Origin of the sequence: Rhodococcus sp. MEB032 (genome assembly GCF_030208925.1) — a bacterium.
Classification (GTDB): domain Bacteria; phylum Actinomycetota; class Actinomycetes; order Mycobacteriales; family Mycobacteriaceae; genus Rhodococcus_F; species Rhodococcus_F qingshengii.
Genome location: NZ_JARVSY010000019.1, coordinates 1 through 52,332, shown reverse-complemented (window position 1 = coordinate 52,332; position 52,332 = coordinate 1). Strand labels below are relative to the sequence as shown.

54 protein-coding genes and 6 pseudogenes are annotated in these 52,332 nt (G+C 64.0%); 26 read left to right on the top strand and 34 right to left on the bottom strand.

Going from position 1 to position 52,332, the window contains the following annotated elements; all coding sequences use genetic code 11:
* Positions 1-478: 478 nt before the first annotated feature.
* Complete coding sequence (locus QRN54_RS20635; protein ID WP_285182964.1) at positions 479-1,168, bottom strand: nitroreductase; 690 nt, start codon at positions 1,166-1,168, stop codon at positions 479-481.
* Positions 1,169-1,252: 84 nt separating this feature from the next.
* Here QRN54_RS20635 and QRN54_RS20630 point away from each other — a divergent pair, with 84 nt between their 5' ends.
* Positions 1,253-1,750, top strand: coding sequence for a winged helix-turn-helix transcriptional regulator (locus QRN54_RS20630; protein WP_082661279.1), 498 nt, complete (start codon positions 1,253-1,255; stop codon positions 1,748-1,750).
* 67 nt (positions 1,751-1,817) lie between these two features.
* Here QRN54_RS20630 and QRN54_RS20625 read toward each other — a convergent pair whose 3' ends face one another.
* The 3 genes from QRN54_RS20625 to QRN54_RS20615 form a co-directional block, all read right to left on the bottom strand.
* On the bottom strand, positions 1,818-2,792 hold the full coding sequence (locus tag QRN54_RS20625; RefSeq protein WP_242692523.1) for an alpha/beta fold hydrolase: 975 nt from the start codon (positions 2,790-2,792) through the stop codon (positions 1,818-1,820).
* Positions 2,793-2,996: 204 nt separating this feature from the next.
* Entirely contained in the window at positions 2,997-3,626 is a 630-nt protein-coding gene (locus tag QRN54_RS20620) for a TetR/AcrR family transcriptional regulator (RefSeq protein WP_502944068.1), read from the bottom strand.
* Positions 3,623-5,395 (bottom strand): N-acyl-D-amino-acid deacylase family protein, encoded by a 1,773-nt coding sequence (locus QRN54_RS20615; protein ID WP_058036982.1) that lies wholly within the window; start codon positions 5,393-5,395, stop codon positions 3,623-3,625. Before QRN54_RS20615 ends, QRN54_RS20620 begins: the two co-directional genes overlap by 4 nt.
* Before the next feature lie 864 nt (positions 5,396-6,259).
* Here QRN54_RS20615 and QRN54_RS20610 point away from each other — a divergent pair.
* From QRN54_RS20610 to QRN54_RS20600, 3 genes are all read left to right on the top strand, one after another.
* Entirely contained in the window at positions 6,260-7,732 is a 1,473-nt protein-coding gene (locus QRN54_RS20610) for an alpha/beta hydrolase (protein WP_285182963.1), read from the top strand.
* 612 nt (positions 7,733-8,344) lie between these two features.
* Positions 8,345-9,877 carry a long-chain-fatty-acid--CoA ligase gene (locus QRN54_RS20605; RefSeq protein WP_058036979.1) on the top strand — a complete coding sequence of 511 codons (1,533 nt, stop codon included), beginning with the start codon at positions 8,345-8,347 and terminating at the stop codon, positions 9,875-9,877.
* Between the two features lie 89 nt (positions 9,878-9,966).
* Positions 9,967-10,719, top strand: coding sequence for an enoyl-CoA hydratase-related protein (locus QRN54_RS20600; RefSeq protein WP_058036978.1), 753 nt, complete (start codon positions 9,967-9,969; stop codon positions 10,717-10,719).
* A 612-nt stretch (positions 10,720-11,331) separates the two neighbouring features.
* Here QRN54_RS20600 and QRN54_RS20595 read toward each other — a convergent pair.
* Positions 11,332-11,493, bottom strand: a pseudogene (locus tag QRN54_RS20595) (NAD-binding protein); the annotation flags it as partial.
* A 170-nt stretch (positions 11,494-11,663) separates the two neighbouring features.
* Positions 11,664-12,134: a DoxX family protein gene (locus QRN54_RS20590; protein WP_253741114.1), complete on the bottom strand. Its 471-nt coding sequence runs from the start codon at positions 12,132-12,134 to the stop codon at positions 11,664-11,666.
* Positions 12,135-13,229: 1,095 nt separating this feature from the next.
* Here QRN54_RS20590 and QRN54_RS20585 point away from each other — a divergent pair.
* A pseudogene (locus QRN54_RS20585) lies at positions 13,230-13,484 on the top strand (hypothetical protein); the annotation flags it as partial.
* Between the two features lie 436 nt (positions 13,485-13,920).
* Here the strand turns inward: QRN54_RS20585 and QRN54_RS20580 are convergent.
* Positions 13,921-14,067, bottom strand: a complete 147-nt coding sequence (locus QRN54_RS20580; protein ID WP_285182962.1) for a hypothetical protein — start codon at positions 14,065-14,067, stop codon at positions 13,921-13,923.
* A 152-nt stretch (positions 14,068-14,219) separates the two neighbouring features.
* Between QRN54_RS20580 and QRN54_RS20575 the strand changes: the two genes are divergently transcribed.
* Positions 14,220-14,369, top strand: coding sequence for a hypothetical protein (locus QRN54_RS20575; RefSeq protein ID WP_156423043.1), 150 nt, complete (start codon positions 14,220-14,222; stop codon positions 14,367-14,369).
* Positions 14,370-14,618: 249 nt separating this feature from the next.
* Here the strand turns inward: QRN54_RS20575 and QRN54_RS20570 are convergent, their stop codons facing one another.
* The gene (locus tag QRN54_RS20570; protein ID WP_285182961.1) at positions 14,619-16,019 is read right to left on the bottom strand and encodes an NAD(P)/FAD-dependent oxidoreductase; all 1,401 of its coding nucleotides are present in this window, start codon (positions 16,017-16,019) and stop codon (positions 14,619-14,621) included.
* Positions 16,016-16,717 carry a transporter gene (locus QRN54_RS20565; RefSeq protein WP_165638676.1) on the bottom strand — a complete coding sequence of 234 codons (702 nt, stop codon included), beginning with the start codon at positions 16,715-16,717 and terminating at the stop codon, positions 16,016-16,018. Before QRN54_RS20565 ends, QRN54_RS20570 begins: the two co-directional genes overlap by 4 nt.
* 287 nt (positions 16,718-17,004) lie before the next feature.
* Here QRN54_RS20565 and QRN54_RS20560 point away from each other — a divergent pair, with 287 nt between their 5' ends.
* The 11 genes from QRN54_RS20560 (at position 17,005) to QRN54_RS20510 (ending at position 30,043) form a co-directional block, all read left to right on the top strand.
* The gene (locus tag QRN54_RS20560; RefSeq protein ID WP_165638675.1) at positions 17,005-18,513 is read left to right on the top strand and encodes a flavin-containing monooxygenase; all 1,509 of its coding nucleotides are present in this window, start codon (positions 17,005-17,007) and stop codon (positions 18,511-18,513) included.
* Complete coding sequence (locus QRN54_RS20555; RefSeq protein ID WP_285182960.1) at positions 18,506-19,405, top strand: alpha/beta hydrolase; 900 nt, start codon at positions 18,506-18,508, stop codon at positions 19,403-19,405. The genes QRN54_RS20560 and QRN54_RS20555 overlap by 8 nt, the downstream gene beginning before the upstream one ends.
* Positions 19,402-20,802, top strand: a complete 1,401-nt coding sequence (locus QRN54_RS20550) for a flavin monoamine oxidase family protein (protein ID WP_058036970.1) — start codon at positions 19,402-19,404, stop codon at positions 20,800-20,802. The genes QRN54_RS20555 and QRN54_RS20550 overlap by 4 nt, the downstream gene beginning before the upstream one ends.
* A complete protein-coding gene (locus tag QRN54_RS20545) occupies positions 20,799-22,223 on the top strand; it encodes an APC family permease (RefSeq protein WP_058036969.1) in 1,425 nt (474 codons plus the stop codon). Before QRN54_RS20550 ends, QRN54_RS20545 begins: the two co-directional genes overlap by 4 nt.
* A gap of 64 nt (positions 22,224-22,287) precedes the next feature.
* Complete coding sequence (locus tag QRN54_RS20540) at positions 22,288-22,935, top strand: hypothetical protein (RefSeq protein ID WP_058036968.1); 648 nt, start codon at positions 22,288-22,290, stop codon at positions 22,933-22,935.
* The gene (locus QRN54_RS20535; RefSeq protein ID WP_058036967.1) at positions 22,928-24,286 is read left to right on the top strand and encodes a glutamine synthetase family protein; all 1,359 of its coding nucleotides are present in this window, start codon (positions 22,928-22,930) and stop codon (positions 24,284-24,286) included. Before QRN54_RS20540 ends, QRN54_RS20535 begins: the two co-directional genes overlap by 8 nt.
* On the top strand, positions 24,283-25,044 hold the full coding sequence (locus QRN54_RS20530; RefSeq protein ID WP_058036966.1) for a gamma-glutamyl-gamma-aminobutyrate hydrolase family protein: 762 nt from the start codon (positions 24,283-24,285) through the stop codon (positions 25,042-25,044). The genes QRN54_RS20535 and QRN54_RS20530 overlap by 4 nt, the downstream gene beginning before the upstream one ends.
* Complete coding sequence (locus QRN54_RS20525) at positions 25,041-26,681, top strand: AMP-binding protein (RefSeq protein ID WP_058036965.1); 1,641 nt, start codon at positions 25,041-25,043, stop codon at positions 26,679-26,681. The genes QRN54_RS20530 and QRN54_RS20525 overlap by 4 nt, the downstream gene beginning before the upstream one ends.
* Positions 26,674-27,468 carry an enoyl-CoA hydratase/isomerase family protein gene (locus tag QRN54_RS20520; protein WP_058036964.1) on the top strand — a complete coding sequence of 265 codons (795 nt, stop codon included), beginning with the start codon at positions 26,674-26,676 and terminating at the stop codon, positions 27,466-27,468. Before QRN54_RS20525 ends, QRN54_RS20520 begins: the two co-directional genes overlap by 8 nt.
* On the top strand, positions 27,465-28,583 hold the full coding sequence (locus QRN54_RS20515; RefSeq protein WP_058036963.1) for a Zn-dependent alcohol dehydrogenase: 1,119 nt from the start codon (positions 27,465-27,467) through the stop codon (positions 28,581-28,583). The genes QRN54_RS20520 and QRN54_RS20515 overlap by 4 nt, the downstream gene beginning before the upstream one ends.
* Positions 28,580-30,043: an aldehyde dehydrogenase family protein gene (locus QRN54_RS20510; protein ID WP_058036962.1), complete on the top strand. Its 1,464-nt coding sequence runs from the start codon at positions 28,580-28,582 to the stop codon at positions 30,041-30,043. Before QRN54_RS20515 ends, QRN54_RS20510 begins: the two co-directional genes overlap by 4 nt.
* 959 nt (positions 30,044-31,002) lie before the next feature.
* Here the strand turns inward: QRN54_RS20510 and QRN54_RS20505 are convergent.
* Positions 31,003-32,223 (bottom strand): PucR family transcriptional regulator, encoded by a 1,221-nt coding sequence (locus QRN54_RS20505; protein WP_058037007.1) that lies wholly within the window; start codon positions 32,221-32,223, stop codon positions 31,003-31,005.
* 303 nt (positions 32,224-32,526) lie between these two features.
* Here QRN54_RS20505 and QRN54_RS20500 point away from each other — a divergent pair.
* Positions 32,527-32,707: pseudogene (locus QRN54_RS20500) on the top strand (SRPBCC family protein); the annotation flags it as partial.
* Between the two features lie 312 nt (positions 32,708-33,019).
* Here the strand turns inward: QRN54_RS20500 and QRN54_RS33645 are convergent.
* Complete coding sequence (locus QRN54_RS33645) at positions 33,020-33,604, bottom strand: WhiB family transcriptional regulator (protein WP_350318885.1); 585 nt, start codon at positions 33,602-33,604, stop codon at positions 33,020-33,022.
* A gap of 622 nt (positions 33,605-34,226) precedes the next feature.
* On the opposite strand from QRN54_RS33645, the gene QRN54_RS20495 reads away from it, so the two are divergent.
* Positions 34,227-34,844 (top strand): DUF6328 family protein, encoded by a 618-nt coding sequence (locus tag QRN54_RS20495; protein WP_285182959.1) that lies wholly within the window; start codon positions 34,227-34,229, stop codon positions 34,842-34,844.
* 508 nt (positions 34,845-35,352) lie between these two features.
* On the opposite strand, the gene QRN54_RS20490 is transcribed toward QRN54_RS20495, so the two are convergent.
* The 6 genes from QRN54_RS20490 to QRN54_RS20465 form a co-directional block, all read right to left on the bottom strand.
* Complete coding sequence (locus QRN54_RS20490; protein WP_042445260.1) at positions 35,353-35,592, bottom strand: hypothetical protein; 240 nt, start codon at positions 35,590-35,592, stop codon at positions 35,353-35,355.
* A 732-nt stretch (positions 35,593-36,324) separates the two neighbouring features.
* Positions 36,325-36,468, bottom strand: coding sequence for a hypothetical protein (locus tag QRN54_RS20485; RefSeq protein ID WP_164490684.1), 144 nt, complete (start codon positions 36,466-36,468; stop codon positions 36,325-36,327).
* Positions 36,469-36,731: 263 nt separating this feature from the next.
* On the bottom strand, positions 36,732-36,896 hold the full coding sequence (locus tag QRN54_RS20480; RefSeq protein ID WP_156423042.1) for a hypothetical protein: 165 nt from the start codon (positions 36,894-36,896) through the stop codon (positions 36,732-36,734).
* 60 nt (positions 36,897-36,956) lie between these two features.
* Positions 36,957-37,220 (bottom strand): hypothetical protein, encoded by a 264-nt coding sequence (locus tag QRN54_RS20475; protein ID WP_054781739.1) that lies wholly within the window; start codon positions 37,218-37,220, stop codon positions 36,957-36,959.
* Positions 37,221-37,540: 320 nt separating this feature from the next.
* A complete protein-coding gene (locus QRN54_RS20470; protein WP_058036960.1) occupies positions 37,541-37,927 on the bottom strand; it encodes a hypothetical protein in 387 nt (128 codons plus the stop codon).
* On the bottom strand, positions 37,924-38,382 hold the full coding sequence (locus QRN54_RS20465) for an Hsp20/alpha crystallin family protein (protein WP_058036959.1): 459 nt from the start codon (positions 38,380-38,382) through the stop codon (positions 37,924-37,926). The genes QRN54_RS20470 and QRN54_RS20465 overlap by 4 nt, the downstream gene beginning before the upstream one ends.
* Before the next feature lie 164 nt (positions 38,383-38,546).
* Between QRN54_RS20465 and QRN54_RS20460 the strand changes: the two genes are divergently transcribed.
* Together QRN54_RS20460 and QRN54_RS20455 are read left to right on the top strand one after the other, a co-directional pair.
* A complete protein-coding gene (locus QRN54_RS20460) occupies positions 38,547-38,891 on the top strand; it encodes a MerR family transcriptional regulator (protein WP_054781737.1) in 345 nt (114 codons plus the stop codon).
* A gap of 27 nt (positions 38,892-38,918) precedes the next feature.
* Positions 38,919-39,119, top strand: coding sequence for an Rv3202a family protein (locus tag QRN54_RS20455; RefSeq protein ID WP_042445278.1), 201 nt, complete (start codon positions 38,919-38,921; stop codon positions 39,117-39,119).
* 194 nt (positions 39,120-39,313) lie between these two features.
* Here QRN54_RS20455 and QRN54_RS20450 read toward each other — a convergent pair whose 3' ends face one another.
* Complete coding sequence (locus tag QRN54_RS20450) at positions 39,314-40,012, bottom strand: GAF domain-containing protein (protein WP_042445280.1); 699 nt, start codon at positions 40,010-40,012, stop codon at positions 39,314-39,316.
* Positions 40,013-40,070: 58 nt separating this feature from the next.
* Complete coding sequence (locus QRN54_RS20445; protein ID WP_075835087.1) at positions 40,071-40,718, bottom strand: GAF and ANTAR domain-containing protein; 648 nt, start codon at positions 40,716-40,718, stop codon at positions 40,071-40,073.
* Positions 40,719-40,987: 269 nt separating this feature from the next.
* Between QRN54_RS20445 and QRN54_RS20440 the strand changes: the two genes are divergently transcribed.
* The gene (locus QRN54_RS20440) at positions 40,988-41,755 is read left to right on the top strand and encodes a GAF and ANTAR domain-containing protein (protein ID WP_058036957.1); all 768 of its coding nucleotides are present in this window, start codon (positions 40,988-40,990) and stop codon (positions 41,753-41,755) included.
* Positions 41,756-41,823: 68 nt separating this feature from the next.
* Here the strand turns inward: QRN54_RS20440 and QRN54_RS20435 are convergent, their stop codons facing one another.
* Both QRN54_RS20435 and QRN54_RS20430 read right to left on the bottom strand, forming a co-directional pair.
* On the bottom strand, positions 41,824-42,069 hold the full coding sequence (locus QRN54_RS20435; protein ID WP_308115469.1) for an ANTAR domain-containing protein: 246 nt from the start codon (positions 42,067-42,069) through the stop codon (positions 41,824-41,826).
* Positions 42,066-42,191: pseudogene (locus tag QRN54_RS20430) on the bottom strand (thioredoxin-disulfide reductase); the annotation flags it as partial. The pseudogene QRN54_RS20430 and the gene QRN54_RS20435, both read right to left, overlap by 4 nt.
* Before the next feature lie 534 nt (positions 42,192-42,725).
* Between QRN54_RS20430 and QRN54_RS20425 the strand changes: the two are divergent.
* Both QRN54_RS20425 and QRN54_RS20420 read left to right on the top strand, forming a co-directional pair.
* Positions 42,726-43,154, top strand: coding sequence for an ATP-binding protein (locus QRN54_RS20425; protein ID WP_139799826.1), 429 nt, complete (start codon positions 42,726-42,728; stop codon positions 43,152-43,154).
* Positions 43,151-43,927, top strand: coding sequence for a SigB/SigF/SigG family RNA polymerase sigma factor (locus tag QRN54_RS20420; RefSeq protein ID WP_054781731.1), 777 nt, complete (start codon positions 43,151-43,153; stop codon positions 43,925-43,927). The genes QRN54_RS20425 and QRN54_RS20420 overlap by 4 nt, the downstream gene beginning before the upstream one ends.
* Positions 43,928-44,122: 195 nt before the next feature.
* Here the strand turns inward: QRN54_RS20420 and QRN54_RS20415 are convergent.
* Together QRN54_RS20415 and QRN54_RS20410 are read right to left on the bottom strand one after the other, a co-directional pair.
* Positions 44,123-44,402: pseudogene (locus QRN54_RS20415) on the bottom strand (low affinity iron permease family protein); the annotation flags it as partial.
* A 64-nt stretch (positions 44,403-44,466) separates the two neighbouring features.
* A complete protein-coding gene (locus tag QRN54_RS20410) occupies positions 44,467-44,622 on the bottom strand; it encodes a DUF6131 family protein (protein WP_087503864.1) in 156 nt (51 codons plus the stop codon).
* 235 nt (positions 44,623-44,857) lie between these two features.
* Between QRN54_RS20410 and QRN54_RS20405 the strand changes: the two genes are divergently transcribed.
* Complete coding sequence (locus QRN54_RS20405) at positions 44,858-45,127, top strand: DUF7218 family protein (protein ID WP_054781729.1); 270 nt, start codon at positions 44,858-44,860, stop codon at positions 45,125-45,127.
* Between the two features lie 87 nt (positions 45,128-45,214).
* Here QRN54_RS20405 and QRN54_RS20400 read toward each other — a convergent pair whose 3' ends face one another.
* The 3 genes from QRN54_RS20400 to QRN54_RS20390 are packed head-to-tail and all read right to left on the bottom strand — an operon-like array spanning position 45,215 to position 46,279.
* Positions 45,215-45,442, bottom strand: a complete 228-nt coding sequence (locus tag QRN54_RS20400) for a DUF6480 family protein (RefSeq protein WP_058037006.1) — start codon at positions 45,440-45,442, stop codon at positions 45,215-45,217.
* A gap of 14 nt (positions 45,443-45,456) precedes the next feature.
* Positions 45,457-46,044, bottom strand: a complete 588-nt coding sequence (locus QRN54_RS20395; RefSeq protein WP_058036954.1) for a type 1 glutamine amidotransferase domain-containing protein — start codon at positions 46,042-46,044, stop codon at positions 45,457-45,459.
* A gap of 46 nt (positions 46,045-46,090) precedes the next feature.
* Positions 46,091-46,279 carry a hypothetical protein gene (locus tag QRN54_RS20390; RefSeq protein ID WP_058036953.1) on the bottom strand — a complete coding sequence of 63 codons (189 nt, stop codon included), beginning with the start codon at positions 46,277-46,279 and terminating at the stop codon, positions 46,091-46,093.
* A 617-nt stretch (positions 46,280-46,896) separates the two neighbouring features.
* Between QRN54_RS20390 and QRN54_RS20385 the strand changes: the two genes are divergently transcribed.
* Positions 46,897-47,253: a hypothetical protein gene (locus QRN54_RS20385; protein WP_054781728.1), complete on the top strand. Its 357-nt coding sequence runs from the start codon at positions 46,897-46,899 to the stop codon at positions 47,251-47,253.
* 426 nt (positions 47,254-47,679) lie between these two features.
* Here QRN54_RS20385 and QRN54_RS20380 read toward each other — a convergent pair whose 3' ends face one another.
* The 8 genes and pseudogenes from QRN54_RS20380 to QRN54_RS20345 all read right to left on the bottom strand — a co-directional run.
* Positions 47,680-48,429 carry a GAF and ANTAR domain-containing protein gene (locus tag QRN54_RS20380; RefSeq protein ID WP_054781727.1) on the bottom strand — a complete coding sequence of 250 codons (750 nt, stop codon included), beginning with the start codon at positions 48,427-48,429 and terminating at the stop codon, positions 47,680-47,682.
* A gap of 942 nt (positions 48,430-49,371) precedes the next feature.
* Positions 49,372-49,935 (bottom strand): recombinase family protein, encoded by a 564-nt coding sequence (locus QRN54_RS20375; protein ID WP_054781726.1) that lies wholly within the window; start codon positions 49,933-49,935, stop codon positions 49,372-49,374.
* Positions 49,932-50,732: a Fic/DOC family protein gene (locus tag QRN54_RS20370; RefSeq protein ID WP_058036950.1), complete on the bottom strand. Its 801-nt coding sequence runs from the start codon at positions 50,730-50,732 to the stop codon at positions 49,932-49,934. The genes QRN54_RS20375 and QRN54_RS20370 overlap by 4 nt, the downstream gene beginning before the upstream one ends.
* A gap of 86 nt (positions 50,733-50,818) precedes the next feature.
* The gene (locus QRN54_RS20365; RefSeq protein ID WP_165638552.1) at positions 50,819-50,986 is read right to left on the bottom strand and encodes a hypothetical protein; all 168 of its coding nucleotides are present in this window, start codon (positions 50,984-50,986) and stop codon (positions 50,819-50,821) included.
* Between the two features lie 2 nt (positions 50,987-50,988).
* Positions 50,989-51,201 carry a hypothetical protein gene (locus QRN54_RS20360; RefSeq protein WP_054781723.1) on the bottom strand — a complete coding sequence of 71 codons (213 nt, stop codon included), beginning with the start codon at positions 51,199-51,201 and terminating at the stop codon, positions 50,989-50,991.
* The gene (locus tag QRN54_RS20355; RefSeq protein ID WP_165638551.1) at positions 51,198-51,374 is read right to left on the bottom strand and encodes a hypothetical protein; all 177 of its coding nucleotides are present in this window, start codon (positions 51,372-51,374) and stop codon (positions 51,198-51,200) included. The genes QRN54_RS20360 and QRN54_RS20355 overlap by 4 nt, the downstream gene beginning before the upstream one ends.
* 14 nt (positions 51,375-51,388) lie before the next feature.
* A complete protein-coding gene (locus QRN54_RS20350; RefSeq protein WP_232330067.1) occupies positions 51,389-51,823 on the bottom strand; it encodes a DnaB-like helicase N-terminal domain-containing protein in 435 nt (144 codons plus the stop codon).
* Between the two features lie 44 nt (positions 51,824-51,867).
* Positions 51,868-52,269, bottom strand: a pseudogene (locus tag QRN54_RS20345) (DUF2637 domain-containing protein); the annotation flags it as partial.
* Positions 52,270-52,332: the final 63 nt, after the last annotated feature.

Genomic DNA, 52,332 nt, shown 5'->3' with positions numbered 1-52,332 from the left:
CGGCGCCTGCCAGTACTCGAAGCTCTGTGGTGCGCGAACGACTGGACATGCATTTTGCAGCACCTGCGACCACCAGTCGGCCGACAGTCGAAGCGGTCATGTGAATCCTCCGTTGTAGATGATGCTCGATGGTGCGAGTCCGATCTCGGTGCAGGTCTCGACTCCGGGAAACTGAGCGCGCACCCCGTGTACCGGGCCCGAATGGGGCTGGAAATCCGTCGCATCGTGGTGCGCACAACCACACCGATCGGGCGCGCGAAATCCCGGTCCGTGCGTGCGAGCGCTCGGTTGAGCGAACTCGCTTCCCCCGCATACCTCGACAACCAGTTCGAACCGTCTCGTCACCGCAGACCGCGCACTCAGTTGCAGCAGAAACTCCGACAAGTGATGGGCGAGCGCAGTTCCCCGCGCTGGGCGGTGGGAGGGGCGAGTGCGGGGCATTCGAAATTCAAGATGCAACTGTGGCTATCGCAGAGCCTCAATCACGCTGCCAGGTAACGACATTCGGGACGGTCTCGCGGGCGGTACGGAAAGAGTTGATCGGATGATCCAGATCGGCGTAGCCGAACGAGATACCGAGAAGGACGCGCCGACTCTCGGGGATCCCGAAATAGTTGTGCACGAATGGCCCGTACGACGCAAGTGCCGCCTGTGGGGCGGCGGCGATGCCAAGGCTCTGTGCAGCCATCAGGAAAGTGCTTGTGTACAAGCCGCAGTCGACGGCCCCGTAAACACCAAGGTCCGCTTCGGTCGTTATCAGCGCAACGTGCGGGGCGTCGAAGAACTCGAAATTGCGGAGCGCCTGGGTCAGGGTTCGCGGGTCCCCTTTACCGATGCCCACACTGTCGTAAAGCTGAAGACCGCATGCGCGGCGACGGTCACGGTAGATCCCTGTGTATTCCGCAGGGAAGGGGAAATCCGGCTGAGCTTCTCCTCCTGCCTGGATGTGGGAGAGGAGTTCCGTGCGGAAGCTATCGGTGGCCGCGCCTTCGGTGACAATCACCTGCCAAGGCTGAGTGTTGCACCAGGACGGGGTCTGCTGGGCGAGCTCGAGTAAGCGTTCGATGTCGGTGTGTGGGACCTGATCCGGATGAAATTGGCGGCACGTCCAGCGTCGATCGAGCAACTCGGCCAATGTCGAAACCTGCGCGGGCTCGCTAGTTGTCATGTTCACTTTCCACTCCTTAGTCTCATTTCGAGACTGAATCTAACAGGTGTGGTCTCATTTTGGAACTACTTGGTAGGATGGCTCATGCGTTACAAAGAGTTGTCCGAAGTGCCCTGCTCGATTTCTCGACCGCTGGTGATCCTCGGCGACCGTTGGACGCTGGTCATCCTGAAGTGGGCGTTCGCGGGAGTTCGTCGGTTCAACCACTTTCAGAGTGCGATGGAAATCTCGCGTAGTCGACTCCAAGACCGACTCGATCGACTGGTCGAGCACGAAATTCTGGCGAAAGTGCAAACAGACTCCGCCCATGCGGAATATCGGCTCACTCGAAAAGGCCACGACATCTACCCGATTTTGATGGCAATCAAAGACTGGGGTGATACCTACATGGCACCCGAGGGACCTCCCGTCCGCTACCAACATCGTGACTGCGACGGCGAGGCCCACGTCAGACTCGAATGTGATTCGTGCGCCCAAGAACTCACCGCTCATGATGTGCTACCAACATCCGCGCACGACCCGATCACCTCCTCCACACCAGGGAATGGTCCACAGGGCGCTGACGCTTCCTCGACAAACTGAACCGACAGCACCCTGCCGGCAACGCGCGTCCACACTGTTTGCTGACCATCGAGCCGTCGCTGGACGGTCATGACTGCTTATCTTTCGAGTCGGCGATTTCAGGTGAAGTTTTCGACCGGTTCTTACGGGTGGAGAGGAACTCGCGGATCAGGTCAGTGACGCGGTCGGGGGCTTCGATCATCGGTGTGTGCCCCACGTCTTCGAGGACCTTGGTCGTGATTGTTCGTACTGGGCGGTAGCGGGCAAGTGAGGCCTCCACGTCGTAGAAGCGGTCCTTCCGGCCGAAGATGACGAGCGCCGGCAATGCCAGATCGTCCAGCCGTGCGTCCAGACCACCTCGTCTGGTCCACGCCTGCCGCTGCCGCATCGTCTGGGTGAAGGCGGGGTGGTTCAGGCTGCGGGCGTCGTCGAGGCCTTGACTGGGGTGGGCAAATGCTGTGGCCATGTCGAAGTCCCGCGCAAATGCTCGCCGCACCACGCGATTGGTGACGAACGCGGGACCATGCTGCTGCAGAATCGGACCGATCCACGGGGTGTGAAGTACCCACTCGCCTGGCGGCAGCGTTCCGGTGCTCGTGTCGGGCCCTTCGCCCATCAACACGAGCCGGGTCACGAGGGCGCTGTGCTCGGCGGTCGCCAGGCCGAAGAGGCTGCCCATCGAGTGGCCGACGACCGTAACGTCGTCCAGGTCCAACTCGGAGAGCAGACTCGCATAGAGCCGGCCCTGGCTGTCGGGGTCGTAGCCGGATGTAGGTCGCGCAGAACCACCGTGCCCGAGAAGATCGACCCGGATGATCCGGCATTCCGGCAGGCGAGCGACGAGCTGGTCGAACCACGCCATGGAGGCACCGAAACCGTGCAGCATCAGGAGGGCAGGACCGTCGGCGGGACCGTCCACTCGGACGTGCAGGTCGACGCCGTCGACGGACATGACCTTTCCCACGCCGCCTCTTGCCGGCTCGGCGCTGGTGCGACCGGTCAATTGGCCGATCAAACTGCCAACCTGCCACACCCCGGATGACGATGCGTTAGGGATGGTCATACGCTTCTCCTCATTCCGCTGTGTTCATGAAGTGGAGCAATGGTTCGTCGCCTCGGGTTGCAGAGGTCGAGCGGGTCATCCGAGCTTCGGACTCGGATTTGGTACGGCCCTATGACAACCGTGAAACGATGAGAACGGCGACGGCCTGCCCTCCCACCACCGAATAACCTCGGATGGTGGCCGTAGCGCGGGTTTGCGGCTTCGTCAGCCAGTGCTCTTAGTCTGCAGACCCAGCAGGCGGACCAGGACAGTCCCGATCGTGTCGGCTGGAATGACGCCCGGATCGGCGATCTCTTCGATGGCGAGACCGTTGTTCAGCGCCAGCATGGTGAACATGAGAATGCGCGACGAGACAGCTCCGTCTGCGCCCCAGCTGGAGAGCGCTTCGTCGGCCAACTCGGTCAATTGCTGGTGATACTCTCGGCGTTTCTCGACCCACCGCTCACGTAGCTGGGTATCGCGGGCGGCACGAAGCCAGAACTCGGTGAACAGCAACTGCCATTCGCGACTCTGCTGGATCGCAGCGGTCAGGTGCTGGCCGGCCGCCAGTGCGGACGCTTCGTCCATGACGGTAAGGTCCGCGTGGCCGAGAATCTCTCGGACTGATGCGATGCGGCCTGTCACCTCCCGGTCGAAGAGCTCGAAGAACAGGTCCTCCTTGCTCGCGAAGTTCGAGTAGAGTGCGCCGGTGGTGAACCCGGCGGTGGCCGCGATCTGTTGCATGGTGGCTCCGGCGAATCCGCGTTCCGCGAACACCGTGAAGGCAGCTTGCAGGAGCCGGTCGCGGACCTCGGAGCGGGGTGTGCGGCGGGCGACGGGGACTGGATTGCTCACGAGGACCATCCGGCGCTCGAGTGTGTCTTTCCGGCCCGTAGGAAAGAGCCAAAGCTTCGCGTCGTACCGAACCCGTCGGCGAAATTGCCATAGCGGTACACGAGATGTCCACCCACGATGGTCGCGGCCACTGCGTCGTCGTTGCGGTTGACCATTCGAGATACGCCCCCGAGCTCCTCGAGGGGGGCTTCGGCGTAATCGTCCGAGGACTTGGAGAGCCCGGCAGGGTCGATGACGGCGATGTCGGCGCGGTCCCCCAGCCGAAGGGTGCCAGCGTCGAGGCCGTACCAGTCGCCGAGTTCGCCGGTCAGCCGGTGTACGGCGCGTTCGAGGCTAAGGAACTCATGGCCTCCCTCTGCAGATTCATTGACTCGCCTCAGCAGCCTCAGGCCGGCGTTGTAGAACGCCATGTTGCGCAGGTGGGCGCCGGAGTCCGCGAAACCCATCTGGATCTGAGCGTTGTCCGCGATCCTGTCGAGCACTTCGGGACGGTGATTGGCGATGGTGGTACGCCAACGCAAAGCAACGCCGTGGGCTACCACCAGGTCAAGGAAGGCGTCCGCTGGATGAATGCCCCGCTCCTGCGCGACGCTGCCGAACGACTTGCCGATTACCTCGGTGTCCGGGCAGCTGACGATGTCGGCGTCGTACAGGTCGCGGTGCCATAGTTTCGGACCGAATTTGCGCTCGATGTCTTGGCGGAACTGGCGGCGGTAGACCTCGGAGTCCACGAGCTCACCGCGTTTGACTACGTCGCGCACGTTGAGAGCTGCGGCACCCGAACCGAACTCCTCGAAGACGACCAAGTCGATGCCATCGGCATAGACCTCGAACGGCACCGGCAGGTGCTGCCAGCGCAATTCCGAGGCCATCACCCGGTTCAGCAACGCCGTAGCCTTGGTCAGTACCCAGATCATCTTCGGATCTGCCTTGAGGTCTGCCGCAGCGAGCATCGTGGTCTTCAACGGGGCCCTGCCGCGACCAGCGCTCTGGGCGAAGAACTTGCCGATCTCGGCCTTGCGGGCAACATTAGGTGTGCACTGGTGCAGGCGCCCGCGTTCGCGGAGCACGCGGTTCAGAGCGCGGTACTCTCGCCAGCTCGCGTAGGTGGAGGGAAGCTGGCGCGATGGGTAGCGCACGCCGTCCAGCTTCGAGAACGAGCTTCTCACTGTCGACATTCCCACGAACCCAGCGTCGAGCGCATCGGCCAGCATCGCGCGCATCCGGCCCAACTCGACGGGAGTTGGGTGACTGTCTGGATCAGTGGCCCGATCCAGGCCCATAACCGCCGCGCGAAGGTCGGAGTGTCCGATAAACGCCGATACGTTGGGTCCGAGCGGACGGGACTCGAGCGCCTCCACGTAGCGGTGCGGATCTGACCAGCTCTGGTGTTCGTTGAGTGCTGACTGGACAGCGTCCCACGGCAGGGCCTCGACGCGTGAGAACAGATCCGCACAATCGTCAGGGGAGGAGAACACGGTGGAGAGGGAGCAGTTCCCGAAGATCACGGTCGTGACGCCGTGGCGCACCGATTCCGAGAGGCCCGAGGCAACCAATACCTCGGCGTCGTAATGCGTGTGGATGTCGATCAGGCCCGGCATCACCCACAAGCCCTCAGCGTCGACGACCTCCGCTCCCTCCGCCTCCAAAGGGCTGGTGCTGATCGCCGCCACCCGACCCGCCCGCACTCCTACGTCGCGAATAGCGGGTTGAGCACCGGTTCCGTCGAAGAAGCATCCGCCCCGGAGCACCAGATCGAAACCATCCACGATGGTCGCCTCTCAATTTCGATAACGACGATTATTCAGTAGCAGACATTATCGAAGACTTGCTGGGCCGTCAATACCCAACTCCGACCCCGGATTCACCAAACTTGGCATCCATGCAAGTGATCTCTCGGCACTGGAGACCTTCGCGTCCGGTGTAGCGCCGATGTTCACTCGGCGAATCACGGAAGCAGGCAATCATGGGACGTTCTATGCGAACCACACCGATCGCATCATCACACGCCCACCACAAGGCGGTCACATCCTCAGATCCGTTGTCGGGCAGCGCATATCCAGTAGACTTTGCGCCACGATGAACACCCTTCGTACACCGGCCGCCTCATCGTTCACCAGCTCCTTCGAGCAACTCGCCGCGACTTGAGCCGCCGCCGACCGATGGCAGTACGCACAGCAAGACATCGGGATGCGGATGACTGGCCCTTGCCCGCGAATGTGCGGACGAGTTGACCCTGAGTGGATTCTGAATGCTCTGCGCCCGACCGAAATGCCCCTTGCCGCCGATCATTTCGGCTGCATACAACAGCCACCCATTGACATACCCGTTGCATGTGAATACGTTCCGTATCTCACTTGAGTCGTTTTCCATCCGGCCGGGAGAATGACGGAACAGGTGTTGCCATTCGGGCAAAGTCCGATCGTCGGCGAGGACATTGGAACCGTCGCACGAGGCGAAAGTCCAACCGTGCCACGTGAATCCGCAATCCACTGCGGTACAAGAGAATGCATCTGGAGGACATTGTGTACGTGAAGAGTCGGAATTGGAGTTACGGGAGGCGACGGGTAGAGACGCCCGCCGCTGACAGGATGTATCTGGGACTGTCTGTCGCCTTTGCTGTAGTCGCGACCTTGGCCGCGACATTGGCTGGCGTGGGGGTTGCGTCGGCCGATCCATGGTCGCCGTCACTCGAGGAATCAACTTTGGCGAAAACGTTCGAAACGACCGGCGGCTTAGCGAATCGACTTGACGAGCTCCCGGCCATAGCCGAAAAAACAATGGACTATCAGCGAAAGCGTGCGGAAAAGCTACAAGCGGATCCCGAACGACGCCCAAACCCCAACAGTTGCTCCATTGCCCTCACATGCCTAATCAACCCGGATGTCACCGAGGACACTTGGCGTAACCGCGGGGGTAGCGTCGAGCAGGTCCTGTATACCTCCCGGAGCGGAGCCACCATTTCCGGGCACATCTGGGACATGCCCACTGAGGCTGATCAAGCGCGCAAGCCCGGCGTCATCGTCAACAACGGTTCACTGCTTGCCTATGAGGAAAGCTACTGGTACCTCGCCCAGAACCTAGCTTCAGCAGGCTATCTGGTCTTCACCTACGATACGCAGGGCGAGGGCATGTCCGATCAATTCGGTGAAGCGCCCGACGAAGTCGAGGCGGCGTTCGCTGGCATTCCCATTCTCGGACTCGCCGGCCCGCAAGCCAACGGCAATCTCCTCGACAGCCTCGGGGGTAACGGACTCCCCTTCTACGACGGTCAAATCGATGCCCTGGACTTCTTCTTGTCGAGCCCAGCACAGATATACGCGCCACAGCCGAGCCGCACCAGCGGAACCGACCACTCGGATAAGCAACGCAGCCGTGTGAGCCGCGGACTCAATGCGGCATACAATCCGCTGTGGGAAAGACTCGACCCCTCCCGTGTGGGCCTGACTGGACATTCCTACGGTGGTGTTGCTGCCAGCTGGAACGCCCAAAATGATCCACGGGTCAAAGCCGCAGTCGCCTTGGACAGTCAGTGCGTTCCAGCGGCGAAACCGCTGGATGAGATGGTGGCATTCACCACCGCGCGGGCAGCCCAAGCGCTCGGCCCTGTATCAGTACCCTTGGCCTACGGCTTCAACAAATATTGCTTTGGCGCACCCGATGTCCCAGCCCCACAGCTACGCACGCCAGTGCTCGGCATGAGTGGCGACTATCTGGCCTTTCCCATACCGCGTGTGCAGCCGCCTGATCCCCTGGCGAAATCAGAGGCTTCCTATGAAATGTCGGCACACGGGATAGATAGCGGCGACATCGTGATCCGCGCGGCCAACCACCTCGACTTCGCGGACACTGCGGGCCTTCTCCCCGGCACTTTTGATGCCAAGGCGATTGTCAGCTACTACACGATCGCGTGGTTCGACAAATACCTGAAGGTCGGCACCGACGCTGATGAGCGCCTCACCGGCGCACCCTGGCGCAATGTCCCAACCCCAACTGCCGCTGGTGAAAACAACCGGTTCTCCGCGCACTACAACTCGCGGATTGCCATTCGCCGCGACGACGGCAGCACGCTCACGTGTAACGATCTTCGGGCCGGTTGCTCCTGACCTTCGTGATCACAGCTCAACCGCCCGATGGTTACCTAGGGCCACCTCGTCCGCGCGGATTCCATTGCAGCTTTTCAGCAGTCGACCTGACCGGGTCAACCGGACAAACGCACGCGATCGAGTTTCGGGTCTACGCCGATTCCACTCCTTCCCTCCCTATCGAATCGAGGTGTGGGACAGCCCGGCGATGTCTGGGTACGCGTTGACCGCGGGTGCTGCGCCGGAACCGACGTCACGCCATGCTGCGATCCGAATCGTCGCGAAGTGGCGTCCATGGCGAGGGCCGCACCCAAGCGGTCCGGCGATCGACCAGGAATTGAACGACTTTCAGATTTCAAGCGGTCCGAATCGAAGGAATTCGGTTCCGATCACGACCGCCTCGAAGCCCTGCGGCACACCACTTCCTCAATCAGGTCACTGCCGACGACTACGACACGTCGAAGGCTCAACGATTCGGACTCTGAATGGAGCCGCCTTCACTCTGAACAAGATCGGAAATCCACGAAATCTGCTGCGCACCAAGCCAATACCGAAAATAGAAGATTTACATGCAATAGTTTTGAATACTGTCGCCACCGTCACACGGATGGAAATTCACAATGAAGGGCTACCGTGCATATCACCCAGTCACTGATCAACACTGCGCAAGCAAATCCCGACCATGTCGTCACGATCTACCGTGATCGCGCGCGAACGGCCGCGGAAACCATCGACCGAGTCGCCCGATTTGCAGGGGCACTTCGTGCTCTAGGCGCCGCACTCGGCGACCGAGTCGGCATCCTGGCGCTCAACAGCGATCGCTATCACGAGTTTCTTCACGCAGTGCCATGGGCAGGATGCGTCGTCACCCCGGTAAATGTGCGATGGAGCGCTGCCGAGATCGCCTACTCATTGGTTGACAGTCAGACCGACATTCTGCTTGTCGACGACAACTTTGCCCCGCTCATCCCAGATCTGCGCGAACTCGCTCCCAACCTGTCGTCGGTGATATTCATCGGCGAGACTCAGGCACCTGACGGAATGCTCGACTACGAGCAACTTGTCGCCGGCGCCGGTGCGGTCGAGGACGCGCGACGGGGCGGGGACGACCTCTACGGAATCTTTTACACCGGCGGGACAACCGGCAAACCCAAAGGGGTCATGCTCTCGCATCGAGCATGCCTCACCTCCGCGATGGGTTCAATCGTAACCGCCGACATCCTCAATCGCGGCGGGGTCCTTCTACATGCGGCACCGATGTTTCACTTGGCAGACCTCGCCGCGTGGCTCATCGCGTGCCTCACCCGCGCCACACATGTGATGGTGCCCTCGTTCACTCCGGCCGGTGTTGTCGAAGCCATCACCAGACACGGTGTTACCGACACACTTCTCGTTCCGACGATGATTCAATTGTTCGTAGACTCGCCGGAGGCGAAGAATTCAGACCTGTCGAGTCTCACGCGAATTGTGTATGGGGCGTCACCGATCTCCGAAGCCCTCCTCCAGCGCACCCTCGAACTCTTTCCGAAGGTACGTCTCAGCCAGGGATATGGCATGACCGAAATCGCTGCTATCGCAACAATTCTCACCGCAGACGACCACGATGATCCAACGCTCCGACGCAGCTGCGGGCGGCCCACAGCACACTCGGAAGTGCGCATCATCGGAACTGGCGACGTGGAACTTCCACGTGGTGACATCGGCGAGATCGTGGTCCGCGGAGATCACCTGATGTCCGGCTATTGGAACAAGCCAGCAGAGACTAGCGCAGTCATCCGAGACGGCTGGATGCATACCGGGGACGCCGGGTACATGAACGAGGATGGTTATGTATTCGTTGTCGATCGACTGAAGGACATGGTCATCACCGGCGGCGAGAACGTGTACACAATCGAAGTCGAAAACGCCCTCGCCAAGCATCCTGCAGTCGCTCAGGTTGCCGTGATCGGACTACCCGACGAAAACTGGGGCGAGCGCGTCCACGCCGTTGTCGTCCTGACTCCTGGCACATCGGTGAGCGAGGCGGAACTCCGCGACTTCTGCCGGATGCATATCGCGAACTACAAGCTGCCACGGTCGACGTCCTTCGTCGACGCTCTTCCTACCTCCGGTGCAGGCAAGATTCTCAAGCGCGACCTGCGCGAGTGGTACGGAACCGGCAGATGATTCTGACCAAGGACCGGTCCGGCTTACGGATCTGATTCCTTTCGCGGGCCTCCGCGACTTCCACCACCATTTAAAGAACGGAACAGACAATGCCAGACCTGGTCGACCTCCACCGCGATGGACAGACATTAGTCATCACCATGCGCCGCGAAGCCCGCCGCAACGCCATCGACGCGGACATGACGGCTGGCTTGGACGCCGCTTTCAACCTGCTGGACGACGATCCAGAACTTCGGGTCGGGGTCTTGGCTGGCGCCGGCGCAGTGTTCAGCGCCGGAACCGACCTCAAGGCGGGATCCGGCGCGACGGAACGAGGGGGAGAATACGGGCTGATCCGCCGGCGTCGCGCGAAGCCATTGATCGCCGCGGTCGACGCACCGGCATACGGCGGCGGGTTCGAACTGGTCCTTGCCTGCGACCTCGTGGTGGCCTCGAGCCGGGCCACCTTCAGCCTGCCCGAGGTCCAGCGCGGCGTCATCGCCACCTGTGGAGCGCTGTTCCGGAGCGCCCGCGCGCTACCTCGCAATGTCGCCGCCGAACTGCTACTCACCGGAGACCCCCTGACCGCCGATCGTGCCCATGTGCTCGGCTTGGTCAACGTCCTCACCGAACCGGGGGAAGCAATCGACGCGGCGATCGCCTTGGCCGGGAGAATCAGCAGCAACGCCCCGGTTTCGGTCAGCGAAACCCTCCATGCCATGGCTGCGGTCGATGCACCGGGTGACGAGCTCGGATGGCAGGTCACTGCGCGAGCTTTCGCCGCCGTGCTGGAGTCCGAGGACATCCACGAAGGCCTACTCGCTTTCGCTGAGAAACGATCGCCCCGGTGGAGCGGTCGATGATTAGTCAGCGCCGTGTCCGACCATCGAGAATTGATCGCCGTCGCGAGCCCTCGTAGTCTCGACGCAGCATTACCATCACGCGACCATGCCACGGCCCCTGCGGCAGGGGCGGAGACGGCGTCAGCATTGTAAGTGGAAGCGCGGAGCCTCAGTGCGAAACCAGACGTAGGTGGAGAAGCTTGTCGCCGGACTGCACCACACCGGCCGCCGGTGCCTCGACGCGGAACAACTGGCCATCGCGCACCACACCGAGCACGATGTCCTGCACTTCCGAGGCGCCTTGCCGACCTCCACGGATTCAACAGTGCGTTCCTCTACAGCGAACCCGCCTTGGGGGTCCGGATGTCTTCGATCACTTCCACCACAGAGGAGTAGGGGGTGGCGATGACCAGGAGTCGGCCAGCGGTCTCCGCGGTGACGACCACCGTGTCTGCAGCAGATTGACGCAGAAGATGCGTGTTCTCCGATCCACGGAGAGCAGCGACGATGCGCGCCTTCGGAGCGAGTTGACGGGCACTCGATGGTGGACATGCGGTATCGCCGCGCGAGATAGGTGGCCACGATCATCGATGCCGTGTGCCCGGCTCCAGCCAGTTGCAGCAGGTCCAGCCTGGTAGCCGAGCCGTGCACGGTGACCAGACCTTGTCGCGACGCTACTTCCAAGACGGCCGGATCGGTGTCGGCCACCACCACGTCCGACGGCAGGAGCCCGGCGGCGAGCAATCGCGTCGATGGCGGTGAGCCTTTAGTGCCGTAGCCGACGACGGCGCGCATGCAATCTTCAAGGCCTGTCGGGAACTTTCGTCCCCACGCTAAACAATAGGTGCGCGGTCGGAGAAGCCGGCCGTCCTGCCGAGGGCGGTCAGGGCCAACGACAACAATGTTGCATAGTTATGGGCCACTTCGGATCATCTCATTCTTTCCAATTGACCGACACGACAACTCTATTCTCGTGTGGAGCGGTCACCAGCTGCGGTGATCAACGTGCTCCGGCGACGCTGCAGGACGCGGTCGACAGAGAGAGTTCCCGGCCCGACGAAGACCAGCAGGAACAGGGCCCAACAGAACATGGCGGCGGATTCACCGTCGTTCTGGATCGGTAGCGCACCCTTTTCCTGGTGGGTCCAAAAGTACGCGAAGGCCATCGATCCAGAACTGATGAACGCGACGAGTCGGGTGCCGAGGCCAAGCATCAAAGCGATGCCACCAACGACCTGGATGATGGCTCCCCACCATCCCGGCCATGCGCCGAACGCGTCGTTGACTCCGCCAGCGGGCTCCGTCGGCCATGACCACAGACTCGTGGTGCCGTGGCAGAAGAAAAGGAAGCCGACGACGATGCGGAAGGCCGCGATCGCATATTCGCTGGCGCCGGATAGGCGAGCACTGAGGGTTGTAGTCAGGGTTGTAGTCACCTGAAAAGATTAAGCATGGCTAGACCAAACTCGCATGACCAGTGACAGCTCTAAGCCTCCGAAACCCGTTTAGTTACGGTTTAGATATCTACGATTGGTTGCGAAGGTGTTCTGCATCACTCGAATCTCTCAGGCGGAATTGGCCGGTTGGCGCGGCTGGAGTCGCGCTACCGCGCTTGTGAGAGCATTTTTTACTTCTTCTTGAACGATCAGGACCTAGTTTTCCAGTCCGGTTGGTACTTTCTTCTCGACTTAAATCTATTTTTACAGCCATCTGTGATTAAAAGTATCGGAGGCGGCGAAGCCCGCGACGGAGCGGTGACACTCCCTGACGCGGATCGCTGGGTTAACGACAGACGATCGACAGCACCGACCACATCCAAGATGCTGCGCCTGCGGCTGACATTCTGTGATCACACCATCGAAATCGGGCGAGACATCATCTTTCTCGAAACCGGGCAACTCCCCACCTGCCCCAAAGCCCTCCTCTAACGGCATACTCGCGTCGCGCTGCGCTCTTGTCTGCCGCGGTCTTCGCTGGTGCGACCATAACTTAAATCTCCGCTGATCCGGTGGCGTCCTCCTGCTTGGTGGCCGGCCGCCGGGTTGGCGCCAACACATCGCCGGCAACGGGCGCGGCGTTCGCACCTCCCACTCGGGTGGCTGGCGGGGTGATTGTGCGGGAGCGACGGAGGCCGGCCACGTGTGGTGTCGCGGTAGCTCTGATTTTTGCCTATTCCTGGGGTTGGGTTGATACTTTTTGCGGGTGACTTATATCCCGAAAATCGACCCCCACGCAGATAACCATGCTCGTTACAAATTGAAGAATGGCGAATTAAGCAATCGAATTCTTCTTGCGGCCCTATTGGATGTGTGGGGAAACCGCTGTTACATAAACGGTTGCGTAAAAGATTTTTATGATTACGCGATTGAGCACATAATTCCGCACACGACGAGTAAAGATGAGCTAGGAAGGTTACTGAAAGAGTTTGGTTCAGAGAAGGTGCAGGCACTGACTTTCGATGTTCATTCTCCACATAATCTGGCGCCCGCTTGCAAGAAATGCAATCGTCGTGGCAAGGGCAATAGGAATTTTTGCTGTGCCATCAATGCGACTTCGCCGGCTGCACCAACCCGGCACACATGCAGTTGGGAACCAATCGCAGCAACCGCAACGAATACGAGCTCCGGCGGCGCAACATCGCCAGCCCACTCGCCTACGTGCGAGGACCCGCGGGGCGCACTCGCGCCATCGCTGCCGCGATCCGTATCGGGGTCGAACAGAACCCAGGAAGCGACGTCATCGAAGAGCACATCGCTGCGGCCGAGGCTGCAGGACGTCCGCTCTGACTCTGGTAGCGAGGTTACGCTACCGCCGATGCACTGTGAACACATTTTGTTGCAGTGCAGCGCCTTTCAACGACAAGATGACATAATATAAGTTATCGGTGAACGATACGGCTGGAATTATGCCGAGCTGCAACAGATCTGACCCCGAACGGACCACTCGGCAGGGACGATCAGCTGTGACGGTTCGACAGTGCCGCAACCGTAACCCCGGCTCTGCACATCAGAGCCGGGGAAGTGAAACGCCATCTGCGTTGAGCACACAACTCAGATGACCCTCTTTCGATGCGCGGCTAGTTATCCGCCCCGCACCTTCCATTATAAACCGCACAATCGGTATGCATTGCCTGAATCCCTTTCGGATAATCAGGCAAAGCTGTACGCCGCCGACAAATGAAATAGTCTGTGCGCTAGTACTTTCGGATTATCGAACTCCGCACTAATGGTTGTTGGTCATTCGGCGGTAGTCGGTCTGGCGACCGACCAATTCGTCGTGCACGATCTCTAGCCGGATCTGCTCACATCGGTTTCGTTTCGTGAGCTTCTCGAGTCGATGCAGCTCCTCGACCAACTCTGTCTCCGTCATCGCCTTTCTGACATCCTTCATCCGTTGAGCGCCTCCCGAACTCGTTGTTTCGTATCGGCGTACCCCAGATCGGTGATCCCGTAATCAAGTCAGGGAGTCGGGCACATGGATGTGACCTTCCATCGGGCATAACACCGGCCTAGCCTGGAATCATGGCTATTACGAGGAAATATGGGGCATTGTCCTCATTCGATCTGGGTGAGGAGATCAACGCCTACGTCCCTGCCAATTCCGGCCGGTTATGGGGAGTGACAGGACGGTTGGTCGGAGTGCGCACACTCTCGCAGGCGACGAACGAGTAACCCGTGCGAGCGTCGAGCTGGGCGACTGTCAGGTGGTGAAGTTCGCCGCGTCCTCCGACTCACATCTCGACGGCGTCATCGATTGACCCAGCTGGTGAAGGGGCTGGACTCTGTACGTGTGTGCCCTCATCGACAAACATCCCCGCCCACCCCCGTGATGAAATCTACCGACGATGACGCGGCCGCGCGAGATAAAAGGGAGGCGGAAGAAAAAGATTGTCCGCGGCGCCTCGCCGATGCCGAGAAGATTTACCCAACGCGTTTCGAGCCGCTAACACGGAAACCGGTGTCGGCCGATCGCGCGTGCGCATAGCGCCGCCGCGCGATCCGCTTGCTCCGGTTCAGCGCGTCGTTGAACCGGTCGAGGGCCCAGGCCGCTCGGACGCCGAGGCGCCCCATGATCAGGCCGACCGCGCGGCCGAACCGCGGCTCGTCGGCCCACACGGTGCGCAAGTCCTCCGGCATCGTTCCCGTCGCTATCCGATCGGCAATGAGAGCGCCGATGTACGGCGCCTGCGCCAGGCCGTGGCCGTTGCACGCGAGTGAGTAGTAGACGTTGCCTCCGGTCGTTCCAGCCACGGGCAACCAACTCGACGTGATGCCGATCCAACCGCCCCACGCCCGGGCGATGGCGATGTCCGCGAGCGGCGGGAACCGCCGGGCGAAGGCCTCCGCCAGGTCGGCCACGACTGACGGATCCGGAGTACGTTCTGGGAGAGGGTATTCGATGGCGCGCTCGATCTTGCGCACTCCGAACACAATGGTGTTGCGCGAGGTGAGGCGGTAGTTCTCCATGATGTTGTGCTGCGTGACGAGCCCGGATCGGCTCGTCCAGCCGAGCGCGGCGATCCGCTCCGGGTCGATCGGCTCGGTCTCGACCTCGGTCACCCACATCGGGGAAGACAACCGCTTCGGGGTGATGTCCCACTCGCCCGCGCAGGCGTTCGTGGCGAGGACGACGGTGCCCGCTCGGACGATTCCGCCGGGGGTCTCGAGGACCACGTCACCGCCCTCCCGGACGACGTAGGTCACCTTGGACTGTTCGAAGACCCGCACCGACGAGCCGAGCACCGCTGCGCGCAACCCTCGGAGAAACTTCCCCGGGTTCATGATGCCGCCGTGGACCTCCCGCATACCGCCGAGGAATCCGTGGGGGATCCCCAGCTCGCGGGCGTTACCCTCCTCGACCTCGGCACCGGCCCTGCGGAGGATCTTCGCGATCCGCCGCGTCCGGCCCAGCTGACCGCGCGACACCGCTGCGAAGACGTTGCCGGTGGCCTCATAGTCGCAGGCGATCCCCCGCGCCGCGATGAGCTCCTCCACGTGCGCCGCAGCGTTCTCTGTGAGGCGGATGATCGCCGGCATCCGCTTGCGGTACAGCAGATCCAGGAGCTGAATGTCGCCGCCCGGCGCGCTGGCCAGCTGCCCAGCGTTGCGCGAGCCGGCACCGCGCCCACAGAACGCCGCTTCGAGCAAGATCGTGTCCACGCCGTACTCCGCGAGCCGCAGCGCTGTCGCCATCCCGGCGAGCCCACCGCCGATCACCGCGACGGAGCAGGTCAAGTTCTCCCTCAGCGGAGGACATACGTCGGCGGGCGGATCGATCCACCCCGAGAAGTCGGTGTAGACCGTGTTCGTCGTCGCGCTCATGCCTGCTCAGCCCCCTGAACGACGACCGTGCCGGCGCTGCCCGCACCATCCACGGCGCGGTTGTGCGCGTCGAAGGCCACGTACGAGCGGTAGATCACAAGCATGGCCAGGCCCCAGGTGAACAGCGCAAGGATGTAGAACAACGTGTGGTTGGCGTCGTCACCCGGGATGTGCCAGAAGTCGTAGATAGACGCGACTACAACGTTGAGGGCCGTGGCGATCCACACCCAGACCGCGTGAGCGTGCTCGCCGAGCGCCCACAGTCGCCGTCCGTAGTACACGAAGAAAGCGCTGACGCCGAGCGCCATCACCAGGAAGAACACCTTGCCAGGGGTGCCGATCTCGATTGCGAACTCGGAGAGGAAGTAGCCGAGCACCGCTGCAAGGGCAAACGCGCCGACCTCGACGGCCGTCGTGGGCTTGTACCTGTGCGTGACCATGAGTAGGCCGAGCACCAGGATCACGGTGAAGCCGATCGACCGGGAAAACGCGTCCAGGAAGAACGCAAAGTGGTACATCGGCGAGTCAGTCCCCGCCTTGAGCAACCCGTAGATCAGGAAGTTCGATCCTGACGTACCCATGATGATCCACTCAAGGCCGATCAGCCAATTCGAGTAGTTCCTGATGAACTTCACACCGCAGATGACTCCGATGGCGATCATCCAGATGTCCGCTGCAGCGAAGAGCAAGTCGCGCATGGTTCGTTCCTCCGTGAGATGTGATCCGTGTCTCGTGACGTCTCTCACGTTGTCGCGGCGAACCCCGCGCGCGCTACAACGAGGTGCAACATCCAGGGCCGAGTGACGCAACACCATGCACCAGATGATGCGATCTCCGTTGGCCGTCCCCAAGGGGCGTGTGCACATTGCACTACCTCTTCAAGAACTAGGAGCAGTGTGTTGTGGCTCATGCGACACCTGACCCGGCACCGTCGTAGGCACAACAAGTGACCACGGACACAACGTCACCTCCGAAAGGGCCCACGATGAAGACACTTCCGCAGACCGAAGAATTCGACATCGCCATCATCGGTGCCGGCATCTCCGGCATCGGCGCCGCGAAATACATCACCGAGGCGTTCCCCGGCAAGCGGGTGGTGATCCTCGAGGGACGCGCGAACATCGGCGGCACCTGGGACCTGTTCAAGTACCCCGGCATCCGCTCCGACAACGGCCTGCACACCTTCGGCTACGAGTTCAAGCCCTGGACCGACCCGGACGCCATCGCGGAGGCCCCCAAGATCCTGAACTACCTGCAGGAGACGCTCGACGAGTTCGAACTGAACCGCCTGGTGCGGTTCGAGCACAGCGTGCAGCGCGCCTCGTGGTCGAGCGAGGACGCCCGGTGGACCCTCGACGTCCAGACCCCCGACGGCGACCGGCGCTTCACCACGAACTGGATCTTCGCCGGCACCGGCTACTACCGCTACGACGAGGGTTACACCCCGCACTTCGAGGGCCGCGAAGACTTCAAGGGTGACATCCTGCACCCGCAGCACTGGCCCGAGGACTACGACTACGCCGGCAAGAAGGTCGTGGTCATCGGTAGCGGCGCCACCGCGGTCACGCTGATCCCGTCGATGCTGAACCACGACGGTGCTGCGGCGCACGTCACCATGCTGCAGCGCACGCCGACCTACGTGGTGCCGTGGCCCAAGGTCGACAGCTTCGCGCAGTGGCTGAGCCGGACGTTCGGCGAGAAGCGCGGCTACGCGATGACCCGGTTCACCAACATCACGACCGACCTCGCCCAGGTCAAGTTCATGCGCGCCTTCCCGAAGCTCACCCGCAAGATCATCCGCCGCGTCAACGCCAAGTCCCTACCGCAGGGCTACGACGTGGACACCCACTTCAACCCGCCGTACGACCCGTGGGACCAGCGCCTGTGCCTGTGCCCCGACGGCGACTTCTTCGAGGCGCTCAGCACAGGTGCCGCCTCCATCACCACCGACAAGATCGTCCGGTTCACCGAGACCGGGATCGCGCTCGAATCCGGCGAACACCTCGACGCCGACCTCATCGTCACGGCGACCGGCCTGAACATGCGCATGCTCGGCGGCATCGACCTCGAGGTCGACGGCACCCCTGTCGCGCTCCCTGACACTGTCGCGTACCGCGGCGCGCTGCTCTCGGGCCTCCCCAACCTGGCCATCTCGATCGGCTACACCACGTCCGCGTGGACGCTCAAGGTCGGGATCCTCGCCCGCTACTTCTGCAACCTGGTCAAGCACATGGACGCCTTCGGATACGACAGCGTCCGTGTCGTAGCCGATCCCGCCATGGAGCACCGGCCGATCCTGGACCTGAGTTCCGGCTACGCCCAGCGCGCGAAGGACATCATCCCCAAGCAGGGCACGGGCCTGTTCCAGCAATCGATGTCCTACCAGCAGGACGCGAAGATCCTCCGCGGCCCCCTGCTCGACGACGCCCTGGTGTTCGGCTCCACGACGGACGACGCAACACCGTCGACGGCGAAAAAGGCCGTCCGTGTCTGAGCACACCGAGGACAGGTTCGCCCAGCTCCCGGGCGGCACCCGCATCTGCTACCGGATGGACGGCCAGTACGGCGCGCCGCCCGTGCTGCTCATCGCCGGCCTCGCCGAGGACCTCACGACCTGGTCGGACCGGTTCGTCTCCGCACTGACCGCCACGGGATTCCTGGTGATCCGCATGGACAACCGCGACTGCGGCCGGTCGACCTACGCGACGACACCGCCGCCGAATACGCTGCAGCAGCTGCTCGGCAAAGCGCGCCGCGACGCCTACACGCTGGCGGACATGGCCGACGACGCGGCCCAGCTGATCGAGCATCTCGGGCTCGGCCCCACGCACGTCGTGGGGCGGTCGATGGGCGGCATGATCGCGCAGACCGTGGCCGCGCGGTACCCCGAACTGACCGCGGCGCTCGCGTCGCTGTACTCCACCACAGGGAATTCCAAGGTGGGGCAGCCCGCGGCATCGACCATGGCGCTCATCGCGAGCCCGCCCCGGCGCGACCGGGTGGGAGCCGTCCGAGCGCACCTGCGCATGACGGCACACCTCGCCGGCACGGCGTACCCGATCGACGAAGTCGAGGAGGCGGCGCACGCCGTCACCACCTGGCACCGCACCGCGGGCGACGGTGTCGCCGGCACCGCCCGGCAGATCCAGGCGATCGCGGCGTCGGGTGATCGCACCGCCGAGCTGGCCCGGATCACCGCGCCCACCCTGGTGATCAACGGCGACCGCGATCTCATCGTGGCACCGTCGGGCGGCGATGCGACGGCGGCCGCGATCCCCCATGCCCAGCACATCGTGATCCCGGGCATGGGGCACCACCTTCCCGACGCCCTCGCCCTGCGCATCGCGGACCACGTCGTCTCCCACATCGAGAGGGTGGCGGTATGACCGAGCAGCGCACCGTCGACGTCGTGGTGATCGGCGCCGGGATCTCCGGGCTGACGGCCGCACGCCGGCTTACCCAGGCCGGACGTTCGGTGGCCGTGATCGAGGCCGGCGACCGCGTCGGCGGCCGCACAATGAACCTGCAGGTGACCGACGGCGTGATCACCGAAGGTGGCGGACAGTGGGTCGGCCCCGGCCAGGAACGCGTCCTGGCACTGATCGACGAGCTGGGCCTGACGACCTTCACGACGTTCATCGACGGAAAGTCGATCTACCACCGCCGCGGCCGCTCGAAGCGCTACGACGGAACGATCCCACCGATGAGCCCGCTGGCCATCGCCGACTTCGCCCAGCTGCAGCTGCGGCTTGAGCGGATGGCGAAATCAGTTCCCCTCGAAGCGCCGTGGACGGCCCGCCGGGCCCAGGAGTGGGACGCCACCACCTTCGGCCGCTGGCTCGACGCGCACTCCTTCACCGCGGAGGCCCGGGAGATGTTCACGATGGCCTTCACCGTCACCAACGCGGAGGACCTGCACAGCACCTCGCTGCTGGTCCAGCTCACCCGGATCAAGGGCGGTGGCGGCATCGATCACGCCGTCAACATCACCGACGGTGCGCAGGAGTCCCGCGTCGTGGGCGGCACTGCGGCGATCGCCGACCGGATGGCGGCCGACCTCGGACCGGCAGTGGTGCTCGACTCCCCTGTGTCCGACGTCCACCAGGACGCCGACGGGGTGCTCGTCCGATCCGCGCGGCTCGACGTACGCGCGGACCGCGTCATCGTCGCGATGTCGCCCGCGGACGCGACCCGCATCCGGTTCACGCCCGACCTCCCGACCCGGCGCAGCATGCTGCAGCGACGGTGGAGCACCGGCTCCGAGAACAAGCTGTTCGCGGTCTACGACCGCCCCTTCTGGCGCGAGCAAGGGCTGAACGGCCAGGCCGTCACCGACCTCCCGGTCGCGAACTACGTGGTCGACAACTCGCCGCCCGACGCGAGCGTCGGCATCCTGCTGACCTTCCACGGCACCGCCGGCGCGGGCGGCGGCCTGCACTGGTCCGACGCGATCCTCGACGATTCCGCTGCGCGCCGCGACGCCTTCCTCGCCGACCTGACCACCCTGTTCGGGCCCGAGGCCGCGAATCCCGTGGCATGCCTGGAGAAGGACTGGACGCACGAGCAGTGGATCAGCGGCTGCGTCGGCTCCCGCGCGCCCGGATCGCTGACCCAGTACACCGACGCGGACCGCCGGCCCATCGGGCGGATCCATTGGGCCGGAACGGAGACGGCGATCCTGAACCAGGGCTACATCGACGGTGCCGTCAGCGCAGCGGAGCGCGCAGCTTCGGAGGTCCTCACCGCTGCGGGCGCCCGGGTCGGCGGGAGCGTGCTCTCATGACGCAGCAGCGCGAAGTGCAGGCACCCGTCGGCACCGGCCTCGAACGTACCCTCGGTGTCCCGCAGATCGTCTTCATGGTGGTGGCGTTCGCCGCGCCGCTGACGGTGTTCGCCGGGCTGATTCCGCTCATGCTTGGCACCGGCAACGGCATCGGCACTCCCGTCGACTTCGTGATCGTCGGGATCGTGCTGGTGATATTCACCGTCGGCTACTCCGCGATGACCCCCGAGGTCCGGAACGCCGGCGCCTTCTACTCGTACGTCCGGCGCGGCCTGGGCACCACCGTCGGCCTCGGTGCCGCGGCGCTCGCCCTGGTCACCTACGCCGTCCTGATGGTGTCCGTGACGGGCTACCTCGGTGCCGCTGCCCGCAACGTGATCGTCACGTTCACCGGGGTGTCGGTGCCGTGGTGGATCCTCTCCGCCTCGGGGCTCGCAGCGATCGGCTACCTGGGATACCGCAACGTCGAGGTGAGCGCGCGCGTCCTCGGTGTGCTGCTGGTCGCGGAGATCGGGATCGTCGCGCTGGTCGACCTCTCGATCGTGCTCCGCGGCGGCGCCGAAGGACTGTCGGCCCAGCCGCTGTCCTGGGGCGCGTTCACCAGCGGCGCCACCGGAACCGGGATCATGTTCGCAGTCTTCGGATTCGTCGGATTTGAGGCGACCGCGGTGTTCCGGTCCGAGGCGAAGGACCCCGACCGCACTGTCCCGCGCGCCACCTACATCGCGGTGATCCTCATCGCCGTGATCTATGCCTTCTCCTCGTGGGCGATGATCAACGGTATCGGGGTCTCCCGCGCCGCCGAGCTCGCCGCGCAGGATCCCGAGGGCCTCGCGCCCGGGCTCGCGACGCGCTACGTCTCGCAGGTCGCGCACGACGGGGTGCAGGTGCTCCTGGTCACCAGCTTCTTCGCGTGCATCCTCACCGCGCACAACGTGGTCTCGCGGTACCTGTTCGCCCTCGGCCGACAGGACGCCCTGCCGCGGCGTGTCGGCGAGGTGCACCCCGCGCACCGGTCGCCGCACGTCGCGTCGGTCCTCACCTCCGCGGTGATCAGCATGCTCGTCGCGGTCACCGCGATCGCCGGGCTCGACCCCGTCACGCAGGTGTACGCGTGGTTCGGCGGCGCGGGGACGCTCGGGCTGATCTCCCTGCTCGCCCTCACCTCGGCCGCGATCGTCGTGCACTTCCTCCGGGAGAGGACGACGAGCCTGTGGCGCGGCACCGTCGCCCCCGTCCTCGCACTTGCCGCGCTCGGGGCGATCCTCGTGCTGGTCGTGAGCAACTTCGACGTACTCATCGGCTCGGCCACCCTCGCGGACGTCTTCCTCGCCGTGCTGGCCGCCGCGTTCGTCGCTGGCCTCCTGTGGGCGCTCGCGCTGCGCCGCAACCGTCCGGACGTGTACGCGACCCTCGAATGACACCGCGTACAACATCGGCCGCCTCTCCGGAAACATCTTCCCCCACTACCGATTAGGACACGCCATGCAAACCACTACCAGCCCTCCTGCCCCGGTCACGGGCGACGCCCGGGTCGTCATCGACGACGATGCGACGCCGATCGTCCGGCTGCTCGGCCGCACCCTGCGGGACTCGTTCCGGACCGGACACGCCGTCGATGCGCTCGAGCGCCTCTCGGGCTCCGTCGCCGTACGGTCGCACAACACCCCCCAGGCCGCCACCGTCGTCGTGGGCGACGGTGCCGCGACCGTCACCGGTGGCGTGACCGGCGGCACGGACGCCGCGCTCGTCGTCGACCTCGACTCCCGCGTGGCCGTCGTCGCCTCCGACGGCGATCCCCTGCTGGCCGAAGCTGTGCGGCAGGCGCTGTACCCGCAGCCGCCGGCGTGGCGCGACGCGGCCGCGCGGTTCTGGGACCTCACCCGCGGAATCCGCGGAATACCGGACGTCCTGGTCGCGGTGGCGCTGGGTCCGGACGGCCCCGAGGAGGCCCACTTCGGCGCGGGCCCGGACACCTACCGCATCGTCGGCAGCGCGGATCAGCTGGCCGGCGTGTTCACCGGAGCCGACTACCTGCTCTCCGCCCTGGAGCACGGCCTGCGCGTGCAGGGGACTCTCTCGCAACTGTCCGTCATGACCGCCGCCTCCTGGAAGGTTCGATTCGATGTCTGATCTCGCCGCACCCGTAGTGAACGCCCCCGCCAAGGCCTTCCGCCTCGAGGCCACCAACCACGACGGCAGCTTCATGGGCAAGAACGTGACACCGGCGAAATTCGCGTCGGGCCGGGAATCCGGCTTCGCGTTCGCCGACATCCTGTTCGCGATCGACATGGGTACCGACATCGTTTTCGGCGACGCCTACCCCGACTGGCGCGGCAACCTCTACGACATCTCGATGATCCCCGACATGAGCACGCTGGTGCGGTGGAAGCCCGGCGTCGATTCCGTGATCGGCGACTTCTGGCTGAAGGACGGCCGCCCCGTGCCGATCTGCCCGCGGAACATGGTCCGCCTGCTGATCGACCGGCTCGCGGCGCTGGGCTACACCGCCACCGTCGCGGTGGAGATCGAGACCACGCTGTTCGAGGAGTCGATCCAGGAGGCCCGGGCCCGCGGATACCGCGGCCTGACTCCGCTGGGCGGCGACACCGGCTCCACCTACTGCCTCGCCCGGTCCGCCGACTGGATCGACTACATGGAGGCCGTCACCGACCGACTGGACCAGCTCGGCATCGTCTGGGAGGCGTGGACCGACGAGGCCGCGCCCGGCCAGACGGAGCTGAACATCGCCCCCACCGAGCCGCTGGCGCTCGCCGACGCGTGGGTGCGGACCAAGCAGGTCATGCGCGAGATCGCCTGCGAGAAAGGTTGTTCGGTCACTTTCATGGCCAAACCGACCGCCGGTTTCGGGCAGGGCGCGCACATCAACCTGTCGCTGCAGCGCGACGGCGTGAACCAGTTCTACTCGCCCGACGGTCCGTCCGAGGTGATGCTGCAGGCGGTGGGCGGACTCATGGCGACGATGGCCGGCAACACGCTGCTCGCGCTGCCGCAGATCACCTCGTACCGGCGCCTGGTGGATGTGTCGGGGCCGCCGACCACCATCTCGTGGGGCGTGAACAACAAGACCGCGGCGCTGCGTGCCATCGCCGGTCACCCGAATTACTCGCGCCTCGAGTACCGCGTGCCCGGATCGGACGTGAATCCGTACTACGCGCTGGCCGGCGTCCTCGCGGGTGTCATCGCGGGCATCGAGCGGAAGATGCAGGCCCCGCCCCAGGTCGACGATATGGCGTGGTGCCTGCCCGACTACTGCGGCGTCGCGCGCATCCCCGACTCCATCACCAAGGCGATCGCCGCGCTCGACGCAGACGAGATCCTCCGCGAATATCTCGGCGACGAGTTCGTCGACTTCTGGACGGCGTCGCGCCGCTGGGAGTGGATGGAGTTCCACACCAAGGGCGGCGACCCGTACACCGAACTCTCCGAGTGGGAATCCCGACGCTACTTCGAGTTCTCATGAGCCGCCGGCCACTGATCGGGATCACCGGCCGCCGTTTCGAACTGAGCCTGATCGCCGGATCCGACCCCCGGTACGGCAAGGCGTGCATGGACTCGTTCATGTCCGCGTTCGCGACCCGCATCGCGCAGGCCGGCGGCGTGCCGGTGCATCTGCCTTACGACGCCGCCCCCGACGACGCCAGCGAGTGGCTGTCGGGCGTGGTGATCACCGGCGGGCAGGACGTCCATCCCTCCCGCTGGGGCGGCGACACCTCCGTCGTGCGCGACGTGGACCCGCGCACCGACACCAACGCGCACGATCCGGAACGCGACGAGTACGAGTTCGCCCTCACCCGTGCGGCCATAGACCGCGGGATCCCCGTGCTGGGAGTGTGCCGCGGCCTGCAGGTGCTCAACACCGCGCTCGGGGGCACGCTGATCGCCGACCTTCCCGCGGGGCCGATCCCGCACCTGTCCCCGCAGTCCGCGCCCACCGACGGCGACGCCGTCCACGTGGTGCGGTTCGAGCCGGGCTCGACCGCGGCGCGGGTCTTCGGCCCCACCATGACCACGAACTCGTGGCATCACCAGGCCGTCGACCGATGCGGCGACGGCCTGATCGTCACGGGCCGGACGTCCGACGGTGTCGTCGAGGCCGTCGAGATGCTCGGCGCACCGATCCTCGGCGTGCAGTGGCACCCCGAGTGGATGGACAGCGACGACCCGGCGATGAGCTGGATCGTCGACGAATCGAAGAGCCGACAGGAGGCCTGGCAGTGACAATCACCTCGCACACCGACGACGCCGGGCGGCGGGTCGCCGTCGATCCGAGCGAGTTCGGCGACGCCCCGCGGATCGGCACCGTCACCGGACTTCTGGCCGACGGTGCCGCCCGCACGCCGGGCGCGGAGTTGCTGCGGTTCGGCGGCGAGTCGTGGACGTACGAGCAGGCCGATGCGGCGTCGTCGCGGCTCGCGCACCTGCTGATCTCGGACCACGGCATCGTCCCTGGAGACAGGGTTGCGATCATGCTGCCCAACGTCGCCGGCTGGCCGCTCACCTGGTTCGCCGTGCTCAAGGCCGGCGCGGTCGCCGTGCCGGTCAACTCCGCCTACCGCGCGACCGACCTGCGGTTCGTGCTGGAGGACTCCGGCACCCGCGTGATCGCGACCGATGCGGACCACCTTCCGCTGGTACGGGAGGTGATCGCGAGCGATCCGGCGGTCGCCGGCGTCGGCGTCGTCGACATCGCGGAGACTACCGGCACAGAACACCCGTCGACCGCCCCCGCCGTGGACATCCGCCCGGACACCCTGTCCAACCTGCAGTACACGTCGGGCACCACCGGTTTCCCGAAGGCGTGCATGCTCACGCACGACTACTGGACCCGGATCGGGTGGACCTGCGCCGGAGCGGCCGGCCTCGGTACCGACGACGTGCTGCTGACTGCCCAGCCCTTCTCGTATATGGACCCGCAGTGGAACGCCGTGCTGGCGTTGACGACCGGCGCTCCGCTGGTGGTGCTGCCGAAGTTCTCGGCGTCCGGATTCATGCGCGACGTGCGCCGCCACGGCGCGACGTTCTGCTATGTGCTCGGATCGATGCCCACGCTGCTGTTCAAGCAGCCGCCCGGCCCGGAGGACCGGGACAACCGGCTGCGCGGCGTGTTCTGCTCCGCGATCCCCGTGGCGCTGCACGCCGCGCTGGAGGAGCGCTGGGGCGCACCCTGGCGCGAGCTCTACGGCATGACGGAAAGCGGGATCGACCTGTTCAGCCCGTTCGCGGACACCGCCGCCGTCGGCAGCGGAACCCTCGGACATCCCGTCCCCACCAAGCAGGTCCGGATCGTGGACGCCGACGATGCCGAGGTCCCGGCCGGGACACCGGGCGAGCTGACCGTGGCCGGAACGCCGATGATGCTCGGCTACTGGAACCGCCCCGAGGAGACCGAGAGGACCCTGCGCGACGGCCGCCTCCACACCGGTGACGTCGCCGTCAAGGACGAGCACGGCGGGATCCGCCTCGTCGGCCGCCTGAAGGACATGGTGCGGCGCGGCGGGGAGAACGTGGCCGCCGCGGAGGTGGAGGCCGCGCTCGAGCGCGACGAGGCCGTGGTCGCGACCGCCGTGGTCGCCGAACTGGACGACGTGCTCGGCGAGGAGGTCAAGGCCTTCGTGCAGCTCGCGGTGGATGTCCCCGCGGACCGTTCGATGGCCGAGGCGATCGTCGCCCGCGTCGCGGAGCACCTCGCCCGATTCAAGGTTCCGCGCTACGTCGAATTCGTCGCGGACTTCCCGCGCACCCCGTCCGAGCGGGTATCCAAACCCGCACTCAAGGCCCGCGCCGCGCAGGCTCCCGGCACCGTCCATGACCTGCGCGCGTCAGCACCGTCGACCAAGGAGATTTCACATGGATAACACCGACCAGGCGACCGAGAACGTGCTTGTCGAGGTGACCCGGGAGGTCGCCGTCATCACGCTGCGCCGCCCCGAGAAGCTCAACGCTCTCACCGCGCCGATGCGCCGGCGCCTTTCCGCGCTGATCCGCGAGTACGGCACCGGCGACAAGGCCAGGGGCGTAGTGCTGACGGGGACCGGACGCGCGTTCAGCGCGGGCGAGGACCTCGCCGCCGCGCCCACATCGTTCGAGGAGATGCGGGAGAGCTTCGAGAGCTTCCACGACGTGACCCGCGCCGTGATCGAGACCCGGGTGCCCGTGATCGCGGCGATCAACGGCATCGCCGTGGGCGGTGCGTCGGAGATCACGCTGTGCTGCGACGCCCGACTGGGCACGCCCCGGACGGAGTACTACCAGCCCGAGAACGGACGCGGCCTGACCATCTCCAACGCGTCCAGCATCCTCCTGCCCCGCATCGTCCGCGGCCACGCGATGCGCATGGTCCTGGCCTCCGAGCGCGTCCGCGCCGACGAGGCGCTGACCATCGGCCTGCTCGACGAGATCGTTGAGCCGGAAGCACTGCTGGACCGCGCCATCGACACCGTGCACGCGTGGACCCCCGAGGGCGTCAACAACACCGCCCTGCACCTGGAGCTACTGCGGCCGTCAATCGAGGAGATCGAGCGCGCCTTCGAGCGCGAGGACGCCGCGGCCGACGAGTCCTGGAACAGCGGCGCGCTCACCGCCGGCGTCCAGGGCTTCTGGGACGCACGCACACCCGCCACCGCGAACGTAGCGAACCGATGATCATCACCCGCGCCGCCGTGCTCACCGAGGTGGGCCGGCCCCTGCACCTGACCGACATCCGTGTCGATGATCCCGAGCCGCACGAGGTGCGGGTCGCCGCCACCCACGTGGGGCTGTGCCACAGTGACCTGCACTATATGACCGGAACCGTCGAATCCGAGGTCCCGGTCGTCGTCGGGCACGAGGTGGCGGGCATCGTCGAGTCAATCGGCTCGGCCGTCACCGACCTGAAGCCCGGCGACCGCGTGACCGGCGCGCTGACCCCGTCGTGCGGACACTGCGCGAACTGCAACGCCGGCCGCTCCACCCAGTGCCAGCGGCAGGCGGAGATCCGGCGCCGCCCCCGGCCCGCGTACGCGCTGCCCGACGGGACGCCCGTCGCGCGCCTCGGCGACGTGGGCGCGTTCTCCGAGCACATCCTGCTCCGCGCGAACGCCGCGGTGAAGCTGCCCGACGACGTGCCCACCCGCGTCGGCTGCCTGCTGTCCTGCTGCATCGTGACCGGCGTCGGCGCGGTGTTCCGCGGGGCGCAGGTGCGCCCGGGTTCCACCGTCGCGGTGATCGGCTGCGGCGGAGTCGGTTCGGCCATCATCCAGGGCGCGCGGCTCGCGGGCGCCTCGGCGATCGTCGGCATCGACCTCGACGACGCCCGGCTCAAGGCCGCGCACGAGTACGGCGCCACGCACACCATCAACGGTGCGGGCGAGGTGCGGGCCGACATCACCGAGCTGCTCGGCGACGGGGTGGACTACGCCTTCGAGGCCGTCGGCTCGGCACGCACCGCCGCGACGGCGCTCGCGATCGTGCGGGCCACCGGCACCGCGTGCCTGGTGGGCATCGCACCCGACGGGACCGACGTGCCCGTCCCCGCCTCCGACTTCTTCTTCAGCGAGAAGCGCCTGATCGGCTCGTACATGGGCTCCGGCCAGGCACGCGAGGACATCGGGCAGTTCGCCCGCCTGTACCAGCAGGGCCGACTGCTGCTCGACGAGATGGTCACGGACGTCATTCCGTTCGAGGAGATCAACGAGGGCTTCGAGGCCATGAAATCGGGCGACGTCACGCGGATCGTCGTCGCCATGCCCACCAGTTCCGAGACCGAGGTGACCCAGTGACCACCGAAACCACCACCCTCGCCCAGCCCCGCAGCTACATCGCCGGGGAGTGGGTCGAGTGCGAGACGCTCGACACCTGGAACGTCGACCCGAACACCGGCGAGCCCGTGCACCGCGCGGTGACCACCACCCAGGCCGATCTGGACCGGGCGCTGGACCTCGCGCAGCGCGTCTACGACGCGACGGATTTTACCGCCGACGACGTCCGGATCGAACGCGCCGAGGCGCTGGAGCGGGCGGCGGCGAACGTCGAGCAGCGGCTCGGGGAGATCGCGCGGCTCGACGCGCTCACCAGCGGCACGGCGATCGGCGCCACCCGCAAGATCGCGGCGTTCCTCCCGCACCGCCTGCGCGGCGCCGCCGCCGAGGCGCGGAACATCGCCCGCGTCACCGCTCTCCCCGCGGGCGGCCGCGACGTTCGGCTGTACCGGATCCCGTGGGGTCCCGCGGCGATCCTCACCCCGTGGAACGGCCCCAGCTTCATCCCGGCGGCGAAGGTCGCGAGCGCGATCGCCGCCGGCTGCCCGGTGCTGCTCAAGCCGTCCGAGCACGCGCCCGCCAGCGCGCAGGTGATCGCCGAGTGCTTCGTCGACGCCGGCCTGCCCGACGGGGCCCTCCAGCTCGTGCACGGCCCCGGCGACATCGGCGCCGCGCTGACGGGCGACCGCCGTGTCCAGGTGGTCTCGTTCACGGGCGGCCCGGGCGCGGGCCGAGCGATCGCCCGGGCGGCGGCGGAGGACTTCAAGGTCCTGCAGCTGGAGCTGGGCGGCAACAACCCGGTGATCGTGCTCGACGACGCCGACCTCGGCGTGACCGCGGACGGGATCATCACGGGCATAACGAACCTCAACGGCCAGTGGTGCGAGGGCCCGGGCAAGGTGCTCGCGCCGCAGCACCTGGTCCAGCCGCTCCGCGAGGCGCTGGGAGAGCGCATCGCGAAGCTGCGGATCGGGCACTCGCTGGACGAGGCCACCGACATCGGGCCGATCTCCAACGAGCCGCACTTCCGCACGCTGCGAAAGCGGATCGACGGCCTGCGCGCGCTCGGGGCCGAGATCGACCAGCCGGGCGAGCGGCCCGCGCTGGCAGGGTTCTTCCTGTCCCCCACGGTCGCCACCGGTTCCGACCCCGCCCGCACGACGGCGGAACTGTTCGGGCCGGTCGTCTCGCTGCACGGCGTGGACTCCGAAGAGGAGGCGCTGCGGGCGGCGAACGCGCACCCGTCGGGCCTGGACGCGTACGTCTTCGGCACCGACACCGACCGCGCGATCGCAGTCGGCGCCCGGATCAAGTCCGGCGAGATCCGCGTCAATGGCGCGAAGGTCGCCGACCTCGGCGACGACTCCGCGCAGAGCTTCTGGGGTCCGTCTGGCATCGGCGGGCACGGTCCGGCCGAGTCGATCCGGGTGTTCTGCGGCGACCGTGTGGTCGGCGTGGACTCGCCGGACCTTCCGATGTAGGCCGTGACCGAACTCGAACGAAGAGGAGGAACACCGATGGACAAGAACACCACTCATGACGTCACGGTGCTCGGCTGCAGCGGTCGAGGCCGCACTCGCACGCACACTGGCCGGCGCCGGCCACAGCGTCGCCGTGTGGAACCGTACACACGCCAGGCCGAGGCGCTGGCGAGCGAAGCGATCACACCCGTGCAGGAGGTCGCCGACGCCGTCGGCGCCGCACCGCTCGTGCCGGCCTGCCTGTCCACCTACGACGATGCGCTCGCCGTCCTGCGGGACGTGCCGGGCTGGACCGGCGCCACGCTCGTCAACGTGGGCAGCGGCACGCCGGTGGAGGTCGACTCGTTCGCAGAGTGGGCCAGTGGACGCGGCACCGACTACCTGGATGGCTCGAGCCTCGGCTATCCCGCCGGCATCGGCACCGAGGCGGCGGCGATCCTCTACTCCGGATCCGAAACCGCGTGGGCCGCACACGGCGAGACGCTCACGGCCCTGACTCCAATGTCGGTGTGGGTGTCGCCGGAGGTCAGGACCGCGAGCGTCCTGAACGCGGGACTCGTCGGCATGTTCCTGGTGCCCGCGGTCAGCGCGTACGTCGAGGCGGCGACCTATGTGCTCGGTCAGGGTGTCGATCGGTCCCTGCTCGACAACCTCACGCCGGCGGTGTTCGCATCGACCCAGGCGGAGACCGCCAGGGCCGCGATCGACGGCGACGACTTCGCGACGGACCAGGCGACGATCGCGACGTACGCGCAGGGCCTCGACGGGGCCGCCGCCATCATGGCGGAAGCCGAAGCCGGAATCCGGAATCCGGGCGCGCGTGTTCACCGCCGCCATCGAGAACCTCACCGCCGCTGTGGACGCCGGCCTCGGCGATCTCGGGTTCGCGGCCCAGGCGAGGATCGTCGCCGTGGCGGGGTAAGCCGGGGCGAGACGGCCCGGGCGGGACGCCGCGGGTGTCAGTCGCGCAGCTGCACGAGCATGAGCGCGGCGACGACGCTCGCGGCGCTCTCGGCGAGCGGCACAGGCAGGAGTTGGTCGGCTCGCGCCAGCCTCCGCTCGACGGTGTTCCTGTGCGTGAACAGGCGCTCGGCGGCGGCGGAGCCGTTGAACCGCTCCTGGATGTAGGTAAGCACCGTCTCGCGCAGCGCCGGGTCGGCGATGGCCAGGTCGCCCAGCGTGTCGGTGACGAACTGATCGGCCTGCGCCATGTCGGCGGTGAGAACCGAGACCAACGCGACGTCCTCGTAGCGCACGACGATCCGGTTCGAGCCCAACCGGGCCAGCATCCGCTGCGCGGACGCCGCGTCGAGGTGGCTGCGACGAAAACCTTCGAGGTCCTGTCCCGGGCGTCCGAAGGCGAGGTGGATCCCCGGTGTTTCGGCGACGATCCGTTCGGCGACCTCGGTCGGAGGGACCACGTGCGCCGAGACCCACACCCACAGGGCGGTGGTACTCGCGTTGAGGGTGAGCCGGCGCCCGGCACCGCACATCCGCATCACTGCCTCCGCAGCGGTGTCGAGGCCCGCCGCCTCGTCTGCCGAATCGCTCCAGATGATCGCGGCCACGTGGTCCCCCGTCAACGCGTAGCCGAGACGCGATTCCGCCCTCGCGCGACCGATCGGCGCGCCTTCGAGCAGCAACTGGACCGTGGCGTGTCGTTCGGCGTTCGCCCCCTTGGCGAGATCGACGCGCTCCCTCTCCACGAACTCGTCGAGCGCGGCGATCGAATCGTCGATGAATGTCGCCATCGAGCGCTCAGACACCTTTATCAGTTCCCGGAGTTCGTCGAGGTCGGTGGTGGCGGCGAAGCAGCCGTCGACCCACATCGACCACGCGCCGTGCTGAGCGCCGCGCCAGGAACCTAGGTCGTGCAGGTCCAGTCCGCGGCGCACGACGTCCCGCGCGAACTGCAGGATCTCCGGATCCATGCTCGGCGGAACCCGCATGCCGGGATCCTGCATGTTCGCGGACAACCAGTGCAGCATGTTGGTCCTGTTCATCCGGCGGTCCGCCTCCACGAGCTGCGGATCGTCGAGCACCGCGCGGTAATCCGCTGACTCGTGTGCTGCCGCCGTCACCTCTTCCGCAGCGGTGTCGGCTGCAGCGAGCATGTGCTCGGCCACCAGCCGGATGAGCGCCGAGATGCGCACGCTCGGGCGCGGCCACGATGTTCCCACTGTCGCACTGTAGCGCTGCGCCGGTCCGGCCGCGCAAACGCTGCGCCTCACGGCGGCATCTAATCCGAAAATGAGGTGACGTGCCTGCGGTGCCGGCACGTGCGTTGTCCCGGCGGCACGTAGCGGAGCCGGGAAGGTCGTGGTGGTGTTGTGCGGGTCAGGCGGCCGGGGTGAGGGTGACGGTGCAGCCGAGGGCTTCGAGTTGACGGATGTGGTTGCGTTTCTTGGTGTCCGGGTTGATGTGGCGGGTGTAGGCCGAGGTCGTGGAAGGTGGTCTGGTAGTCGGAGAACAGGTGCCAGACGATGGACATCGACCCCGACGGCTTCGTCGAGAACGTCGCCGGACAAACTCGGAATCCTCACTCATCGCGTCAAAACGGACATGAAGAACTTCAAGGAGTTCATCGAGTCCCGCGGACACGAAACCGGCGCTTGGCGCGGCAACGTCGAACGCCCCGACCAGGTTCGCCTCGACGAAGCATAAAACCCTTCCGATCTTCATTCGACCGGACCGCGAATTCGTCGAGGCTTCGGCGCCGACTCAGGATGACGCACGTCTGAAGGCGCAGGCACCCGCTCGCGGGTAAACCCGGGCGTGAACTGCTGCACGGCAACTACTTCGGAAGCGTGGGCGTGGGGAGTGGAATCCGCCGCACGATTTTCGTCGCCGTCATGCATCTAGAGTGCGCCATCGGCCTTCGCAGCCTTCGTCAAATGGCTGTCCGTCACGTTCTGCGGAGGTGTCGAGATCAGTTGATACAACCGTTGGAACACAGAGGCTGCCCCCCGGCCTATCTTAGAAACCGAGGGCAGTCGCTTCGCGTACAGTGCTGTTCCGCTTGTTTTCGATCCTCTCGCCCAATAGGGAATGTCGGCAATACCAACCGTCAGCGAGGTAGGGGAACTGTTCGAGATCTTTGACAGACTCAACCCGCCGTGCTCGCAGATCACAGTGCTCAGCTACGTCGACGGACCCCGATCCCTTCCTCCGCGAAGCCGCCCGCGCAGCACGACCCCCTACATGACGACAGTCGCCGAGTTGGAAGCATCCGAACAATTCCGCCGCGCCCGTAGCTCTGGGTGGCCACACGGTTCTTTGTCGTGACCAGACTCTATGCACTTTCCTCGTCATCTCTGCTCCGGGCAACGGACAACCGGACCCTCCCGCGAAAGGGAAGCCGTGGACCTGGCAGAGCAGTGATCCGCCCTCCACCAGGTAGCGGCCACCCCACACCCCCGCCGCTTCCCCACGAGCAAGGGCGCCCGCCAAACACTCCGACATATGGGAACAACTGCGACACAATGACATCGCCCTCGACAGCTCCTCACGCGCCGAAGAAAACCACCATTCCGGATCGTGCGACCGACACGGAGCAGTCACTACGTGTTCCAAGCCCACTCGGCGCTTCCCCAGTCCTGCCTAGGCTATTTCGTGTCGAAATCGGATTCGGTGCACGAGGCGGATGCACCGGCACCATTGGAGGTGTTCTCCGTCAACACCTTCCGTCGACAATGAACGCGCACGTGATCGCCCCGTCGTCATCGAACCCGTTACTGGCGGTCACCGTCGCAATCTTCACCAGTCCCGTCACCGTGACCTCCTTGGTCCACGGCCATGTGCGCTTATTCTTCGGCGGGTACTGCTGACCCGTACTGCGGCGGATACCCCTGGCGTGGCTGCTGAACCGTAGGGCTGTTGAGGCGATTGCCCGTAAGGCTGATGCGGGTCTGGACCATACGAATTGGGTCCTGCGGAGGCAGCGTCATGATGACTTCCTTCGGCTCTGCGCACACCCATCACCTGGGGGCTCTCCCATAGGAGTACCAGAGCAACGCCCCCATACGGGCAGCTTGCGAAAACCCGCAACCTCAACCACACGACGATCCCAACGAACAACTCACCACAGGAATCACTGCCTACCCTTCACGTGGCAGGTGCCCAGCCCTGCGCGTGGCACGGGGAAGCCTGTTTTCCGCACGCACTGAGCGGGTAGCTCACCCAGATGAGCACCGGACACGCACCAACCGGCGACGGAGCCCGGCCGCAACGCCCAGAACCGCGTCCCGAGGCCACTGCACCGCCACGCGCAGATTCGGAATGGAACTATCGCGTCCGCCACGAGACACCCACCCAACGTCTCGACCGCAACTGGTCCCACATCCTCCAAGAGCTCCGGGTAGTCCAGACCGGCATGCAGATCCTCACCGGCTTCCTCCTGACATTGCCCTTCCAACAACGCTTCTCGGATCTGCAAGCTTTCGAGAAGGACTTGTATCTGATCACGCTGGCAATGTCGACGGCAGCGACGATCGTGCTCGTATCACCTGTCGCCATGCACCGCCTACTCTTCAGGCGTCACGCCCTCCCCGTCCTCGTCGAGCAGGGTCAACGATTCGCCGTCACCGGCCTTCTCCTACTCGGCGGCGCACTGACTGGCGTTCTCACCCCGACTTTCGATGTAGTCGTCAACAAAACCACAGGCCTGATCGCCGGCGGCTGCGCCGTACTTCTGGCAATCACATTGTGGTGCTGCTACCCACTTCTCTTCGCACACCAGCTGCATCTCGGCCGCCCCGAGAAACAACCCGACGAACCACAGCACCCACGCAACCACCATTAGACCGCGGATGCTGACGCATCACGCATCCGAATACACCACCGCCGATGTTTCAGCCCGCCGGCCCCTCGGTAACTACCCCACGCGGCGAACGGTTCGGTGAGTCGCACACAGGCCCTCACCCGCACTCTGTCACTCACGACGGTGGACACCTGACCCGAACAAACCGCACTCCAACACTTTTTGGTGTCGCCAACCGCACCGAAACGGGCGACGCACCGCCGCGCCTCCTATCCCCGAACGCTGCGACAGGCATCCCTCAACCGGCGAAAGGTTGTTCGGCTGCGAGTCGAGTGCGATGCTGCATCCCCCGAAGACCCGACCGTCACCACCGCATACCGGAAGTTCGGATCCGCCACACCCAGCCGATCAGCGCTCCCGGAAGTCCAGGCGCGCAACGACAGCCAACCCTATACACAACACGATCACCAGCACTGCAACATTGATCATCACGATCTCCCCTCTGGCAACCGTGTGGGGTCAGTCAGTCCCAACGCACGGTGAACCAGACTCATACGGCAGTCTGGGCGAGCCTGTCGAGAAGCAACTTCTTCCCGATCTCCGCACCCTTGGGGCTCTCGCTCTGGGCTTTACGGAACAGATCGGCCACTTCGCCGTCCCCGTCACGCTCGGCATCGTCGATGTAGGTCTGCATACGCAACGCATTACTCAACGACGCTTCGACGAACCAGATCAAGTTGTAGTCCTTGTCCCGTGTACCCGTCGCCGCACCGGATTCCAGCCCACTCATGGCCCTCTCTCCTTCTCTATTCCCGCCGACTTTCCCCTGTCCATGGCCATACCCCGCACAGACGACGTCCACGCGGCGCATCGGCAATCGTCAACGAACACCGCCCCCCACTCCCGGGAGAATCCGCGGCCGCCGACAGAACTGACGTGTACGCGCATCAGTCCTGACGCTGCACCGGTTTCACCATCCGCCTTGCCGGGTAATCCGCCCTGACGGCGGAACGCTGCCCAGGCAACGAGTCGCCGAACAGGGCCCTTCCCGGCAAGCACCAACCGGTAACGGCCCGCGCGCATCCCACACGACGCGAGCCAACGGGATACGCCCGATTCGTCGGCTGCCGTCACCAGCAGCCGGCGAATCGCCCACACCCAGCGAAACCCCCGAAAAGGTCGCCCGCAACCGGTCACACCTCGCTGACCGGAACTCCGCACACTGTGCTCTACGACAAAATTCGCCTCGCGGATAATCAGCAGCTGCGATTGGATAACATCCTCGTACGCAGCACCCGCAGAACACTGCCCCTACCTCGGCATCGCCGGTGAGAGCCGAGCCCGGGACGCACGCCGACTCTCAGCAGGCCTGCCGATGGATCGCCGCCACCGCGTGCACCGACGACGACGTCGCCCACATGCGCCGCCGCTACGGTTTCCCCACCGCACCCTGACCCGCGAACTCCCGGGGCTCGGCCACGGATCGACCTACTGCCGCTCCCAACTCGGTCCCAGCCGATACTCAGGACTTTGTTCCGGTGCCTTTCGGAACGAGAGCGCCTCGGTCGGCGTACATCGACTCGATACGAGCCTTGATCTCGGCAGTACTCATCGAACCGCTGTGCACAGCCGGCCACGAGTTCGATCTCGAAGTCTGAACGTTCATCTGAAAGGTCCTTCACACATTGAGGATTGAAGATTAGAAGCGGTTCGGCCGAACGGCGTCAGACCACACGACATGAGCCGGGTAGGTCCGTCTGATCGTTCGTCAGTAACGACCAGACGGACCCTGCACGCCCTTGCCGACGGGAAGGACGCACAACTGCACTCCGCCAACGGCGTCGATAGATTCCAGACGGGGAACTATCGACCCCCACCGGCGGACACACGCCACCGCCCATGGCGGGTGGGATTGCGCTCTCGACGAATCTACGCAGCGTGCAGAATCCGAGAAGAGGCGTCCTCGATACTCCGATTCGGTGTCATCGTCGACGTCGCGGCACCCGCGCTGCCCCCTGTGACGACCTGACGCCACCACGCTTCACGTTCCTCGGATTCCGGCCACACCACCACATCGAGGTCATCGACATCCATGCGAGTACTCCTTCATGTCCTCTGACCACCTGTTACCCCGCCTACGGTCCTGTAAACCCTTCACAGCTTCGACGTCGGATCGACCGTCGACTCCGCCACCAGCGCCGGGCTCGGCATGCCGATCTTCGGGCACCATGTGCCGCGGTGCCCGCCGGGAGGCAGTTTCGTGGGCAACAACGCCCCGAGGTGGTCGTAGCGCTGGACATGCAATCCCCCACTACTACCGCCGTTGGCCGCCGTCGCCGCCACGATCGCCTCGTTGTCCGAATCGAAGAACTCCTCGGCGGTCGATCCGTCCGCGAACGTGAACCTGTACCGTTCCATCACGCAACCTCGCCGTCTGTCGAAAGAAGCTGGTAGACCGAAAATAACTCGTAGACATTGTGTTCGGACGAAACTCTGCACGGTATGCGTTCACGCTGCGCGCCGGAAAAGGTGATTGCCGAGCCGGTCACACCTCTCGCACTTTCTACCGTCCAAGGCCTGTACCCGCTGCTGCTCGGTACTCGCAAAAGACGTCACAGTGTGTGAGCGTCTCGGCAACCACCGCGCAAGAACCCACGGACCCTGCCCGCAAGTCCTCACACCCGAGGGTCCCCCGCTGCGCCGTCGAGGGCCGGGCAACGAGAAACCCGCCCACGCCCCTAACCCTGTGGAGGGGAGCGTTGGGTCGCCCGAGGCCGCATCACCGGAACCCGATACGTATACCGGGACATCATGATCGGCGGGGCCACCAAGCCGGGGTCGAGGGTGCAGCCGGCAATCCGGGTGAGCAACACCCACGCCGCCGGAGTGAGCGCATCGGCGAGAATCCGATCCGAATCCTCCACCACGGCAGCATATTCCAGTTCGTGCCAGAGGCGGATACCCAGCCTCTCCCACTCCGAGTCGCCGCGCCGACCCCTGCCGGCTACTTCACGCTCATCCTCGGCGATGCGGTCGATCTCGACGTCATCGACCCCAGTCATTGTCGCTGCACCCTCTCGAAACCTGCTGTTGTGGACTGCGGACTGTTCCGGCGTGCTGTTCACGCATCGAGCTGCTTGCTCTCCTGCTTGTGGCCCACCTCCTTGCTGCTCCCGTTGCTGTTCCCGGCGCTGCTGATCTCGATCTTGCGGGGCTTGGCCCGCTCCGCGAGCGGGATCGTCAACCTCAGTACGCCCGCGTCGTAGCCGGCCTCGATATTGTCGGTGTCGAGGTTCTCGCCCAGGAACAGTTGACGACTGAATACCCCGCGCGGGCGCTCAGCGGCAATCATCTCCGCCTCGCTGGCGCGAACCGGCCGCTCGGCGTGCACCGTCAACACATTGCGGTCCACATCGAGGTCGAGTGAATCCGGGTCCATGCCGGGAAGATCGAACTCGACGACGAACTGCTCACCTTCCTGCCATGCATCCATCGGCATCACCGCCGGCTGCGAAGCAGTACCCAACAGCTGTCGGGTCAGGCGGTCAAGGTCACGGAAAGGATCGGTGCGCATCAACATTTTCGGTCACCTCCAGGAAAAGTCACTGGAACCGTTCACTGACTACCACCACCGCATCCACCGAACTTCTACAGTAGATGCTGTAGATTTGGTATATCATCAAACACACATCGGATCAAGAGCTTGCCCGCAGATATCGAAATTTCTTTGATGGGAGGACCATCATGGCGCGCAACCCCGCTATCGCCGAACCCCCTGGCCTGTACGCGATCTCGGTGACATCGGAGCTCTCCGGATTCACCGCCGGCACGCTGCGACTCTACGAACAGTACGGCCTGATCACCCCCGCCCGCACCCGCGGCGGTACCCGCCGCTACAACGACGAGGACCTTACTCGTCTGGGCCGCATCACAGAACTCATCGCCGACGGCATCAACCTCGTCGGCATCAAACGAGTCCTCGAACTCGAAGACAGCACCGCCCTACTACGCCGCGACAACACCCGGCTACGCGCAGACAACGCCCACCTACGCCGGAAAAACACACACGACACAGAGAAACGTCCGTGATCGCCCGACAGAGAAAGGGCCACCGCCATGGAAGACAACCGCATTCGCTCAGCCCTCGACGCGACACCCGACACCGACTACCTCGAACAAACCATCCCAGCCGACCCGAATGCAGTGGATGCCGTCGACCTCGAAGCCCTCACCACGGAACTCGACACCCCATGGCCGGCGCCCGAGGGAGATCTGCTCGAACAATCGACACCCGCCCCGCTCGACGACGAACGCTGAGGTTCCCTGTCCGACTGGTGCACTACACCAACCGGGCAGGGAACGCCCTGCCGACCCGAGGCATCTCTGTATCCGAATACGTTGTCTAACAGCTCTTTCGGGAACGACTGCACGACCGGGTCTGAGAGTGCATACGATACGAAAACTTCCCGGTAAGGATCACTTCATGCTCGTGCCACCTAGGAGGCTCTGCCTCACCGGGCATCCGGGTTCGCCAGCACCAACGACGAGTACGCCGCGGCGCTGATCCCTCGTCGCCGCGCGTTCTCCGCCAGCCGTGCAGTTGCGAGTTCGATCGAAATACCGTCGAGTTCGGCGATCATGCCGACTGCCTGTTCCACGTCGCCGCGGACCGCGATCAGCTTCTTGACCGCCGTCACCACCTGCGAATGACGATCCTGACGACTGTCCGTGGACAGAGTCAGAGCGGCCAAATCTGCCATCGACTGCCCGTATGCATTACTACGCTCCGCGCTGTGCCACGAATCGTGAGTAAAGACCACGAGTGATCCGAGCGATGTCCGACCCAACCTCATCGGAAAGCAGCGGCACCCGCCCAGCCCATGTTCGAGTCCTGAGCGACCGAATTTCCGCCACCGCTCCCCCACGTCTTTGAAGCTGTCGACCATCACAACCGCTCCGCTCTCAGCGCTCAGCGCAGCCGGACCCGATATGGCAAGAGTCCGGTCGGGAACGAACTCGGCATTTGCCGACTCCACCAACACATCGAGATAACCTTGCTCCCCGTTTCGCACGACGAGGACGCACCACACACCGCTCAGATTCTGTCTCGATCGCTCAACGATCGTCTCGAGTACACGCAGGGAATCGAAGTCGGTGGTGAGAAGATGAGTCACCTCGGCAATGCTCAATTGTATTGCGGGGGTGTTCATCCTGGGCTCCCATCGTCAAGTACTGCAGAGACATTGCGCGATCTTTCCGAATCAGATGTCATCCGTCGTCACCACCGTGTGCGAATCGGATCCGCCGATTCACGACATCTGCGGCGATCTCCCAAATCGGCCTCCCCGAGGAGTACGCGGCGGCTCGAAGCCGAGAAAGCGACTCTTCGACCGAGACACGAAGTTGGATCGCGATCATCCCGACTGCCTGGTTCACCTCGGGTCGGTGAAAGGCATTGACGAGCATCCCGGCGTCCAGATCACCGGTGACAGGAAGTTCGGCAAGAATCGCCATCGAAATCGCAGCGGCACTCGCAGTCGCCAATTCGATCTGCTCGTCGTCGAGGCCAATGGGATCGAGACGGTACAGTTCGAGCACACCGAAGACATCACCTCCGCCCCTGAGCGGAAAGGCGAACACCGATCCGACACCGGCTTTGTCTGCCTCGCTGGCAAACCCCGGCCAGATGTCATTGGCGGAATCACTGGAAGTGTCGTTGCAGAACATCGGTCGCTCAGTTGTAAATGCATCAACGCACGGACCGTCACCGCCGGTGAACTGTAGTTCGTCGAGATGTTGTGCCACCGAGTCCGTCGCGTACATCAATTCCCTCGACGAAGAGCTGCTGAGCACTGTGATCGCCGCCCCTTGAACTTCCGCCAGCCTCAAACACTGTCGACACAGTTTCGCGGTCATCGGCAACTCGACTGATGCGCGGCGCCCTCTCTCACTTCCGGATTCGTCGGGAAATTCGGGTGTGTCCTGACTTCCTCTCGGATCTGCATTCACAGGACGCACCTCCTCAGTCGCCTTCACGGGACACACACGGCGCCTGGTCACTCCGATCCGGCGTAAAGTCGAGATTACCGAATAGAGGTACTTCTCAGGCGCGCGGCCGAGTCGGCCGCGTCGGTGCCACTTTTCGTTGGTGGACCACTTCCACCGCGCGGATCGGGCAAGAAATCATGAACTTCGACAGTTCTCATCCGCGCGCGCGACCGTCGGCCGCCTTCGTACGAGCACAAGGTCGCGAGCCGCGACTCATCGATCGCCTCGAACAATCTCTCTCCATACCGGCTGATTCCCCGGATCGAGTCGTGGAGTTGATGATTCGATGCACGATCGCCGCCGTCGAGTTGGTTGTCGGTGTTGATCACGCCGGTGTCACGGCATCCCTGGACAGCGAACCGTTCACCCTCGCCCCTACCGATGAACGTGTAGAAGAATTCGATCGCACGCAATATCTCCTCGGTGACGGACCCTGCCTGTCAGCATCGCGCACGGGTCGGTCGGTCCGAATGTCGGTCAAACAATTAGGCACACGGTGGCCAACTCTCGGCATTGCTGCGCGCAACGCCGGATTGGAAGGTTTTCTCGCGATACCACTGTTCAACGCCGACGTGCCGGTCGGGTCGCTGAACCTGTACTCGCATTCAGCGGTGGCAGAGACGGACCGGGACCGCGATCTCGTCGTCGTCATCGCCGAATATCTGGGAGCGGGGCTCGACGCCATCGCAACAGACCATCGACTCGAACATGCCGCCAACGCCCTGCGCCGAGGAATCGACTCACGTGCCGACATCGAACGAGCAGTCGGAATCTTAATGATCCGCCGCAATACAGACCCCCAGACCGCGCTTTCCGAACTACAGGCTTCAGCACGTCATCAGTCGCGGGATTTACTGGACGTTGCACGTCAGACAATCATTTCAGCCGACGACCAACGCACATAGAGCTTCCGATCGACCGGTCAGAACGCTGCGACGGCACGAAGCGGCGTGCCGTCGATAGGCGGGAGAACTCACCATCGCCGCGTTCGAGGGGCCTCGTCATCTCTAGGTGTGCGCACGCTCGCTAACAATTCCTCCGCGACGACCCTGACTTTCGTATTGGTACGTCGGGACGTCTCGACCAACATCGCGAACGCCCCATCCGCATCGACACCGTGCACCGCCATCAACACCCCCTTCGCCCCCTTCGCCTGATCGATCACCGCCCGCGAATCGAGAGCACGCTCAAAGTTCCTTTCGCTGGGTGTAAGAGTCAGACGGCGTCTACGGTATGGCCGGCCGAGTGGAACGTGTTGGCGGTGATGCCGCCGCTGTCGAGCAGCCAGCGTTCGGCGTCGATTGCTGCGGCGCATCCGGCGCGGACAGCGGTGATCGCCTGACCTGTCGGTGTTCGGTTCTGCCGGGGTATCACCGAAAGAAATGCCGCTTCGAGCGGCCGCTTGCCGATAAGCGCAAGACGGGCACCGATCCTGAAAAGCCACTGGACACCTTCGGTGCCGGCGGCTTCGTCATATCTGGGCCAGGGAGACGGGTTGCATCAGATGCAAGATTGATGCTTCTGATGTGGTGCCAATTGCCCTTCGTTTCCGGTGGTCAGTGTCGTCCGGGGAGGTCGACTGGCGGATGTGCAGGATTCGAAACGGGCGGTATTCATAGCCAGGAAGCCGCACCGCTATAGATCGTGGCTCCTCGTACGGGTTGCTGGGGATTTCCATTCCCCGGCGCTATACGCTCACTTCGATCGAGTCCTGTTGCAGAACCGTCAACAGCGTTAAGCTCGATGTTTGACCGCCGATCCACTGCGTAGTTGAAAACGGCTGGGCAGTTGAACGGTTTGTCAGGCTATGCGGGTGTGCGACCGTGGCTCTCACCAGGAGCAGCCTGCACCCCTCAGGTACAGGAGCACACTCACGTGACGTCCTTCGAGCGGGCCATCCTTTCACCGGCCGCAACGACACCTTCACTGTCCGTCTCCGCATCACCTGACCAACTCCCAGTACTGCGATCACTGATCCGGACCGTGGCCGCCCACTATGCACTCTCGCTGAGCAGGTTGTCAGACCTGGTCCTCGCGGCAGACGAAGCTGCAACCATTCTCATCTCCCGTGCTCTCCCCTTCAGCACCTTGACGTGCACATTCGACGGAAACGTCGCCACTGTGCAGGTAATCCTCTCGACGACAACGACGGGTCAGATCACCACGAGCACCTCGTCCTTCATATGGCACGTCCTTGACACTCTGGCCGACGGCGTAGTCCTCGAGCAGGTCCCGCCCACCCTTCCAGAGAAAAACTGGATGGCCACGATCACACTCACCAAGGCGTTGCAGGCGGGTTCGTGACCCCGCCCGGCCTCGAGGACAACGAGTACACGGAGGTCACCGCTCTGTTCGTGCGCCTTGCCGCCCTGCCCGCCGACGATCTCGATTTCGAACGGCTTCGCACCGAAATCATCGAAATCTGTCTGCCCCTCGCCGATCACATTGCCCGGCGGTATCGAGGACGAGGCCAGTCACACGAGGATCTCGTCCAAGTCGCCAGTCTGGGTCTGGTCAATGCAGTCAATCGCTTCGACCTTGCGAAAGGTAAAGATTTTCTGTCCTTTGCCGTCCCGACGATGATGGGTGAGGTGCGCAGGCACTTTCGTGACCGGGGTTGGGATGTCCGAGTTCCACGCTCACTCCAGGAGAATTACCTAAGCCTCAAAAGGTCGCGAGCCACGCTCACCCAGACTCTCGGTCGCGAGCCCACGATCCCCGAGCTCGCGGCAGATCTGGGTGTCGAACCGGCCGACATCGTGAACATCGCGGCGGCCGGAGATTCCTATCATTCCGCATCGCTAGACGCCGTCACTGCGCCCGACGGGGCGTCAATCGGAGACACGCTCGGCGAGTACGACGCCGCGCTCGACGGAATCGACAACCACGAAACCCTCCGGCCTGCGCTCCTCGCTCTGCCTGAACGCGAACGGACAATCCTCGTGTACCGGTTCTTCGGGGAACTGACTCAATCGGAAATCGCCGAGAAGGTCGGCCTTTCCCAGATGCATGTCTCACGATTGCTCAGCCGGTCTCTCGAGTCCCTGCGCCGCGAAATCGGCGAAGTCACCAATTGAGGGACGATGGGCACGAAACAGGACGGACAAGGAAGCTCGCCCCGGTCCGCGGTAACTCGAAGGACTCACTCGACTGCTTTCGGATGATGGTGTGATGTGCTCCCGATTCGATCGTGTGCCCATGAGTTCGGCCTGATCCGGCACTGAATCATAGGTTCTGCAGGCGAAGCGGACGCATACGGTGGACAAGATGGCTCAGGACGCACTTTCGTGATCTTCGAGTCCACCGGCCATGCGTAGTTTCTTTGAGGTCTTTGCCGAGTTCGAGGTGCTCTTTCGAGAGCTGCTTCATCAGGTCGGCGAGGCCGTCTGCGATGGCATTGAGTTTGTGCTGAACGGCGTCGTCGGAGCGTTTCTGGGTGTTTTGGAGCAACGCCACGAGGAGGAATGTGACGATGGTGGTGACGGTGGTGATGATCAGTTGCCAGGTGACGATGGTGCCCAACAGGAAAAATGACGGAGCCCAGAGCACAACCGTGACATGTCAGATGCGCAATGGACGTGAGTTCCGCGGTGACCGAGGGGCCGGCGCCGCAGCGTCAGTAGTAGTGCCGCCGACCACCGACAGCATGTCCGGCGGCGCCGAGCGCGAACAGAACGACCCCGATCACCACGAGAATGATGCCGATCGTCCACAGGATCGAGATGCCAGTCAAGAAGCCGACGATCAACAAGACAATTCCGAGAATGATCATGGACCCTCCTTCGACACGGATCACCCATCGAGGGCGACGTACCCGCTGGTCACAGTCCTCAAACACTTGGAACGGGCTGGGCGCAGGTACGGCCGTGCCTGATGCGACCGACTCCTCGACTGCTTTCGGGTGGTGACACAGGGTGCCTTGTTTTCCGGTTTGATCGTCCACCTCACGGGTAGCACCTGTACGAGACCGGACCCTCAGTTCAAAGGCACAGTGGGAGGACGCACCAGTGGCTCGCCAAGACTCACAACCCCAACTCAAGGATCAGGACCTCTACGAAGAATTACGAAAGAAAGGGGATTCGAAGCAGAAGGCGGCACGGATTTCCAACGCGGCCGCCAATCGTGGGCGGTCGAGTGTGGGTAAATCCGGGGGCAAGTCTTCGCCGTACGAAGACTGGACGGTGGAGGAATTGAAGAAGCGTGCCAAAGAGCTGGATCTTCACGGTTATTCGAAACTCAAGAAGAGCGAACTGATCGATACCCTCCGAAATCACTGAACCTCGCCCTTGGCGTCAGGTCCACTCCGACACTCGGCTTCTGTGTACGAATCGCCATGCGACACCGCTCGGTCCGAAGCGCAGAAATCATGCCAGTATGGCCACCGCGGCGATGACGAAAACGATGACAACCAACGCGACCGCGACCATCGCTGCAATTCCTGTTCCTGGAAAGCGTTTGACGGTCGCGGGTTCGGGTTCGGACAATCCCGACGTCTGGGGAGCATCGGGCGGGGTGCTCCCCGGCTTGACCCCGCCTCCGGGTTCCAGGTCAGGGGTATTGTCCGGATCTGGTTCGGGCGGTGTAGAAGTCACGATGTTCCTCCCGGTCAACTTCCCTCGGAAGTCGTCGTCGATGCCTGGGACTGCCGGAGCGTGTCGGTCAGTGTCGCGCAGAACGCCGGCAGATCATCGGGGTTGCGGCTCGATATCAACGTATTCGGTCCTGAAGTACAGACCACGACTTCTTCGTCCACCCACGTGCCGCCGGCGTTCGTGATGTCGGTGCGCAAACTAGGCCACGACGTCAGCGTGCGACCGGCGACCACGCCGGCTTCGACCAGCGTCCACGGTCCGTGGCAGATCACTGCGACAGGCTTCCCGGCGTCGAAGAAACTCCGGGCGAACGCCACCGCCCCTGGATTCACACGAAGGAAATCAGGGTTGGCCACACCACCGGGTAGGACGAGTGCGTCGTATTCCGACCACTTCGCCGACTCGACCACCGCATCCACGTCGAAGACGTCAGCTTTGTCGAGATGATTGAATGCCTGAATAGTTCCGGATTTTGTCGAAACAATCGACGGCTGAGCGTGTTCGGCAACCAACGCATCCCACGGGTCCGTCAACTCGATTTGTTCGACTCCCTCCGTCGCCACGAGGAATGCCACTTTCTTTCCTGCGAGTAGTCGACTCATGCTTGAACGTCCTCCCTCATCTTCGTCACAACCGTCGAGCGACTGCTCAGCTGGATGCGCCCTCGGTGTCGTCGAAGAACGACCATTCACCGTCATGCTGGACTTCCATGCGCCATCCCAGTTCCGAGTTGTCGGCGCGGGCATCGACGAACCAGGCATGCGCATCGTCAGCGCTGTCGATCTCGCGCGTCGCGGTGACGTCGCCTGCAGGATTGATCACTCTGTAAGTAGCCATTCGGGTCGGCTTCCCCAGCCGATGCTTCTTCAATCATCGACTGCGACGACGGCGTATCAACCCGTACCGTCACCATGGACGCTCAGGCGCTGACCCCGCGCGTCGTACGCCGACTGTACGGTTCACACACGAAGTGCGCGAGGCGATCAGAGAGGTCGCTGGTATGCGACCTGAGCCGTCAGAAACAGATTTACGACTTGGGGATCCCCGCATCTCCCCGATACGCAAACCGTCGACGATCATCTCGAGCCGAAGAGCGAAGCCATCGGAAGTCCAGACACATCACCACACCCATGCCGATACTCAGCATCACAAGCAACAGAACAACATTCAGCACCGTGCATCCACCCTTCTATGAGGCCGGCTCTCAGGCCGCCGTCACGCCGCGAAACGCAGCGGGCTTCCATTCGTGCCTGCGGAGGCCGTGGAATCCTTGGCACACGGCAAGTCTCCGACATCTCTTGCCACACGGCGGTCTTCGAAAGGTGCGATTCCCACGATCTCGCGCCACCACCTTTCGTGCTCTTCAGACTCCGTCCACGACGCGACATCCACCACAAGCCCTCCTTCACCGACCCCCGATTTGTTACCCAGCTCACGCACTGAGGAAACGTGACGTGGCAATGACCGTGCGCTCTGGGAGATCCGCGCGGTTGCAGGACGTCAACGAACTCGGCTGGGAAGAAGTTCAGTCGTCGGCGCCGAGGCCTTGGGGAACTGGACGATCGCATTCGTTCCGACGACGACCTGCCGGCACCGACGACGACCTGGTGGTGCCACTGACGGTGGGGTGTCAAGCACTCACACACTCGTCGAGCAATGTCGCAGCTAGCTCCTCGTTCATCCTGTGGCAGAACGGAGTTCGCGCAAGGCAATTTATGGAAGCCTTCTCCGCCGAACTCGATACCCTATGGCCGGCACCCGAGGAATATCTGCTCGAACAATCGATCTCCCCGCTCGACGACCAGCGCTGAACTCCGAGCGCGTCCGTGGCTCGGTAACGAGGCGTCTGTTGCCGAGGAGCCTGCTTTGTCACCGAACCAACGGTTCTCGATTCGCTACGAACGGGCTCTGCCGGACGGGGATGGGAGTCGACGTCCGGCAGAACAACAGTCCCGAGCCAGCACAGACCGGGACGATTCTCACCCTGCACCCGATCGGCTGAAAGTACCAGCCCTCACCGGACTGAAATGCGACACGTGTGATGCAGTGCTCTCTCATTGGTTTCGGAAACCCAGACAGTTCCGGCCCCACAACGAGGGTGCGGTGTGTGTGCCGATCGTAGGGTGGCCCAGCGGCAGGTCGGAGGAGTCACACCTCACATCAACCGATCAGCACGACCCCGGACGCGGACCCTCGCACGCTCATTGCCCGGCATCGGCGAGGGCTTGTCATCATCTCTAGGTGATGCGCACACTCGCCAGCAGATCCTCTGCCACCGCCCGCAGTTTCGTGTTGGTGCGTTGGGATCTCTCGACCAGCATCGCGAACGCCGCATCCGCATCGACACCGTGGACCGCCATCAACACCCCCTTCGCCTGATCGATCACCGCCCGCGAATCGAGAGCACGCTCGAGCTGCAGAGCCAACTGCCGGGCACCCCGGTAACGTTCGGTACTGCCGATCGCATACCCAGCGGCAGTGGTGAACAAATTCATCAACGCCACCTCAGAACGAGCGAACCCGTCCGCACGGCTGCCGTACACGTTGACCGCACCCGCACGCACCCCGGGCTCGAGCGCAGGCAACGGAATCGACAGGAAACTCTGCACCCCGAATCGCCGGGCCTCGGACGCCAGACCCGGCCACCGCTCACTGGCAGTCGTGCGGTCCGCCACCACGATCTGCTCGCTCTCCGCGGCCTCGATACACGGACCCGCCCACGACCGATACTGCAGCTCGTCTACTATGACGACCTCACGGGACGTGCGCGCCGCCGTCGACGCAGCACCCTCCTCATCGAGAACCGTCACCCCCGCCATGTCCGCATCCTCGATCAACTCCACCGCATGCTCACACAACCGGTTCAGATACTTCTCGATGTGACCGGCCGGATTCAACACCCGATACAGATCCTGCAACGCTTCGGCAGCCGCATCGAGCGGAGGAAACCACCCATCACCGACAGCAGCGCTTCGTACGACATCCATCCCACACCTCACACGCACTCCCACGAGACCGTGACGGCACACGACGAAAATGGGCAAAACCCCGATCTCCACTTGTCAACAACTCACGAATGCCCGAACACACCACCACCAAACCCCACCACGACGCCGCGGTCCCGCCGCACCAGCAACCCGAACCAAAGGGTGGTTCGCCGGCGCCGAGGTGTGAGCGCCGACGCCAGCGAACCCGATGCGCATCCCGGCACTGCCCGTACCAGGATGCCCCATTTCGGGGCTGACCCACCCCCGGCGAGCGGACAGCCGGAAGGCAGGTCGTCTGCGCGGCGCCCCGAAATCCTTTTCGAGTGCTCCCGATACCGCAACCCAGAGGTATCCCACACACCACCAACGCAAACCCGCCCCGACCACAGACCTTCAACGGTATGGGGAAACGCCGCAACGCCACATCCATGCGGACCCACTACCGACCAGACGCACCTACGTAGCCAAGATCGCCGGTCTGCGCCTCCCCACACCTGTAGTGGCTACACGGAGTACAAACAGCTGTCGGCTTCACCCTCCTCGGACGGTTCTGCGGACGATTCTGCAATCACACGTCGACATCGAACGTCGCATCATCTTCCTCGACTCCGGACGGCTCCCCGTCCCGAAGTCCTCCTCCAGCCTCGCGGAGCACCCTTCCAACAGCGAATTACATCGCGGTTCAGCGCTAAAGTCTCCGTGTCTCCGTTCCAACGAGACGGAGACGAACGCGTAGCCTTCATGATTAGGCTCACTGGCGGGTGCAGTCGGTGGCCCACAAACTGTTGAGGAGCTTCGGTCGGTATCAGTCTCGGTCAGTCCACCGTGATCGAGCCCCTCAACCTCCGAGAGGACACTCACCGAGCCAACCGGTACCATCGGTATTCGTAGAGACTGCAACAAGATTCACAACTGAACTACCGTCTTCCGAAAAAGATCGAGCTATTGGATGGCCGTCAGGAGTGCACGGCCGACAGAGGACCGACCGACGCCCAGTGTCGAAGCGATGGAGTCAAGACTCCTCCCTTGCTCGCGCAGTGCACGGGCGAGTTCAGTGCGTTCCGGGGTCATGACAGTCGGCCGGCCGCCGCGTCGACCTTGACGTCGGGCGGCTTCGAGGCCGGCGTGAGTACGTTCGACGATCATGCGGCGTTCCATTTGGGCAAGGGCTGCCATGATGTGGAAGAGAAATTCGCCGCCTGCGGTGGTGGTATCGAATCCTTCTGTGAGGGAACGGAATGCGATGCCGCGCTCACCGAGGTTGTGAACGGTGTCGATGACGTGGCGGACGGATCGTCCGAGCCTGTCGAGTTTCCAGACGACGAGGACATCACCGTCGTGGTCACGTAGGTAGTTCAGGCATTCGGTGAGCTGGGGGCGCTGCGTTTTGGAGCCGGATTCGTAGTCGGTGAAGATGCGGATCGCTCCGGCTTGGCGGAGTGCGTGTTCTTGCAGTTCGGGGTTTTGTTCGAGGGTGGAGACGCGGGCGTATCCGATGATGCTCACAGTCTCGGTCCTTCTGGTCTGCTGCTGTGTTGTGGGATGGTGCGGCTGTTCATGAGTTGGTGGTCGACCTCGGGGCTCCAGTGGGTGTGAAACTTGGTGGTGTCGAGGTCGGCTAGTTCCGGTTCCGGAGCGGCCGGCTTGGGGGCTGGCCGGATCTCGGTCGTCTGTGGGTCATGTTGTGGTGCTTCGGGTTTGATCTGGCTCGCCCAGGTATAGGTCTGTTCGGGCATGGTGTCGTGGTGCTCGATCATCGCCTGCCAGTGCTCGGGGAACGTCATGACGTTCTCGCGGGGTGCGGTGGCGATGGAGTCCATGGGCACTTCGGTGACAGGTTTGATCGCGGGTCGTAGGACGTCGGCGAGGATGGTTCCGCCGTCGATGTAGGCGAAGTTGCGGGCGGCTTGGACGGCGTCGGCGCTGAGTTCGCGCCATTCGATTGCCCATCCGACGTCGCGTGCGAGTTGGTCGAAGAAAACCCTTTGGGTGCGGGAGTTTCCGTCGACGAACGGGTGGACACTGGTGAGATCTCCCCAGTGTCCGGCGAGGTCCTGGACGAACGCTTCGTGGCTGTGGTGGTTGACGTAGACGCCGCTGTTGATGTCGGTGAACACTCGGTCGAGTTCGCCTGGGATGGCGGCGGGTGGGTCGTGGAGGATGCCGAGATCGCCTGGCGCGGTGTCGATGGTGCGGATTTCACCGGCCCATTCGTACAGGTCGCCGAGTAGGTGCCGGTGGATTGCTTGCAGGTGCGCGAAGTCGAAGTGTCCGTCGATCGGGTTCGCTGCCAATTCCGCCATTCGTGATCTCGTTGTTCATGGCGTTCCTTTCTGTCGTTTCCGGCGATTGTGCCTGGTAGCTCCGACACGGACCTACGGACGGGTTTTCAGAACAGAGTGTTTTGGGTTTGTGCGGCGGCGTTGTCGGTGCGTTTCTCGTAGGCGGTTGCGAGGGTTTGCGCGGTGGTGGGGCTGCATCCCATTTCGGTGCCGATGTCGTCCCAGCTGGCTCCGTGGTGGTGCAGTTGCCAGGCATCGTGTTCGTCGTCGCTCACGTTCAACCCTCCTCTTCGGCGGGTGTCTTGAGTTCTCGGCGGAGGCGTAGGGCTACGACGTAGTGGTAGACGGCAAGCCCGAGGAGGCTTGTTCCGGCGATGAGTGAAATGGTTGTTCCGCCGGTGAGGAAGATGATGCCTACGGCGAGGCTGATCAGCGCGACGACGGTGTGCGCTTTCCAGCCGGGTTTGCTGGTGTCTTTTTCGGTCGTCATGGTCGATTCCCTTTGTCGTTTGGGGCTTTTCGGAGGCTGGCGGCTTTGGTGAAGCTGTAGACGGAGGCGGCGAGGGCGATGATTCCGGCGGTGATCATGTGTTTGGTGCCGATGGTGAAGTCCAGGGCTGCGACGGCGAGCGCGAGGACTCCGAAGATGCTGTGTTTCAACACTCTCGGTTTGTTAGTCATGGGCGGCCTTCGCGGATGGCTGCGAGGCGTTGGGAGGCTGCGCGGCGTTCGCGGCCGATGCTGAGCAGGTGTTCGAACAGTTGGTCTTCGGGGAGTTCTTCGGCGGCTTGGGCGAGGGATCGTGCTGCTTCGCGGAATCCGCGCCGGTAGGCCTGGATGAGGACTGCGGCAATCTTGTGCTCGAGTTCAGCGGACGGGACGCCGATGGTGCTGATGTCGGTGAGTGCTTTGGTGAGTTGTTTCCCGAGGTGCCCGCTGGTGCGTCCTTCCTGCTGCAAGGTGGCGAAGACATGGGCACTGTTGTGCGGTTTGCCGGAAGTGACTAGCTCCTCGATGGCGGTGAACAGTGCCGCGTTCACGGGCCGGTAGAAGTCTGCGCTGGTCAGAGCTGCGACGGCACGTTTCGCGCTCTCAGCCGGCGCCCAGAGCAGCGAGCACAGGAGTTGAGCCTCGACGTCGAGGGCGGTGCTGTACTCGCGAGGGGACTGAACCCGAGGTCTCCCCCACCGACGATGAACTGCCGTGCGGCGATTGCTGCGTGATAGGCGTGGTACGCGTTTCCGAGGATGCTGATCACGACAACGCTGACTGCAAGCGCTATGTAGAAGCCTCTGTCGCGTTTGTTCATGTTGAGCTTGCTGATGATGACGATGGCGATGGCGATGGTCGCGCCGAGGATTGCACTGTCGACGATCGCCGGGAAAATCCAGGTCAGGTGTTCGGGGATCAGCGCTTGCCGTGCAAGGTCGCGTTGTACGGCGAAGGAAAGTACGAATGCGCCGGTGGTGATGCCGAGTGCAATGACGATCGCGAGTGCGAGTGCGGCGAGCAATGCGCCTAGCTGGATACGGGCAGCCCGGAGGCTAAAGTCGTTCATGATCGGGTTTTTCCTAATTGGTGTGTAGAAGCACGGACCGACGGAGCGGTAACGCTCACGCTG

Excerpts from the sequence above, each read along its gene's own strand:
- QRN54_RS20550 (WP_058036970.1), top strand. The coding sequence starts at position 19,402 with ATGACCGAGCAGCGCACCGTCGACGTCGTGGTGATCGGCGCCGGGATC.
- QRN54_RS20440 (WP_058036957.1), top strand. The coding sequence starts at position 40,988 with ATGAACTTCGACAGTTCTCATCCGCGCGCGCGACCGTCGGCCGCCTTC.
- QRN54_RS20565 (WP_165638676.1), bottom strand. The coding sequence starts at position 16,717 with ATGCGCGACTTGCTCTTCGCTGCAGCGGACATCTGGATGATCGCCATC.
- QRN54_RS20450 (WP_042445280.1), bottom strand. The coding sequence starts at position 40,012 with ATGAACACCCCCGCAATACAATTGAGCATTGCCGAGGTGACTCATCTT.
- QRN54_RS20475 (WP_054781739.1), bottom strand. The coding sequence starts at position 37,220 with ATGGAACGGTACAGGTTCACGTTCGCGGACGGATCGACCGCCGAGGAG.
- QRN54_RS20545 (WP_058036969.1), top strand. The coding sequence starts at position 20,799 with ATGACGCAGCAGCGCGAAGTGCAGGCACCCGTCGGCACCGGCCTCGAA.
- QRN54_RS20360 (WP_054781723.1), bottom strand. The coding sequence starts at position 51,201 with ATGACGACCGAAAAAGACACCAGCAAACCCGGCTGGAAAGCGCACACC.
- QRN54_RS20540 (WP_058036968.1), top strand. The coding sequence starts at position 22,288 with ATGCAAACCACTACCAGCCCTCCTGCCCCGGTCACGGGCGACGCCCGG.
- QRN54_RS20515 (WP_058036963.1), top strand. The coding sequence starts at position 27,465 with ATGATCATCACCCGCGCCGCCGTGCTCACCGAGGTGGGCCGGCCCCTG.
- QRN54_RS20570 (WP_285182961.1), bottom strand. The coding sequence starts at position 16,019 with ATGAGCGCGACGACGAACACGGTCTACACCGACTTCTCGGGGTGGATC.
- QRN54_RS20625 (WP_242692523.1), bottom strand. The coding sequence starts at position 2,792 with ATGACCATCCCTAACGCATCGTCATCCGGGGTGTGGCAGGTTGGCAGT.
- QRN54_RS20370 (WP_058036950.1), bottom strand. The coding sequence starts at position 50,732 with ATGGCGGAATTGGCAGCGAACCCGATCGACGGACACTTCGACTTCGCG.
- QRN54_RS20455 (WP_042445278.1), top strand. The coding sequence starts at position 38,919 with ATGGAAGACAACCGCATTCGCTCAGCCCTCGACGCGACACCCGACACC.
- QRN54_RS20485 (WP_164490684.1), bottom strand. The coding sequence starts at position 36,468 with ATGAACGTTCAGACTTCGAGATCGAACTCGTGGCCGGCTGTGCACAGC.
- QRN54_RS20495 (WP_285182959.1), top strand. The coding sequence starts at position 34,227 with ATGAGCACCGGACACGCACCAACCGGCGACGGAGCCCGGCCGCAACGC.
- QRN54_RS20465 (WP_058036959.1), bottom strand. The coding sequence starts at position 38,382 with ATGTTGATGCGCACCGATCCTTTCCGTGACCTTGACCGCCTGACCCGA.
- QRN54_RS20395 (WP_058036954.1), bottom strand. The coding sequence starts at position 46,044 with ATGAGTCGACTACTCGCAGGAAAGAAAGTGGCATTCCTCGTGGCGACG.
- QRN54_RS20600 (WP_058036978.1), top strand. The coding sequence starts at position 9,967 with ATGCCAGACCTGGTCGACCTCCACCGCGATGGACAGACATTAGTCATC.
- QRN54_RS20535 (WP_058036967.1), top strand. The coding sequence starts at position 22,928 with ATGTCTGATCTCGCCGCACCCGTAGTGAACGCCCCCGCCAAGGCCTTC.
- QRN54_RS20520 (WP_058036964.1), top strand. The coding sequence starts at position 26,674 with ATGGATAACACCGACCAGGCGACCGAGAACGTGCTTGTCGAGGTGACC.
- QRN54_RS20630 (WP_082661279.1), top strand. The coding sequence starts at position 1,253 with ATGCGTTACAAAGAGTTGTCCGAAGTGCCCTGCTCGATTTCTCGACCG.
- QRN54_RS20390 (WP_058036953.1), bottom strand. The coding sequence starts at position 46,279 with ATGGCTACTTACAGAGTGATCAATCCTGCAGGCGACGTCACCGCGACG.
- QRN54_RS20380 (WP_054781727.1), bottom strand. The coding sequence starts at position 48,429 with ATGGATGTCGTACGAAGCGCTGCTGTCGGTGATGGGTGGTTTCCTCCG.
- QRN54_RS20560 (WP_165638675.1), top strand. The coding sequence starts at position 17,005 with ATGAAGACACTTCCGCAGACCGAAGAATTCGACATCGCCATCATCGGT.
- QRN54_RS20445 (WP_075835087.1), bottom strand. The coding sequence starts at position 40,718 with ATGACCGCGAAACTGTGTCGACAGTGTTTGAGGCTGGCGGAAGTTCAA.
- QRN54_RS20530 (WP_058036966.1), top strand. The coding sequence starts at position 24,283 with ATGAGCCGCCGGCCACTGATCGGGATCACCGGCCGCCGTTTCGAACTG.
- QRN54_RS20635 (WP_285182964.1), bottom strand. The coding sequence starts at position 1,168 with ATGACAACTAGCGAGCCCGCGCAGGTTTCGACATTGGCCGAGTTGCTC.
- QRN54_RS20460 (WP_054781737.1), top strand. The coding sequence starts at position 38,547 with ATGGCGCGCAACCCCGCTATCGCCGAACCCCCTGGCCTGTACGCGATC.
- QRN54_RS20480 (WP_156423042.1), bottom strand. The coding sequence starts at position 36,896 with ATGGATGTCGATGACCTCGATGTGGTGGTGTGGCCGGAATCCGAGGAA.
- QRN54_RS20575 (WP_156423043.1), top strand. The coding sequence starts at position 14,220 with ATGGCTATTACGAGGAAATATGGGGCATTGTCCTCATTCGATCTGGGT.
- QRN54_RS20410 (WP_087503864.1), bottom strand. The coding sequence starts at position 44,622 with ATGATCATTCTCGGAATTGTCTTGTTGATCGTCGGCTTCTTGACTGGC.
- QRN54_RS20580 (WP_285182962.1), bottom strand. The coding sequence starts at position 14,067 with ATGACGGAGACAGAGTTGGTCGAGGAGCTGCATCGACTCGAGAAGCTC.
- QRN54_RS20490 (WP_042445260.1), bottom strand. The coding sequence starts at position 35,592 with ATGAGTGGGCTGGAATCCGGTGCGGCGACGGGTACACGGGACAAGGAC.